At 64.2% G+C, this 57671-nt stretch carries 51 protein-coding genes (2 of these 51 cut by a window edge); 14 read left to right on the forward strand and 37 right to left on the reverse strand.

All coding sequences use genetic code 11. From position 1 onward, the window contains the following. The 5 genes from FHW83_RS19390 to FHW83_RS19410 form a co-directional block, all read left to right on the forward strand. A protein-coding gene (locus FHW83_RS19390) for a S9 family peptidase (RefSeq protein ID WP_176647988.1) crosses the window boundary here: on the forward strand, positions 1-821 show its final stretch. Its footprint begins 1195 nt before the window's first position; the window shows 821 of its 2016 coding nt (coding positions 1196-2016); its start codon lies beyond the left edge, outside the window; it ends in the stop codon at positions 819-821. Beyond that, on the forward strand, positions 818-2839 hold the full coding sequence (locus FHW83_RS19395; protein ID WP_176647989.1) for a S9 family peptidase: 2022 nt from the start codon (positions 818-820) through the stop codon (positions 2837-2839). The genes FHW83_RS19390 and FHW83_RS19395 overlap by 4 nt, the downstream gene beginning before the upstream one ends. Continuing rightward, positions 2836-4815, forward strand: coding sequence for a S9 family peptidase (locus FHW83_RS19400; RefSeq protein WP_229224266.1), 1980 nt, complete (start codon positions 2836-2838; stop codon positions 4813-4815). The genes FHW83_RS19395 and FHW83_RS19400 overlap by 4 nt, the downstream gene beginning before the upstream one ends. Positions 4816-4861: 46 nt before the next feature. After that, positions 4862-6076 carry a 6-phosphofructokinase gene (locus FHW83_RS19405; RefSeq protein ID WP_176647990.1) on the forward strand — a complete coding sequence of 405 codons (1215 nt, stop codon included), beginning with the start codon at positions 4862-4864 and terminating at the stop codon, positions 6074-6076. A gap of 82 nt (positions 6077-6158) precedes the next feature. Continuing rightward, on the forward strand, positions 6159-6449 hold the full coding sequence (locus tag FHW83_RS19410) for a hypothetical protein (protein ID WP_229224267.1): 291 nt from the start codon (positions 6159-6161) through the stop codon (positions 6447-6449). 46 nt (positions 6450-6495) lie between these two features. Here FHW83_RS19410 and purM read toward each other — a convergent pair whose 3' ends face one another. Then, positions 6496-7539, reverse strand: a complete 1044-nt coding sequence (purM, locus tag FHW83_RS19415; protein WP_176647991.1) for a phosphoribosylformylglycinamidine cyclo-ligase — start codon at positions 7537-7539, stop codon at positions 6496-6498. A gap of 151 nt (positions 7540-7690) precedes the next feature. Between purM and FHW83_RS19420 the strand changes: the two genes are divergently transcribed. From FHW83_RS19420 to panB, 6 genes are read left to right on the forward strand one after another with little or no spacing between them, the layout of a single operon-like run. Next, on the forward strand, positions 7691-8776 hold the full coding sequence (locus tag FHW83_RS19420; RefSeq protein ID WP_176647992.1) for an AI-2E family transporter: 1086 nt from the start codon (positions 7691-7693) through the stop codon (positions 8774-8776). Positions 8777-8821: 45 nt separating this feature from the next. Further along, positions 8822-9508: a DnaA regulatory inactivator Hda gene (gene hda, locus FHW83_RS19425; protein WP_176647993.1), complete on the forward strand. Its 687-nt coding sequence runs from the start codon at positions 8822-8824 to the stop codon at positions 9506-9508. After that, positions 9508-10179 (forward strand): HAD family phosphatase, encoded by a 672-nt coding sequence (locus tag FHW83_RS19430; RefSeq protein ID WP_176647994.1) that lies wholly within the window; start codon positions 9508-9510, stop codon positions 10177-10179. Before hda ends, FHW83_RS19430 begins: the two co-directional genes overlap by 1 nt. Then, complete coding sequence (gene pcnB, locus FHW83_RS19435; protein WP_176647995.1) at positions 10172-11587, forward strand: polynucleotide adenylyltransferase PcnB; 1416 nt, start codon at positions 10172-10174, stop codon at positions 11585-11587. The genes FHW83_RS19430 and pcnB overlap by 8 nt, the downstream gene beginning before the upstream one ends. A gap of 25 nt (positions 11588-11612) precedes the next feature. After that, positions 11613-12152: a 2-amino-4-hydroxy-6-hydroxymethyldihydropteridine diphosphokinase gene (gene folK, locus FHW83_RS19440; protein ID WP_176647996.1), complete on the forward strand. Its 540-nt coding sequence runs from the start codon at positions 11613-11615 to the stop codon at positions 12150-12152. A gap of 17 nt (positions 12153-12169) precedes the next feature. After that, positions 12170-13048 carry a 3-methyl-2-oxobutanoate hydroxymethyltransferase gene (gene panB, locus FHW83_RS19445; protein ID WP_176647997.1) on the forward strand — a complete coding sequence of 293 codons (879 nt, stop codon included), beginning with the start codon at positions 12170-12172 and terminating at the stop codon, positions 13046-13048. On the opposite strand, the gene FHW83_RS19450 is transcribed toward panB, so the two are convergent. The 9 genes from FHW83_RS19450 to FHW83_RS19490 form a co-directional block, all read right to left on the reverse strand. Further along, positions 13045-13368 (reverse strand): DUF3368 domain-containing protein, encoded by a 324-nt coding sequence (locus tag FHW83_RS19450; protein WP_218106356.1) that lies wholly within the window; start codon positions 13366-13368, stop codon positions 13045-13047. The genes panB and FHW83_RS19450 overlap by 4 nt on opposite strands. A 5-nt stretch (positions 13369-13373) precedes the next feature. Then, positions 13374-14441 carry an XRE family transcriptional regulator gene (locus FHW83_RS19455; RefSeq protein WP_176647999.1) on the reverse strand — a complete coding sequence of 356 codons (1068 nt, stop codon included), beginning with the start codon at positions 14439-14441 and terminating at the stop codon, positions 13374-13376. 79 nt (positions 14442-14520) lie between these two features. Further along, positions 14521-15873 carry an aspartate aminotransferase family protein gene (locus tag FHW83_RS19460; RefSeq protein ID WP_176648000.1) on the reverse strand — a complete coding sequence of 451 codons (1353 nt, stop codon included), beginning with the start codon at positions 15871-15873 and terminating at the stop codon, positions 14521-14523. Next, entirely contained in the window at positions 15870-17207 is a 1338-nt protein-coding gene (locus tag FHW83_RS19465) for a glutamine synthetase family protein (RefSeq protein ID WP_176648001.1), read from the reverse strand. The genes FHW83_RS19460 and FHW83_RS19465 overlap by 4 nt, the downstream gene beginning before the upstream one ends. Positions 17208-17221: 14 nt before the next feature. After that, complete coding sequence (gene glnT / locus FHW83_RS19470; RefSeq protein ID WP_176648002.1) at positions 17222-18529, reverse strand: type III glutamate--ammonia ligase; 1308 nt, start codon at positions 18527-18529, stop codon at positions 17222-17224. Beyond that, complete coding sequence (locus tag FHW83_RS19475) at positions 18511-19992, reverse strand: aldehyde dehydrogenase (RefSeq protein ID WP_176648003.1); 1482 nt, start codon at positions 19990-19992, stop codon at positions 18511-18513. The genes glnT and FHW83_RS19475 overlap by 19 nt, the downstream gene beginning before the upstream one ends. A gap of 10 nt (positions 19993-20002) precedes the next feature. Then, positions 20003-21391, reverse strand: coding sequence for an aspartate aminotransferase family protein (locus FHW83_RS19480; protein WP_176648004.1), 1389 nt, complete (start codon positions 21389-21391; stop codon positions 20003-20005). 9 nt (positions 21392-21400) lie between these two features. Continuing rightward, complete coding sequence (locus FHW83_RS19485; protein ID WP_176648005.1) at positions 21401-22771, reverse strand: glutamine synthetase family protein; 1371 nt, start codon at positions 22769-22771, stop codon at positions 21401-21403. Between the two features lie 18 nt (positions 22772-22789). Beyond that, positions 22790-23542: a gamma-glutamyl-gamma-aminobutyrate hydrolase family protein gene (locus tag FHW83_RS19490; protein WP_176648006.1), complete on the reverse strand. Its 753-nt coding sequence runs from the start codon at positions 23540-23542 to the stop codon at positions 22790-22792. Positions 23543-23637: 95 nt separating this feature from the next. On the opposite strand from FHW83_RS19490, the gene FHW83_RS19495 reads away from it, so the two are divergent. Further along, the gene (locus FHW83_RS19495) at positions 23638-25173 is read left to right on the forward strand and encodes a PLP-dependent aminotransferase family protein (RefSeq protein WP_176648007.1); all 1536 of its coding nucleotides are present in this window, start codon (positions 23638-23640) and stop codon (positions 25171-25173) included. Here the strand turns inward: FHW83_RS19495 and FHW83_RS19500 are convergent. The 27 genes from FHW83_RS19500 to FHW83_RS19630 all read right to left on the reverse strand — a co-directional run bounded on the left by FHW83_RS19500 (position 25170) and on the right by FHW83_RS19630 (position 56325). Then, on the reverse strand, positions 25170-26006 hold the full coding sequence (locus FHW83_RS19500) for an ABC transporter permease (protein ID WP_176648008.1): 837 nt from the start codon (positions 26004-26006) through the stop codon (positions 25170-25172). The two genes, FHW83_RS19495 and FHW83_RS19500, sit on opposite strands and share 4 nt — an antisense overlap. Further along, positions 26003-26908, reverse strand: a complete 906-nt coding sequence (locus FHW83_RS19505) for an ABC transporter permease subunit (protein WP_176648009.1) — start codon at positions 26906-26908, stop codon at positions 26003-26005. Before FHW83_RS19505 ends, FHW83_RS19500 begins: the two co-directional genes overlap by 4 nt. Positions 26909-26920: 12 nt before the next feature. Then, entirely contained in the window at positions 26921-28048 is a 1128-nt protein-coding gene (locus FHW83_RS19510; RefSeq protein ID WP_176648010.1) for an ABC transporter ATP-binding protein, read from the reverse strand. A gap of 54 nt (positions 28049-28102) precedes the next feature. Beyond that, on the reverse strand, positions 28103-29473 hold the full coding sequence (locus FHW83_RS19515) for a glutamine synthetase family protein (RefSeq protein WP_176648011.1): 1371 nt from the start codon (positions 29471-29473) through the stop codon (positions 28103-28105). Positions 29474-29526: 53 nt separating this feature from the next. Further along, positions 29527-32247, reverse strand: coding sequence for a nitrate reductase (locus tag FHW83_RS19520; protein WP_176648012.1), 2721 nt, complete (start codon positions 32245-32247; stop codon positions 29527-29529). A gap of 17 nt (positions 32248-32264) precedes the next feature. Then, positions 32265-33479 carry an NAD(P)/FAD-dependent oxidoreductase gene (locus FHW83_RS19525; protein WP_176648013.1) on the reverse strand — a complete coding sequence of 405 codons (1215 nt, stop codon included), beginning with the start codon at positions 33477-33479 and terminating at the stop codon, positions 32265-32267. After that, complete coding sequence (gene nirD, locus FHW83_RS19530; RefSeq protein WP_176648014.1) at positions 33476-33823, reverse strand: nitrite reductase small subunit NirD; 348 nt, start codon at positions 33821-33823, stop codon at positions 33476-33478. The genes FHW83_RS19525 and nirD overlap by 4 nt, the downstream gene beginning before the upstream one ends. Positions 33824-33833: 10 nt before the next feature. Beyond that, positions 33834-36368: a nitrite reductase large subunit NirB gene (gene nirB, locus FHW83_RS19535; protein ID WP_176648015.1), complete on the reverse strand. Its 2535-nt coding sequence runs from the start codon at positions 36366-36368 to the stop codon at positions 33834-33836. A 13-nt stretch (positions 36369-36381) separates the two neighbouring features. After that, the gene (locus tag FHW83_RS19540; RefSeq protein WP_176648016.1) at positions 36382-37686 is read right to left on the reverse strand and encodes an MFS transporter; all 1305 of its coding nucleotides are present in this window, start codon (positions 37684-37686) and stop codon (positions 36382-36384) included. A 304-nt stretch (positions 37687-37990) separates the two neighbouring features. After that, positions 37991-38665, reverse strand: coding sequence for a methyl-accepting chemotaxis protein (locus FHW83_RS19545; protein WP_373997237.1), 675 nt, complete (start codon positions 38663-38665; stop codon positions 37991-37993). Between the two features lie 15 nt (positions 38666-38680). Continuing rightward, positions 38681-39484, reverse strand: a complete 804-nt coding sequence (locus tag FHW83_RS19550; RefSeq protein ID WP_176648018.1) for an ABC transporter ATP-binding protein — start codon at positions 39482-39484, stop codon at positions 38681-38683. Positions 39485-39495: 11 nt separating this feature from the next. Next, a complete protein-coding gene (ntrB, locus tag FHW83_RS19555) occupies positions 39496-40398 on the reverse strand; it encodes a nitrate ABC transporter permease (protein WP_176648019.1) in 903 nt (300 codons plus the stop codon). Positions 40399-40413: 15 nt separating this feature from the next. Continuing rightward, complete coding sequence (locus FHW83_RS19560) at positions 40414-41586, reverse strand: CmpA/NrtA family ABC transporter substrate-binding protein (RefSeq protein WP_176648020.1); 1173 nt, start codon at positions 41584-41586, stop codon at positions 40414-40416. A gap of 360 nt (positions 41587-41946) precedes the next feature. Beyond that, the gene (locus tag FHW83_RS19565) at positions 41947-42564 is read right to left on the reverse strand and encodes an ANTAR domain-containing response regulator (protein ID WP_176648021.1); all 618 of its coding nucleotides are present in this window, start codon (positions 42562-42564) and stop codon (positions 41947-41949) included. A gap of 118 nt (positions 42565-42682) precedes the next feature. Beyond that, positions 42683-43543 (reverse strand): ABC transporter permease, encoded by an 861-nt coding sequence (locus FHW83_RS19570; protein WP_176648022.1) that lies wholly within the window; start codon positions 43541-43543, stop codon positions 42683-42685. Then, on the reverse strand, positions 43540-44388 hold the full coding sequence (locus tag FHW83_RS19575; RefSeq protein ID WP_176648023.1) for an ABC transporter ATP-binding protein: 849 nt from the start codon (positions 44386-44388) through the stop codon (positions 43540-43542). Before FHW83_RS19575 ends, FHW83_RS19570 begins: the two co-directional genes overlap by 4 nt. Next, positions 44385-45380, reverse strand: coding sequence for an ABC transporter substrate-binding protein (locus FHW83_RS19580; RefSeq protein WP_229224269.1), 996 nt, complete (start codon positions 45378-45380; stop codon positions 44385-44387). The genes FHW83_RS19575 and FHW83_RS19580 overlap by 4 nt, the downstream gene beginning before the upstream one ends. A 16-nt stretch (positions 45381-45396) precedes the next feature. Beyond that, the gene (locus FHW83_RS19585) at positions 45397-46266 is read right to left on the reverse strand and encodes a TauD/TfdA family dioxygenase (RefSeq protein WP_176648025.1); all 870 of its coding nucleotides are present in this window, start codon (positions 46264-46266) and stop codon (positions 45397-45399) included. Between the two features lie 87 nt (positions 46267-46353). Next, entirely contained in the window at positions 46354-47025 is a 672-nt protein-coding gene (can, locus tag FHW83_RS19590; protein WP_176648026.1) for a carbonate dehydratase, read from the reverse strand. A gap of 89 nt (positions 47026-47114) precedes the next feature. Continuing rightward, positions 47115-48236: a molecular chaperone DnaJ gene (dnaJ, locus tag FHW83_RS19595; RefSeq protein ID WP_176648027.1), complete on the reverse strand. Its 1122-nt coding sequence runs from the start codon at positions 48234-48236 to the stop codon at positions 47115-47117. Between the two features lie 167 nt (positions 48237-48403). Continuing rightward, positions 48404-50347, reverse strand: coding sequence for a molecular chaperone DnaK (dnaK, locus tag FHW83_RS19600; RefSeq protein ID WP_176648028.1), 1944 nt, complete (start codon positions 50345-50347; stop codon positions 48404-48406). Between the two features lie 75 nt (positions 50348-50422). Continuing rightward, positions 50423-50980 carry a nucleotide exchange factor GrpE gene (grpE, locus tag FHW83_RS19605; protein WP_176648029.1) on the reverse strand — a complete coding sequence of 186 codons (558 nt, stop codon included), beginning with the start codon at positions 50978-50980 and terminating at the stop codon, positions 50423-50425. Positions 50981-51191: 211 nt separating this feature from the next. Continuing rightward, on the reverse strand, positions 51192-52301 hold the full coding sequence (hemH, locus tag FHW83_RS19610) for a ferrochelatase (RefSeq protein WP_176648030.1): 1110 nt from the start codon (positions 52299-52301) through the stop codon (positions 51192-51194). A 33-nt stretch (positions 52302-52334) separates the two neighbouring features. Further along, positions 52335-52565, reverse strand: a complete 231-nt coding sequence (locus tag FHW83_RS19615) for a hypothetical protein (protein ID WP_218106357.1) — start codon at positions 52563-52565, stop codon at positions 52335-52337. Positions 52566-52629: 64 nt separating this feature from the next. Then, positions 52630-54282, reverse strand: coding sequence for a DNA repair protein RecN (gene recN / locus FHW83_RS19620; RefSeq protein ID WP_176648032.1), 1653 nt, complete (start codon positions 54280-54282; stop codon positions 52630-52632). A gap of 18 nt (positions 54283-54300) precedes the next feature. After that, positions 54301-55209, reverse strand: a complete 909-nt coding sequence (locus FHW83_RS19625) for an NAD kinase (RefSeq protein ID WP_176648033.1) — start codon at positions 55207-55209, stop codon at positions 54301-54303. A 63-nt stretch (positions 55210-55272) separates the two neighbouring features. After that, the gene (locus FHW83_RS19630; protein WP_176648034.1) at positions 55273-56325 is read right to left on the reverse strand and encodes a DUF3667 domain-containing protein; all 1053 of its coding nucleotides are present in this window, start codon (positions 56323-56325) and stop codon (positions 55273-55275) included. A gap of 134 nt (positions 56326-56459) precedes the next feature. Here FHW83_RS19630 and FHW83_RS19635 point away from each other — a divergent pair, with 134 nt between their 5' ends. Both FHW83_RS19635 and FHW83_RS19640 read left to right on the forward strand, forming a co-directional pair. Further along, positions 56460-56702, forward strand: a complete 243-nt coding sequence (locus tag FHW83_RS19635) for a hypothetical protein (protein WP_176648035.1) — start codon at positions 56460-56462, stop codon at positions 56700-56702. Between the two features lie 11 nt (positions 56703-56713). Beyond that, on the forward strand, positions 56714-57671 hold the 5' portion of the coding sequence (locus FHW83_RS19640) for a sorbosone dehydrogenase family protein (RefSeq protein WP_176648036.1). 353 nt of this gene lie beyond the right edge of the window; the window shows 958 of its 1311 coding nt (coding positions 1-958); its start codon is at positions 56714-56716; its stop codon lies beyond the right edge, outside the window.

A 57671-nucleotide genomic window follows, 5' to 3' on the forward strand; every position in this document is an offset into this window, starting at 1 on the left:
ATCCCAGCCAGATGGCGCGCCAGACCCTGGTCCACTACCAGGCGCGCGACGGCCTGGACATCCCGGCCTGGCTGACCGTGCCGCAGGGCGGGCGCAAGAACCTGCCGATGGTGGTGCTGGTGCATGGCGGCCCGTTCGTGCGCGGCGACAGCTGGGAATGGTCGGCGGACGCGCAATTCCTGGCCTCGCGCGGCTACGTGGTGCTGCAGCCGGAGTATCGCGGCAGCACCGGCTTCGGCCTCAAGCACTTCGTCGCCGGCTGGAAGCAGTGGGGCCTCAAGATGCAGGACGACATCGCCGACGGCACGCGCTGGGCCATCGCCCAGGGCTACGCCGACCCCAAGCGCATCTGCATCGCCGGCGCCAGCTACGGCGGCTACGCCACGCTGATGGGCCTGATCAACGACCCCGACCTGTACCAGTGCGGCGTCGAATGGGCCGGCGTCACCGACATCAACCTGATGTACGACGGCACCTGGAACTTCGCCTCCGACCTGCCGGACGGCTACAAGCAATACGGCATGCCGCAGCTGGTGGGCGACCAGGTCAAGGACGCCGAGCAATTGAAAGCCACCTCGCCGCTGCTGCAGGCGGCCCGCATCAAGCAACCGCTGCTGCTGGCCTACGGCACCGCCGACCTGCGCGTGCCGCTGCCGCACGGCACCAAGTTCTACAAGGCGGTCAAGCAGACCAATCCCAACGTCGAGTGGATCGAGTACGAGGAGGAGGGCCATGGCTGGAAGCTGCCGAAGAACCGCATCGACTTCTGGGGCCGGGTGGAGAAATTCCTCGATAAAAACATCGGAGCCGGCGCGCAATGAGATTCCCCCTCCCCCTGGCCGCCGGCCTGCTGCTGGCGGCCTGCCTGGCGCCGCTGGCGGCGCACGCCGCCGAGCCGCCGCCGGCCAGCGCCTTCTTTGAAAACAGCCGCTTCGGCAGCCCCAAGCTCTCGCCCAGCGGCCGCTACCTGGCCACCCGCGTCTCCATGCCCGGCCAGCGCGACCGCCTGTCGGTGATCAACCTGGCCGACATGAGCGTGAAGGTGGCCGCCACCTTTGGCGACGCCGACATCGCCTACTTCGAATGGGTCAACGACAACCGGCTGGTGTTCAACAGCACCGACCGCCGCGTCAGTTACAGCGACGACCGCCTGGCGCCCGGCCTGTTTGCCGTCAACCGCGACGGCAGTGGCTTCCGCCAGCTGACGCGCACCAGTTACCGCGAGGGCGACCAGGCCGACACCGGCAGCCTGCTGAAGGACCGCATGTTGGACTGGAATCACGTCCTGCTGGGCCAGCCGGGACGGCAGGACAGCGACGAGGTCTACATCATCCGCGATCAATACAACGCCAGCTACACCGAGATCACCAACCACGTGCTGCTGCGCCTGAACACGGTGACCGGCCGCACGGTTGCCGTCAACAGTCCGGGCCGCGCCAGCAACTGGCTGCTCGACCAGCAGGGCGAGCCGCGCCTGGCCATCAACGATCTCGGCAAGCGCCACGAAGTCTACCTGCGCGAAGGCGACACCTGGAACAAGCTGCTGGACAGCGAGGCTTACGGCAGCGCCAGCTTCCACCCGGTCGGCTTCGGTCCGGACGGCGCGCTGTACGTGGCGGCCCGCCGCAACAGCGACAAGACCGCGCTGTACCGCTACGACGTGGCCAGGCAGCAGACCGCCGCCGAACCGCTGGTCGGCATGGACGATTACGACTTCCTGCCGGACATGGACGGCGCCGACGAGGACAGCCTGGTCGTGCGCGACAACAAGCTGATCGGGGTGCGCTACAGCGCCGACGTGCAGGGCGTGGCCTGGCTGGATGCCCGGTCCAAGGCCTTGCAGGAGAAGGTCGACCAGCTGCTGCCCGGCCTGGTCAACCTGATTACCCTGCCGCGCCGGCCGGAAGTGCCTTGGGTGCTGGTCACCAGCTACTCCGACGTGCAGCCGCTGGTCTACCTGCTGTACAACACCGACAGCGGCAAGCTGGCCAAGATCGGCGGCAATCATGACGCCATCCGTCCCGAGCAGATGGGCCGGCAGGAACTGGTGCGCTACAAGGCGCGCGACGGCCTGAGCGTCCCGGCGCTGATCACCTACCCGCGCGGCGCGGCGAAGCAGAACCTGCCGCTGGTGGTGCTGGTGCACGGCGGCCCATATGTGCACGGCAGCGACTGGGGTTGGAATCCCGACGCCCAGTTCCTGGCCTCGCGCGGCTACATGGTGATGGAGCCGGCCTACCGCGGCAGCACCGGCTACGGCTGGCGCCATTTCCATAGCGGCTGGAAGCAATGGGGCCTGAAGATGCAGGACGACATCGCCGACGGCGCGCGCTGGGCCATCGCCCAAGGCCTCGCCGACGGCAAGCGCGTGTGCATCGCCGGCGCCAGCTACGGCGGCTACGCCACGCTGATGGGGCTGGTGAACGACCCCGATCTGTACAAGTGCGGGGTCAACTGGGCCGGCGTCACCGACATCAAGCTGATGTACACCGGCGCGTGGAGCGCCACCTCCGACCTCAGCGACCGTTGGAAGGCGCTGGGCATGCCGTTGATGGTGGGCGACCTGCAGAAGGACGCCGCCCAGCTGGAAGCCACCTCGCCGCTGGCGCAGGCGTCCCGCATCAGGCAGCCCCTGCTGATGGCCTACGGCGGCGACGACCACCGCGTGCCGCTGTACCACGGCGAGAAATTCCTGGCCGCCGTCAAGGCCGTCAATCCGAATGTGGAGTGGATCGTGTACGACAAGGAGGGCCACGGCTGGCGCCTGCCAGAGAACCGCATCGATTTCTGGACCCGCGTCGAGAAATTCCTCGGCAAGCAGATTGGAGCCGCACGTTGATCATTTCCCGCAAGCTACTGGCGGCCCTGCTGCTGGCGGCCGCCCACGCCCACGCCGCGCCGCCGCCGGTTGCCGCCTTCTTCAATAACTCCGCCTTCAACGGCGCCATGCTGTCGCCGGACGGCCGTTACCTGGCCGCCTTCATCGGCGGCAGCGACAAGCGCGACGGCCTGGCCGTGGTCGAGCTGGAGACGTTGAAAGCGACCATGGTGGCGCAGTTTTCCGACACCGACATCGGCCAGGCCCAATGGGTCAACAACGAACGCCTGATGTTCAGCACCATGGACAAGGCCAAAGGCCGGCGCGACCAGCGCTACGCGCCCGGCCTGTACGTGGTCGACCGCGACGGCAAGCATTACCGCCAGCTGGCGCTGCGCCGCGACGAATTCCTGCGCAGCAGCGACGACAACCGCGAGCTGCTGCCGTGGCACACCTATATGCTGGACCAGCCCGGCGCCCAGGACAGCGATTACGTGTACGTCACCGACGCCGGCTTCAGCGGCGGCGGCGCGCTTGAATCGGAAGACTTGCTGCGCCTGAACACCCGCAACGGCAGCTCCAGCCCGGTCGACCATCCGGGCACCGCGCGCAGTTGGCTGCTGGATCAGAACGGCGAGCCGCGCCTGCTGCAAACGCTGGACAAGAATGTCGCCAGCCTGCGCTACCTCGACCCGGCCACCCGCCAATGGCGCACCCTGCTGACCTACGATGGCTACACCGGCGAGGGCGGCGACTTCCATCCGCTGGCCTTCGGTCCGGACGGCGCGCTGTACGTGGTCAGCAGCGAAGGCCGCGACAAGAGCGCGCTGTTCCGCTACGACCTGAAGAACAACAAGCTGGCGCCCCGGCACCTGGTGGAGCTGGACGGCTTCGACTTCCGTGGCGAGCTCATCATCAGCAAGCAGCGCCTGCTGGGCGTGCGCATCCATGCCGACGCCGAGGGCACGGCGTGGTTCGACCCCGGCATGAAGGCGCTGCAGGCCCAGATCGACGCCCGCCTGCCCGGCCTGATCAACCTGATCACGCCGCCGGTGCGGCCGGAAACCGCCTGGGTGCTGGTGGAATCGTACTCCGACCGCCAGCCGCGCCGCTTCCTGATCTACAACACCGAGAGCAAGCGCCTGAGCGAAGTGGGGCGCATGGCGCCGCAGATCCAGGCCGCCGACATGGGGCCGCGCGAGCTGGTCTACTACAAGGCGCGCGACGGCCGCCAGATCCCGGCATGGCTGACGCTGCCGCCGGCGGGCGCGCAGAAGAACCTGCCGATGGTGGTGCTGGTGCACGGCGGCCCGTGGGTGCGCGGCGGCAGCTGGCACTGGGATGCCGAGGCCGAGTTCCTGGCCTCGCGCGGCTACGCCGTGCTGGAGCCGGAATTCCGCGGCAGCACCGGCTACGGCCAGGACCATTTCCACGCGGGCTGGAAGCAATGGGGCCTGGCCATGCAGGACGACATCGCCGACGGCACGCGCTGGGCCGTGGCGCAGGGCTACGCCGACGGCAAGCGCGTGTGCATCGCCGGCGCCAGCTACGGCGGCTACGCCACCCTGATGGGGCTGATCAAGGACCCGGACCTGTACCGCTGCGGCGTGGAATGGGTGGGCGTCACCGACATCAACCTGATGTACGACGGCGGCTGGTTCTACAGCTCCGACCTGTCGAGCGGCTGGAAGCAGTACGGCATGCCGCACCTGATCGGCGACCCGGTCAAGGACGCGGCGCAGCTGCAAGCCACCTCGCCGCTGGCGCAGGCGGCCCGCCTCAAGCAGCCGCTGCTGATGGCCTACGGCGGCGCCGACGTGCGCGTGCCGATCAACCACGGCCTCAAGTTCCGCGACGCCGTCGTCAAGGCCGGCAACCAGAACGTCGAATGGGTCGAATACAACGAGGAGGGCCATGGCTGGTCGCTGCCGCACAACCGCATCGACTTCTGGGGCCGGGTGGAGCGCTTCCTCGACAAGAATATCGGCAAGCCCTGAAGTTCGCGCTATAGTGAGCGCATCAGTTCACCTGGGAGGAGCGAACATGGCGTCGGGAAAAATCTTGGTGGCACAGGGAGGCGGGCCGACCGCCGTCATCAACCAGTCGCTGGCGGGCGTGGTGCTGGAGGCGCGCCGCTTCCGCGACGTCACGCGGGTGTATGGCGCGCTGCACGGCGTGCGCGGCATCGTCAACGAGGATCTGGTCGACCTCACCCGCGAGACCAGCCACAACCTCGAGCTGGTGGCGGCCACGCCCTCCTCCGCGCTCGGCTCCACGCGCGACAAGCCGGACGAGGCGTATTGCCAGGAGATCTTCAAGGTGCTGCAGGCGCACCAGATCGAGCAGTTTTACTACATCGGCGGCAACGATTCGTCGGACACCGTGCGCATCGTCAGCGAGCAGGCGCAGGCGGCCAATTACGCGCTGCGCTGCATGCACATCCCCAAGACCATTGACAATGACCTGGTGGGTAACGACCACACGCCCGGTTTCCCGTCGGCGGCGCGCTTCGTGGCGCAGGCCTTCGCCGGCGCCAACCTGGACAACGCCTCGCTGCCGGGCGTGTACGTGGGCGTGGTGATGGGCCGCCACGCCGGCTTCCTGACCGCCGCCGCCGCGCTCGGCAAGAAATTCCCGGACGACGGTCCGCACCTGATCTACCTGCCGGAGCGTGTGTTTTCTCTTGAACAGTTCCTGGCCGATGTGAAGGCGGTGTACGAGCGTTACGGCCGCTGCGTGATCGCGGTCTCGGAAGGCATCCACGATGCCAGCGGCGAAGCGATCGCCTCCTTGCTGGCGAAAGAAGTGGAGCGCGACGCCCACGGCAACGTGCAGCTGTCCGGCACCGGCGCGCTGGCCGACCTGCTGTGCGACGAGATCAAGGCCAGGCTCGGCATCAAGCGCGTGCGCGGCGATACGTTCGGGTACTTGCAGCGCTCCTTCATCGGCTGCGTGTCGGACGTGGACCAGCGCGAAGCGCGCGAGGTGGGCGAGAAGGCGGTGCAGTTCGCCATGTGGGGCGACCGCGACGGCTCGGTGGCAATCAAGCGCACCGGCTTCTACTCGGTCGACTACGAACTGCTGCCGCTGAGCGCGGTGGCCGGCAAGACGCGCGTGATGGAGGACGAATTCATCGCCGCCAACGGCACCGACGTCACCGACGCCTTCCGCATGTACCTGCGTCCCCTGCTCGGCTCCGGCCTGCCCGACGCATTCCGCCTGCGTCCGGCGCCGGTGGAGAAAATCCTCAAGCGCTGATTTACCGTGCTTTACAGCGCCTTGACCGCGGCTAACAGATGGGCGCAAGATAATGGCAGCTCATTGTTATCAGGGGATTTGCATGAAGTTGATGAAACACTGGATGCTGTGCGCGGCCCTGGCCGCCTGCGCGGCGGGCGCCTCGGCGCAAAATGGTCCGCGTCCGGACGGCCAGCGTGGGGATGGCCCGCCGCCAGGTCCGCCGCCGGAAGCCATCGCCGCCTGCAAGGGCAAGGCCGAAGGCGCCAAGGCCGAATTCAAAGGCCGCCGCGGGGAAACCGTCAAAGGCACCTGCAAGAAATTGCGCGAAGCCTTCGCCGTCCTGCCGGACGGCGCCCCGCCACCGCCACCTCCGCCGCAGGATCGCAAATAAAAAAAGCGGACCATCAAGGTCCGCTTTTTCATTCAGCCATCGCCAGTTACACGACGATGGTCTGGTGCTCGTCGCCCACGCGGGCGCGGATCTTGCCGATGGTGTAGACGGTCTCGCCGGCCGCTTCCAGCTGGGCCTTGGCCGCCGCCGCGTTGTCCGCCGAGACGATCACGGTCATGCCGATGCCACAGTTGAACACGCGGTGCATCTCGGCATCGGCCACGCCACCGTGCTGTTGCAGCCACTGGAACAGTGGCGGCAGGGTCCACGACTTCGAGTCCAGCTCGGCCACCAGGCCAGGCTGCAGCACGCGTGGAATGTTTTCCACCAGGCCGCCGCCGGTGATGTGCACCATGCCTTTGACTTCAATCGACTCCATCAGCGCCAGCAGCGGCTTGACGTAGATGCGGGTCGGCGCCATCAGCACGTCGGCCAGCGGACGGCCGTGGAAGTCGCCCTGCAGATCCGGCTTGGACACTTCAATGATCTTGCGCACCAGCGAGTAACCGTTCGAGTGCACGCCCGACGAGGCCAGGCCCAGCACCACATCGCCCGGCGCGATCTTGGTGCCGTCGATGATTTTCGATTTTTCCACCGCGCCCACCGCGAAACCGGCCAGGTCGTACTCGCCGTCCGGGTACATCGATGGCATCTCGGCGGTTTCGCCGCCGATCAGCGCGCAGCCGGCCTGCTCGCAACCCTGGGCGATGCCCTTGATCACGTTGGCGGCGGTCGCCACGTCCAGCTTGCCGCAGGCGAAGTAGTCGAGGAAGAACAGCGGCTCAGCGCCCTGCACCAGGATGTCGTTCACGCTCATGGCCACCAGGTCGATGCCGACGGTGTCGTGGCGGTTCAGCTCAAACGCCAGCTTCAGCTTGGTGCCTACGCCGTCCGTGCCGGACACCAGCACAGGCTCCTTGTACTTTTTGCTGATCTCGAACATCGCACCGAAACCGCCCAAGCCGGCCAGCACGCCTTCGCGCATGGTGCGCTTGGCGTACGGCTTGATTGCTTCGACTAAGGCATCACCGGCGTCGATATCGACGCCGGCGTCACGGTAGGACAGGGAAACATTAGTAGTTTGGCTCATGGTGTATTTCGCAGCGGAGGCGGTAAAATAGAAGGCGGAGACCGATTTCGTGACAAAAACGCACGAAAATATGCAATAAAACCCGGTCAATCCGCTATTTTATCAAAATTGCCCCGTCCAACCGCCTTTTTAACCATCGAATTCATCCCCCATGCCATTTCCCCTCACGGTAGAGCAAAAGCAAACGGCATTCTGGTTGGCGGTCTGGGCTGCGTTCTTCTTCCTGCTGGTGACGCTGGGGCCGGTGCTGACGCCCTTCCTGGCCGCCGCCATCTTCGCTTACGCCCTCAATCCCGGTGTCGACCGCCTGGACCGCATCCGCTTCGGCCGCCGCCTGACCATGCCGCGCGCGCTGTCGGTGCTGATCGTGGTGACGCTGTTCTTCGCCGCCATCACCGCGCTGGTGCTGATCGTGGTGCCGGTGCTGCAGAAGGAAATCCCGCTGCTGCAGGCGCAGATCCCGGCCTTTCTGGTCAAGATCAACGACCTGCTGGCGCCAAGGCTGCGCGACCTCGGCCTGAACGTGCGGCTGGACAGCGCCGGCATCAAGCAGCTGGCCTCCGACCAGCTGGCCGCCTCCGGCGACGCCATCTGGGCCGCCGTGCTGAATTCCGCCCGCGTCGGCGGCACCGCCGTGCTGGGCTGGCTGGCCACCGTGGTGCTGGTGCCGGTGGTGCTGTTCTACCTGCTGCTGGACTGGCACGCCATGCTGGCGCGCATCGCCAACTGCGTGCCGCGCCGCTACATCGTGGCCACCATGGGCATGGCCAACGAGGTCGACACCCTGCTGGCCCAGTACCTGCGCGGCCAGCTGCTGGTGATGCTGGTGCTGGCGATTTACTACTCGGTGGCGCTGGCCATCGCCGGCTTCGACGTCGCCCTGCCGGTCGGCATCCTGACCGGCCTGCTGGTGTTCATCCCCTACCTGGGCTTCGGCCTGGGGCTGGTGCTGGCGCTGATTTCGGCGGTGCTGCAATTCACCGACTTCAGCGGCCTGATCGCTGTGGCCGTGATCTACGGCTTCGGCCAGGTGCTGGAGGGCTTCTTCCTGACCCCGCGCCTGGTGGGGGAGCGCATCGGCCTCAACCCGCTGGCCGTGATCTTCGCCCTGCTGGCCTTCGGCCAGCTGTTCGGCTTCGTCGGCGTGCTGCTGGCCCTGCCCGCGTCGGCGGTGCTGATGGTGGCGTTTAAGCACCTGCGCCGCCACTATCTGAGCAGCAGCTTTTATAATGCATGATGTGAAACAAAAAAACGTTATGCAAAAGACCACAAGGCGAACGCCATGAAACAGCTGGTGCTCGATTTAGGCGCGGAACCCACGCACAGCCTCGCATCGTTCGAGGTAGGACAGAACGCCGAGGCGGCGGCGCTGATGCGGCAGTTCGCCAGCCGCACGTCGCGCGAGCATTTCGCCTACCTGTGGGGCGCGGTCGGCGTCGGCAAATCGCACTTGCTCAAGGCGCTGGCCAGCGCCGGCAGCGAGGAAGACCAGCTGCGCGCGCGCTATATCTCGCCGTTCTCGATCGAGTCGGAATTCGTCTACTCGCCGGACGTGGACCTGTACCTGCTGGACGACTGCGAGAAGCTGTCGCCGGTGGCGCAGATCGACGCCTTCGCCCTGTTCAATGAAATCCGCGCCAACAACGCCTTCATGGTCTGCAGCGGCAACGTGGCGCCGGCCGTGCTGCCGGTGCGCGAGGACCTGCGCACGCGCATGGGCTGGGGCCTGATCTACCAGATCCACGGCCTGACCGACGACGAGAAGAGCGCCGCCCTGGCGGCGGCGGCGGCGGCGCGCGGCTTGACGCTGTCGGCCGGCGTGATACCCTACTTGCTGTCTCACTTCCAGCGCGACATGCGGTCGCTGTCGACCATCCTCGATTCGCTGGACCAGTATTCCCTTGAAACCCAACGCCCCATCACTCTGCCGCTGCTGCGCGAGTGGCTGCAGGCGGAAGCGAAAGAATAATGAAACTCGCCCTTTTTGACCTCGACCACACCCTGCTGCCGATCGACTCCGACTTCGAATGGGGTCAGTTTTTGGTGCGCATCGGCGCCGTGGACGCCGCCGAATTCGACCGCCGCAACCGCGAGTTCTTCGCCCAATACCAGGCCGGCACGCTCGATCCGGTAGAATACCTGGAGTTCGCGCTGGGTACCCTGGCCGGCTTCCCGCGTGCGAAGCTGGAGGCGATGCAGGCCCAGTACATGGCCGAAGTGATCGAACCGGCCCTGCGCCCAGCGGCGCGCGCGCTGCTGCAAAAGCACCTGGACGCCGGCGACCTGGTGGCCATCGTCACCGCCACCAATCACTTCGTGACGGCGCCGATCGCCAAGGCGCTGGGCGTGGAGCACCTGATCGCGGCCATGCCGGAAGTGGACGCCGAGGGCAACCTGACCGGCAAGCTGCTGGGCACCCCGACCCAGGGCGCGGGCAAGATCGTCCACACCAAGGCGTGGCTGGAAAAAATGGGCAAGAAGCTGGAGGACTTTGAGACCGTCCACTTCTACAGCGATTCGCACAACGATTTGCCGCTGATGTCCATCGTCAGCCATCCGGTGGCGACCAACCCCAATGAAAAACTGAAAACGCACGCCGCCGCCAACGGCTGGCAATTAATTGAGCTGTTCAATGATTAAGAAACTGATCCGCAAAATCCTCGGCACCAAGAGTAAAGCGGCCCGCGACGCAAACACGCCGGTGGTGCTGGGGCCAGAAGCCCACGGCATCGACCCGCGCCTGCTGTCCAACAACGCCATCCGCGTCACCAGCACGCTGCAGGAAGCTGGCTACGAAGCCTTCGTGGTGGGCGGCGCGGTGCGCGACCTGCTGCTGGGCGTGAAGCCGAAAGACTTCGACATCGCCACCAACGCCACGCCGGAGCAGGTCAAGCGCCTGTTCCGCCGCGCCTTCATCATCGGCAAGCGCTTCCAGATCGTGCACGTCATGTTCGGCAACGACCTGCTGGAAGTGACCACCTTCCGCGGCACCACCTCGGCCAACGCGCCCAAGGATGAACACGGCCGCGTTTTGCGCGACAACACCTTCGGCTCGCAGGCGGAAGACGCGGAGCGCCGCGACTTCACCATCAACGCCATGTACTACAACCCGGCCAACCAGCAGGTGCTGGACTACCACGGCGGCATCGAGGACATCCGCGCCAAAACGCTGCGCATCATCGGCAAGCCGGAAGAGCGCTACCGCGAAGACCCGGTGCGCATGCTGCGCGTGGTGCGCTTCGCCGCCAAGCTGAAATTCTCCATCGAGCCGGAAACCGGCGCGCCGATCAAGGTCATGGCGCCGCTGATCAACAACGTGCCGGCCGCGCGCGTGTTCGACGAAATGCTCAAGCTCCTGATGAGCGGCCACGCGCTGGCCTGCCTGCAGCAGCTGCGCAAGGAAGGCCTGCATCACGGCCTGTTGCCGCTGCTGGACGTGGTGCTGGAACAGCCGATGGGCTTCAAGTTCGTGACGCTGGCGCTGGATTCGACCGACGCCCGCATCCATGCCGGCAAGACCGTGTCGCCCGGCTTCCTGTTTGCCTCGCTGCTGTGGCATCAGGTGCTGGAGAAGTGGGAAGCCTACCGCGCGGCCGGCGAACAGACCATTCCGGCGCTGCACCTGGCGGCCGACGACGTGCTCGATTCGCAGACCGAGAAGTTGGCCTTGCAGCGCAAGATCGGCTCCGACATGCGCGACATCTGGGCCATGCAGCCGCGCTTCGAGCGCCGCACCGGCAAGGCGCCGCACAAGCTGCTGGAACACCAGCGCTTCCGCGCCGGCTACGACTTCCTGCTGCTGCGCTGCGCCTCGGGCGAGATCGACGCCGAGATCGGCGAATGGTGGACCGCCTTCTACGAAAGCGACGAAGCCTCGCGCGAGGACTTGATTTCCTCGGCCAGCCAGACGTCCGGCGGCGGCAACGGCGGCGCGGGTGGAGCCAAGCGCAAGCGCGGCCCGCGCCGTGGCGGCCGTAACCGCAATCGCGGCGGCGAAGGCGCCGGCGCGGACAACGCTGCGCCAGCGCACGACGGCGGCGCCGACTGAGCAACGCCCATCGGCCCATCGCGTCATGAACACCGCCATCACAGCGGGCCTTGCGCCCGCCACGCCGCAGGATGAGAAGGCGCCGTTCGCCTTCACCCTCGCCTACATCGGCATCGGCGCCAATCTGGGCGATGCGCGCGCCAACGTGCTGGATGCGCTGGACCGCCTGCAACGCCAGCCGGGCTGCACCCTGATGGCCGCATCGCGGCTGTACCGCACCGCCCCCATCGATTCCAGCGGCGACGACTACATCAACGCCGTCGCCCGCATCGCCACCACGCTGGACGCGGAAGTCCTGCTGCAAGCACTGCAAGCCATCGAACAGGCGCACGGCCGCGAACGGCCTTACCGCAACGCCCCGCGCACGCTCGACCTGGATCTGCTACTGTATGGCGACGCCACCATCAACAGCCCCACGCTGACGGTGCCGCACCCGCGCATGACCGAGCGCGCGTTCGTGCTGGTGCCGCTGCTGGAACTGGCGCCATCGATTCATATTCCCGGCCATGGCGCGGCGTCGCAGTATGCCGCCGGCGTGGCCGGTCAGGGCATCAGCCCGATTTAATCAGTAAAGGATTTACCATGTCTGGATACCTGCAAGGAAACGAACTGGCCGCGAGCCAAAAGCCCGCCGACGCCAACGCACCTGCACCGGCCAAAGCGGTCGTATCGAAAGCCGTCACCGTCAACACCCTGGCCACGCTGCGCAACGCCGGCGAGAAGATCACCATGCTGACCTGCTACGACGCCAGCTTCGCCTCGCTGATGGACCGCTGCGGCGTCGAAATCCTGCTGATCGGTGATTCGCTGGGCATGGTGTGCGCCGGTCATCAATCGACACTGCCGGTCACCATGACCGACATCGTCTACCACACCGCCTCCGTGGCGCGCGGCACCAAGAACGCCATGATCGTGGCCGACCTGCCGTTCGGCGCCTACGGCACACCGGAAACGGCGTACGCCAACGCCGTGCTGGCGATGCAGGCCGGCGCGCACATGGTCAAGATCGAAGGCGGCGCATGGCTGGCCGACACCATCAAATTCCTGACCGAGCGCGGCGTGCCGGTGTGCGCCCACCTCGGCCTGACGCCGCAATCGGTGCACCAGCTGGGCGGCTACAAGGTGCAGGGCAAGACCACCGAAAGCGCCGATCTGTTGAAGGCCGACGCGTTGAAGATTCAGGCCGCCGGCGCCTCGATCGTGGTGCTGGAGGCGATTCCTTCGGCGCTGGGCAAGGAAGTGACCGAGCTGCTGTCGATTCCAACCATCGGCATCGGCGCGGGCCCGGACTGCTCGGGCCAGGTGCTGGTGATGCATGACCTGCTAGGCGTCTTCCCGGGCCGCAAAGCGCGCTTCGTGAAAAACTTCATGGAAGGCCAGACCAGCATCGACGCTGCCATCAGCGCCTACGTCACCGCCGTCAAGGACGGCAGCTTCCCGGCATTGGAACACTGCTTCTAAGCCAGCTCATCGAGGCCGGCAAGCAAACGCTCGGCCTCGTCCCACGGCAGCCTCCGGCCGCTATCACGCATCCGCTGATATGCGGCCCGCGCGACATGTGCAGAAATTTTCTGCGTACGGACCATCTCCGTCACCAGCCACAATGTGCCGAACACGTCCACACCTTCACTCTCTGCCGCTGCACGTAAATCTCTGTCACCAGTGAGCAAGGGGCAAGCTTCGCTCGCGGCCAGCACCAACGCAAACAAATCATTACGACTCGGGCGGCGATAGCGTTGCGACAAAACTTCTACTATGGCGACCAATATCAATAAGGACATTCGCATCACTGATAAGAAGCAGCATGGCCGCCTTCCAAGGATCGCAACTTGCGGAAGGCACCAATATGCATACCCATCAATTCTGCTGCCTTGGATTCGCCGATGTAATCCTCAGCCAATGCATGGAAAATCAACTGTTCAAACACGTGCGGTTGCTCTACTGGATAGGCGGCACCGGGTTCCGTTATATGCCACCCTTGCTGCCGGAACACACGTGCCTGTTCATCCCGCCATGCATGTGTGACGATGCCCAGATCACGCGCGCGATACAACACGCCGCTCATGCTCAATCCGAATTCCGCCTTTAACAACGCAAGCTCCTTGAGTTCAATAAAGCTGCGATGCCGCCCAAGCTCCTGCAATGCAGCCTGGCGCGGCAAAAGGAACGCACCTGCGAAACGGTTGCATGCAAGCTCCTCGTCAATCTCCGCTGCCAGGCGATTGGCAAGCATCAGATGCCCAAGCTCATGCGCCATGGTAAAGCGTTGGCGATCCCCGGGCCAATTGCTTGCGACCACAATTACAGGCATGCCATTGACCGAAGCGGCCAGTCCATCGAACTTGGGATCGGCATTGGCATCAATCATGAACACCCGGATGCCGTGCGTCTCCAGCACATCGATTAACTCCCGAATTGGCGCATAGCCGAGCGCCCATGCGTTGCGCACACGTTCAGCCACGCCCTCAATCTGAGCAAGGTCATCTACTTTCTTTGGCAAGCCCTCGACCGGAGCAAAATTCGCCAACGGCGGCACAGGGAACAGTCCTTCAAGCTCGATACTGCGCTCAATCTGGTCAATTACTTCATGCTCAATAGCGTCGAGGCGCTTCTTGGATAATGTCCCGCGCTTGCGATATTCGATGCCATCCAACGCAGCCGTCTCGGGCCGGAAAAAGTATTCTGTACGTACCTGCAAGGCTTGCGCTAGCTTAAGCAGGATTGCAGAATTGGGGATCGCAACTTCGTCCTCGTATTTTTTAATGGCCGCGTGCGATAAGTCGACCTTCGCCGCCAACTCGCGCAGAGAAAGGCCGGCCGCCTTACGTGCCCGGTAGAGCCGTTTTCCTATCATGATTCCCCCTCGACCGAGCGATTGCGGTTTACATTTTTAGTTATTTTAACTTAATTTGTAAACTTCCGCTTGATATGACTCAAGTGAGTCCGGCCAAACAGTCGTCAAACGCTGACATTAGCTGTGCGGTATCACGAACTGTCGTAGCAGGACAAACCAGCAGCATGTTGTGGAAGGGCGTGATGAGCAGGCCGCGGTTGAGCAGGTAGAGATGGATAGCCTGCTCCAGTTCACTGTCCATCACGGCCTGCGCTTCTGAGCCGTTGCGTGGCGCTGTTAGGGTGAACTGGAATTCGGTGCGGGCGCCGATTTGCGTGACGCACCAAGGCAGTTGATGCCGCCCGATCACGTCGCGCAGGCCATCGGCCAGTTGTGCCGCCAGCGCGAACATGTGCTGGTAGGCCTGCTCCGTCATCACTTCTTCAAGATTCGCGCGCATCGCGGCCATGGCGAACATATTCGCGCTGAGCGTGGTGCCGATGCCGGAATGTCCCGGCGGTGCGCTGCGCTTGGCGCGCTCCACGCGGCGCGCCAGTTCCTCCGTAAATCCATACACCGCGCAGGGAACGCCGCCGCTGATAGGCTTGCCGATCACCAGCGCGTCCGGCTGCATGCCGTGGGCGCGGGCGTAGCCTCCGGGACCGCTGCTGATGGTGTGGGTTTCATCGATCACCAATAGCGCGCCATGCTGTCTGATGAGCTGCTGCGCGGCGTCCCAAAAGCCCGGCTGCGGCAGCACCATGCCGACGTTGGTCATCACCGGCTCGGCCAGCACGCAGGCGATGTCGCCCTGCTTCAGCGCCGCCTCCAGAGCTGGCAGGTCGTTGAACTCCACTACCACGGTGTGATCCGTCAGCTTGTAGACCTGGCCGAGCAGGCTGTCGCGCTGCGTCGGCACGCCGTTGACCAGATCGACAAATACGTCGTCCACGGTGCCGTGGTAGCAACCATTGAAGACCAGCACCTTGCTCCGTCCTGTCGCCGCGCGCAGCCAGCGCAACACGAAGCGATTGGCATCCGAAGCTGATAACGCGAACTGCCAGCACGGCAAGCCAAAACGCCGCGATAACTCCGCCGCCACCGGGCCAGCGTCTTCCGACGGCAGCATGGCGGTATAGCCGCGCGCGGATTGGCGGGCGATGGCTTGCGCCACCGGCTGCGGTGCGTGACCGAACATGGCGCCGGTGTCGCCCAGGCAGAAGTCGATGTACTCGTGGCTATCCGCATCGCGGAAGCACGCGCCGGCCGCCTCGCGCACGGTCAGAGGGAATGGCGTCGACCAATCATTCATCCAGTGCATCGGCACGCCAAACAGCAGATGCTGCGCGGCCTCTCCCGCCAGCCGCGCGGACTCCGGATTGCGCGCGATGTAGCTGGCGCGTTCGGCTGCCACCAGCGCCTGAACGCGCTGCCAGTTCAATCCCGCTCTCATACGAGCAGCATCAGATGCTCGCGTTCCCACGAGCTGATGACACGGCTGTAGGTGGCGAACTCCAGTTCCTTCACCTCACAGAACGCTTGCACGAACAACTCGCCCAGGATGTCGCTCAGCGGCTTGCACTCGCGCAGGCGCTGGATGGCATCCTCCAGATTGCGCGGCAGCTGGTCGTGCACATGTTCCGCGCTGTCCGACGTCGGCGCGGACGGCTTGAGGCCTTGCGTCATGCCGAGGTAGCCGCAGGCCAGCGTGGCCGCCATCGCCAGGTAGGGATTTACGTCTACGCCAGGCACGCGGTTCTCCACGCGGCGATTGACCGGCGCCGAGTTGGGAATGCGGATGCCGCAGGTGCGGTTGTCGTAGCCCCAATGCACATTGGTCGGCGCCGACATGAAGCGCGACAGGCGACGATAAGAATTCACATGCGGCGCAAACAGCAGCGTCGCCGGCGCGATGTACTTTTCCAGCCCGGCGATGTAGTTGAAGAACAAGTCGCTGGCATCGCCATCCTTGCGCGTGAAGATGTTCTGCCCAGTGGCGGTATCCAGCACGCTCTGGTGAATGTGCATCGCGCTTCCCGGCTCGGTCTCCATCGGCTTGGCCATGAAAGTGGCGAAGATGCCGTGCCTTAAGGCCGTCTCGCGCACTGCGCGCTTGAACAGGAATACGCGGTCCGCCAGCTCCAGCGCCTCGCCGTGGGTGAAGTTGATTTCCATCTGGCCCGCGCCGGCTTCGTGGATCAGCGTTTCGACGCCAAGATCGTGCTGCTTGCAGAACGTCGACAACTCAAGGAAGAAAGGATCGAAGTCGTTCACCGCGTCGATGGAGTAGGACTGGCGGCCAGACTCGGTTTTGCCGCTGCGGCCCAACGGCGGCGCCAGCGGCTCGTGCGGATTGCTGCTGCGGGCCACGAGGTAGAACTCCATTTCCGGCGCCACCACCGGCTGCCAGCCGCGATCCTCGTATAGCCGCAGCACCTTGCGCAGCACGGCGCGCGGCGACAAGCCGACCGGTGAGCCGTCGAAGTTCTGGCAATCGTGGATCACCAGCGCCACATTCTCCGCCGCCCACGGCACCTGGCGCAGCGTGGCGATGTCCGGCACGCAGATCATATCGGGATCGGTAGCGCCGACGTAGGGCGTGTTGTTGGGCTGCTCGCCGTTGACGGTGTTGAGCAGGACGCTTTTGGGCAGCCGCATCTGCCCCTCGTTCAGGAACAGGTCCTTGGGCAGGATTTTTCCGCGCGCGATGCCGGTCATGTCCGCGATGACGCACTCCACCTCGTGGATATTACGTTCGCGTAGAAAGTCCTTCATGGCCTGGCTCATTTACGGTCTCCTGCTCAAAAACGGTTCAGATAGCGCGCGGTTTCCCAAGCGCTGACGTGTTGGCTGTATTCGATCCACTCGGCGCTTTTCAGCGCCGTGAATTCGTGGACGATGGCTGCGCCCAGCGATTCGGTCAGGACAGCATCCGCGCGCAGCGCCTGCGTCGCCGCGCCCAGATTTTGCGGCAGCAGTTGCAATCCGAGTTCGGCGCGCTGTGCGTCGCTCATTTCGTAGACGTCCTGATTGACCGGCGCGCCGGGATCGAGCTGGCGGTCGATGCCATCCAGACCCGCCGCGATCACACCGGCCAATGCAAGGTAGGGATTGGCCGAGCTGTCTGGCAAGCGCCACTCGATGCGCTGATGCACGGTACGCGCCACCACCGTGCGGTTGTTGTCGCCATGGCCGACGAAGGCCGGCGCCCAGCTGGTTCCGGACAGGGATTGTCCGCACATCAGACGCTTGTACGAATTTACGGTGGGCGCGCACAACGCCGTCAACGCCGGCGCGTGGTGCAGCAGGCCGGCGAGGAAATGGTTGACCGGCGCGGTGACCTCGTTGCCGTTGGCATCCGCCAGCGAGAGGTGGAAGTGCAAGCCGCTGCCCGGCCGGTCCGCGAACGGCTTGGGCATCATGGAGAACAGCATGCCCTCTTCTTCCGCGATGTGATGCGCAGCCATTTTGAACAGCATGAAGTTGTCCGCGGCGCGCAGCGCGTCTGCGTAGTGGTAGTTCACCTCAAACTGGCCGGTCGCGTCTTCGTGGTCGATCTGATAGACGCCAAGGCCGCACTCGTTGAGGGAAGTGGTCAGCTTGTCGAGGAAGGAGCGGCGGCGCAGCAGGCTTTTGGTATCGTAGGAGGGTTTTTCCAGCGTGTCGCCGGATTCGGCATCGTAGCCATCCGCGCCTTTCTGCAGCAGGAAGAACTCCGGCTCCAGGCCGGCGTTCAGCGTCCACCCACGCGCCGCCAGACGCGCGACCTGCTTGCGCAACACCTGGCGTGGGCAAGCGTCGAACGGCTCGCCGCCGACGTGGCCATCCAACACCACACGCGCGTAACCGGGCAGCCATGGCATCGGCTGCAAGGTGGTCAGATCGGCGCGGCCATAGTACTCGGAGCGGGGACCGTTGCGCGGCAGGCCTGTGCCCCAGATCGACGGGCCGGAGAAGCCAGCGCCCGGCGAGACGATGTCGCCAAGGTGCGCCAGCGGCACCAGCTTGCCCTTGGCGGCACCATGAATGTCCGTGAACTGGGCGAACACGTAACGCACGCCTTGCGCCGCCAGTTCGCCCTGCAGCTCTTCTACCCTACCTGTATCCATGTGGTCTTCAGTTCCGTGTATTTATCGAACGCGTGCAGCGACTTGTCGCGGCCATTGCCGGACTGCTTGTAGCCGCCGAACGGCACGGTGATGTCGTCGCCGTCATACTGGTTGACGTGCACCGTGCCGGCACGCAGCGCACGCGAAGTCTGAATCGCCTTGCTCAGGTCCGCAGTCCACACGGCCGCGTGCAGGCCGTACTGCGTGGCGTTGGCCTGCCGCACCGCATCCTGCACGTCGGTAAAGCTCAGTACCGATAGCACCGGACCAAAGATCTCTTCGCGGGCGATCTTCATGCTGCTGTCCACCTGATCGAACAACGTCGGCTCGACGTAATAGCCGCCGGTGTCCGTGCGCGCCTGCCTGCCTCCCGCCAGCAAGCGCGCGCCGTCCGCGCGGCCGGATTCGATGTAGCCCATCACCGTTTTCAACTGCGCGGCGTCGACGATGGCCCCCATGACGGTGTTCTCGTCCAGCGGATCGCCGGGCGCGTAGTCCGGCACCTTCGCCAGCGCTTTCTCGATGAAGCGGTCCTTGATCGAAGCCTCGACAAACAAACGCGAAGGCGCGTTGCAGCTCTCTCCCTGGTTGAAGAAGATGGAGCCGATCGCCGCCTCCACCGCCGCATCCAGATCCGGGCAATCCGCACACACGATGTTGGCCGACTTGCCGCCCAACTCCGTCCACGCCCGCTTGAGGTTCGACTGCCCCGCCATCTGCATGATCTGCTTGCCCACGCGGGTGGAGCCGGTAAAGCCGATGCAATCCACGTCCATATGCAGCGCCAGCGCCGCGCCAGCCTCCGCGCCGAAGCCCGGCAGCACATTGAACACGCCAGGCGGCACGCCCGCCTCCAGCGCGATCTCCGCCAGCCGCAGCGCCGTCAGCGGCGACTTCTCGGATGGCTTGAGCACCACGCTGTTCCCGGCCGCCAGCGCAGGCGCGATCTTCCAGGCCGCCATCAGCATCGGGTAATTCCACGGCACGATGGCAGCCACCACACCCACCGGTTCGCGCGTGATCAGCGCCAGGCTGTTGGCCGGCGTCGGGGCAATCTCATCGTAGATCTTGTCGATCGCCTCGCCGTACCAGCGGATGCAGTTGGCTGCGCCGCCCACGTCCACGGTCTGGCTGTATTTGATTGGCTTCCCCATGTCCAGCGTTTCCAGCAGCGCCAGCTCCTGGCCGTACTTCTGCATCAGGTCCGCGAACTTGACCAGCACACGCTTGCGCTGCGCCGGCGACTTGCCGGCCCAGCGGCCATCATCGAACGCCGCACGCGCCGCCGCGACAGCGATATCCACGTCGGCGCCATCGCAGCGCGCCACCATACCCAGCTTGCGCCCGTCGATGGGCGACAGGTTCTCAAACTGCTGTTCCGATTTGGCCCACACCCGCTCACCGCCGATGAAGGCGCGGCCGTCAGCTTGCAGCGCGGCGGCTTTCTCGTGCCATGTCGTCATAGTCGTCTCCTTACAGCCAGCCGCGTTCCTTCACATCGGCGTAGGTCAGATCGAGGCAGTGGCGGATCAACGCCAGCATTTCATCGATCTGCGCCGTCGTCAGAACCAGCGGTGGTGCGATGATCATGCGGTCACCGACGGCGCGCATGATCATTCCGTTGTTGAACATGTAGCCGCGGCAAACCATGCCGACAGCCAGCGATTCGTCGAACGCCACATTCTCATGCACGGTGGCGCCCTTGCTGCGCACCAGATTCAGCCCGGCTACGAAGCCGCAGCTGTTGGCGTAGCCAACCAGCGGGTGATCCGCCAGTTCGGCAAAGCGCTGTTTCAGATAAGGCCCGGTTTCCTGCGCCACGCGCTCGATCAGCTTTTCGTCCTCGATGATGCGGATGTTTTCCAGCGCCGCCGCACACGCCACCGGATGGCCGGAATAGGTGAAGCCGTGATTGAATTCGCCGCCCTGCTCGATCAGCACCTTGGCCACACGGTCGCCCACCAGCACGCCGCCAAGCGGCACATAGCCCGAGGTCACGCCCTTGGCAAAGGTAATCAGGTCCGGCTTGATGCCAAACAGCTCGGACGCAAACCAGCGCCCCACGCGGCCGAAGCCGCAGATCACTTCATCGGCAATCAGCAGGATGCCGTACTTGTCGCAAATGCGCTGGATCTCCGGCCAGTAGGTGGATGGCGGAATGATCACGCCGCCCGCACCCTGTATCGGCTCACCGATGAACGCCGCCACTTTCTCCGGTCCGACTTCCAGTATTTTCTTCTCCAGCCACGACGCGGCCTCGATGCCGAATGCCTCTTCCGTCATCCCTTGTCCGGACTCCAGATAGTTCGGCTGACCGATGTGCACAATGCCCGGTATCGGCAGGCCGCCCTGTTCGTGCATGCCCGACATGCCGCCCAGCGATGCGCCGGCCATGGTGCTGCCGTGGTAGGCGTTGTGACGGCTGATGATGGTGTGACGGTCCTTGTAACCCAACACATCCCAGTAGCGGCGTACCATGCGTACATTGGTGTCGTTGCCTTCCGAGCCGGAGCCGGTGAAGTAGACATGATTGAACTGCGGCGGCGAAATCTCCACCAGCTTGGCCGCAAGCCGCACCGCCGGCACATTGGTGGTGTTGAAGAAGCTGTTATAGAAAGGCAGCGTCTCCATCTGCTGGTACACCGCTTCCGAAATGCTGGTGCGGCCATAGCCCACGTTCACGCACCACAGGCCCGACATGCCATCGATGATTTTCTTGCCTTCCGAGTCCCACAGATAGATGCCATTGCCGCGCACCATCACGCGCGCGCCCTTCTCGCCCAGCGCCTTGTGGTCGGTGAACGGATGCATGTAGTGTGCGGTGTCCAGCTTCTGAATCGCACTGGTATCGTAATCGCTCATGGCGGCTCCTTAAACGTGCAGCAGCAGGTGCTCGCGCTCCCACGGGCTGATGACGGTCATGAATTCCTGATGCTCCAGATCCTTGATGGCGGCGTAAACGTCGATGAAGCGGTCGCCCAGCACCGTGCGCAGCTTGTCCTCCGCACGCAGCAGTTGCAGCGCCTGCGGCAGGCCTTGCGGAAGCTCGATCTTCAGGTCGTAGGCGCTGTCCACCGTCATCGGCGTCGGCTCGACCTGGTCGGTCATGCCGAGGTAACCGCAGGCCAGCGTCACCGCCAGCGCCAGGTAGGGATTGGCGTCCGCGCCGATGATCCGGTTCTCCACGCGGCGATCCTGCACGCCGGATTCCGGCACGCGGAAGCCCACGGTGCGATTGTCCATGCCCCACTGGATGTTGATCGGCGCCGCCGTGTGGCGCACGATGCGGCGATAGGAATTCACATATGGCGCCACGATCGCCATGGCGGACGGCATGTAGCGTTGCAAGCCGCCGATGTAGTATTTGAACAGCGGCGAGGCCGAACCATCCTCAGAGCTGAAGATGTTCTTGCCGGTCTTGGCGTCCACCACACTCTGGTGCACGTGCATGGCCGATCCGGGCTCGCCGGCCATCGGCTTGGCCATGAAGGTGGCGTACATGTCGTGCTTGAGCGCCGCTTCGCGCAAGGTGCGCTTGAAGAAGAACACCTTGTCGCCCAAACCGAGAGGATCGCCGTGCAGGAAGTTGATCTCCATCTGGCCGGCGCCGATTTCGTGGATCAGCGTGTCCACGTCCAGGTTCATCATGTCGCAATAATCGTAGATGTCTTCGAACAGCGGATCGAATTCATTCACCGCGTCGATGCTGTAGACCTGGCGGCTGGTCTCCGCGCGGCCGCTGCGGCCGATCGGCGGTTTCAAAGGCAGGTCCGGATCGCTGTTCTTGGCGGTGAGGTAGAACTCCAGTTCCGGCGCCACCACAGGCTTCCAGCCCTTGTCCTCGTACAGCTTGAGCACGCGGCGCAGCACGGAGCGCGGCGCGAAATCGACCAGGCGGCCGTCGGCGAAGTAGCAGTCGTGGATCACCTGCGCGGTGGGGTCCGTGGCCCAGGGCACCATGGTGATGGTGGTGGGGTCGGCCTTCAGGATCATGTCGCGGTCGGTGCTGGAGATGGCGCGGTCGTAGCCGGCATCCTCGGTTGGGTAGTTGCCGGTCACGGTCATGCCGAGCACCGCTTCCGGAATGCGCATGCCGCGCTCCTGCGTGAATTTGCCGCGCGGGAGGATCTTCCCGCGCGCCACGCCGGTCAGGTCAGGCACCAGGCATTCAATCTCTGTGACGTGCTTCTCGTTCAGCCACACGTCCATATCGGTATACGTAAAGTTTTCGCGAATTGCCATTTGCTTCTCTCGTTGTTGTTATCGGGCGGCCTTGTAGGCGCGGCAGGCGTCGCCAAAGGCTCTGAATAATTTGACGGAGTCCGGGTTCTCGGAAAAAAGCCACTCCGGGTGCCACTGTACCGCGAGCGTGAAACCCTTGGCGTCCGCGACGCGGTACGCCTCCACCAGGCCGTCGTCGGCGCGCGCTTCCGCCGCGAGGCCGGGCGCCAGTTGCTTGATGCCTTGTCCGTGCAGCGAGTTGACCATGATCTCGGCGGCTCCGTCGAGGATCTGCGTCATGCGCCCTCCGGGGTCCAGCAGCACGCGGTGCGAAGGCGCGTATTGCTGGTCCAGCGTGTGATCCTTGTTCTCGCGGTGGTCGGCCATGCCGGGCACGTCGTGCACCGCCTGATGCAGCGTGCCGCCCAGCGCCACATTCACTTCCTGGAAGCCGCGGCAGATTGCCAGCAGCGGGATGCCGCGCTTGATGGCGGCACGGATCAGCGGCAGCGTGGTGGCGTCGCGCGCCGCGTCCCGCGGCAACGATGGGTCCTGCACTTCTTCGCCATACAGGCCGGCGTCGACGTTGGAGGGAGAGCCGGTCAGCATCACGCCGTCGGCCAATGCCAGCAGCGCCTCAAAGTCGGTGGCCGCGCCGAGCGCGGGCACGATCAGCGGGGTGCAGCGCGCGCCGTCGGCCACGGCGGCCACGTATTTGAACTGCGCGGTGTGAGACAGGTGCGGGCCAATCTGGTTGACGCACGCGGGAACCAAAACGACAGGGCTACGCATAGAAGCTTTCATCTATTTGATTTAACTAAATGATATGCCTATTTTGGTATTATTGTGAGCACCACTTTTTGATATTTGATAGAACCACTTTCCAGATGTCCCCGACTTCCGACCTGCTGGCCACCGCACTGGCGCAATCCGGCTTCCATCCCCGCCTTCCCCAGCAGCGCAGGCTATACGAGGCGGCCAAGGCCGCGATCCATCAGCAACGGCTCGCGGCGGGCAGCAAACTGCCATCCAGCCGTGATCTGGCGCGGGATCTGGGCATCGCGCGCAATACCGTGATCGCGGCGTTTGAGCAGTTGGCGGCGGAAGGTTATGTGGTCAGCACCAAGGGCAGCGGCACTTATGTGGCCGATTTGCAGGCCCACAGCGCCTCGATGCGGGGTGTTGGCGCCGCGCCACAGGGCAAGCCCGTCACGCGCACCCACGGCGCCGCAGCGAGCGGCACGACGGCCGTCGCGCGGCCTGCGCGTCTGTCGCGGCGCGGGCAGGAGCTGGCCAGCTACGCGGCGGGGCCGCAATTCGAAATCCAGCCGTTCGCGCCGGGCGAGCCGGATTTCTCATCGTTCCCGTTCAAGCTGTGGCAGCGGCTGCAGAACCGCATCTGGCGCGAGGCGCGCAACGACCTGCTGGACTACGGCCAGTCCGGCGGCCACCTGCCGCTGCGCCAGGCCATCACTGAATACCTGCGCATCTCGCGCTCGGTGAAGGTGGAGGTGGAACAAGTGCTGATCACCGCCGGCACGCAGCAATCGCTGGACCTGTGCGCGCAGTTGCTGGCCGATGCCGGCGACACCGCATGGGTGGAGGACCCCTGCTACTGGGGCGCGCGGCGCGTGTTCCAGGCGCGCGAGTTGAAGCTGCGCCCGATCACCGTCGACAGCGACGGCATGGCGCTGGACGAGGCGGACCTGGCCACCAGGCCGCGCCTGATCTACGTCACGCCATCGCACCAGTACCCGACCGGCGCGGTGATGAGCCTCACGCGCCGCCGCGATCTGCTGGAGGTGGCCGTGCGCAAGGACGCCTGGATACTGGAAGACGATTACGACAGCGAATTCCGCTACACCGGCCGCCCGCTGGCCGCGCTGCAAGGCCTGGACAACGATGACCGTGTGCTCTACATGGGCACCTTCTCCAAGGTGCTCTATCCCGGCATCAAGGTCGGCTATCTGGTGGTGCCACCGGCGCTGATCGACGCCTTCCGCAGCGCGCTGTACGACTTGCAGCGCCCCGGCCAGTTGACCGTGCAGGCCACGCTGACCGACTTCATCACACTCGGCCACTTCACCACCCATGTGCGCAAGATCCGCCAGACCTACGGCGCACGGCGCGAGCTGCTGCGTCATTTGCTGGCGCGGCAGCTGCCACGCAACGTCAGCATCTCGAAAGAAGAATCGGGCCTGCACCTGGTGGTCGAACTGCCGGACAGCGTGGACGACGTGGCGCTGGCGCAGCGCGCCGCCGCGTTGAGCATTTCGGTCAAGGCGCTGTCCACCTACTACCTCAAGCCGCAGGTGCGGCGTGGGCTGCTGGTCGGCTACGCCTACTGCACGCCCGAGCAAATCACCGACTACGGCCGCCAGTTGGGCGCCGTCATCTCCGGCGCCGCGTTGGACAGGGATTAGCCTTTGGCCGCGGCCGCCAGCTGTTTGGAGCGCAGGCGCTCGGCGCGGGCGATGTAAAGGCTCGATGCGATTACACCAATCGAGACCACCAGGATCGTCAGCGCCGCCACCGCGTTCACGCGCGGGTCGAGGCCCAGGCGCGCACGCGAGAAGATCACGATCGGCATGGTCGACGAGCCGGGGCCGGACAGGAAGGCCGACAGCACCACGTCATCCAGCGACAGCGTAAACGTCAGCAGCCACGCCGAACCCAGTGCCTGCTTGATGTTCGGCAGCGTCACCAGGAAGAACACCTGGAACGGACGGCAGCCCAGATCCATCGCCGCTTCCTCCAGCGATTTGTTCATTTCCTGCAGCCGCGATTGCACCACCACCGTCGCATAGGCCATGCCCAGCAAGGTGTGGCCGAGCCAGATGGTCACAAGGCCGCGCTCGGGGAAGCCGAACATCTTCTGCACCGACACCAGCATCAGCAGCAGCGACAGGCCGATGATCACCTCCGGCATCACCAGCGGCGCGCTCACCATGCCGGTGAACAGCGTGCGGCCGGTAAAGCGCTGGTAGCGGTCCAGCACAAACGCCGCAAAGGTGCCGAGGATGACCGAGCCGCAGGCCGTCAGCAGCGCGATGCGCAAGGACAGCCCGAAGCCGCTGATGATCTCCGCGTCGTTCAGCAGTGCCGCATACCACTGCAGCGAGAAGCCGCTCCACACCATGTCCTGGCGCGAGCTGTTAAACGAGAACACCACCAACACCACGATCGGGATGTACAGGAACAGATAACCGAGCGACAGCCAGCCGCGCCCGAACCAGCGATGCAGGAACTGCGTCATTTGCGCGCCTCCTGTTCCGCCTGATATTTATTGAAGATCGCCATCGGCACAAGAATCAGCAGAATCACCACCACCGTCACCGAGGACGCCAGCGGCCAATCGTTATTGGTAAAGAATTCGTCCCACAGCTGGCGGCCGATCATCAGCGTTTCGGGGCCGCCCAGCAGTTCCGGAATCACGTACTCGCCCACCGCCGGGATGAACACCAGCATGGTACCGGCGATGATGCCCGACTTCGACAGCGGCACCGTCACGCGCCAGAAGGTCTGCCACGGCGTCGCCCCCAGGTCGGCGGCCGCCTCGATGAAGCGCACGTCCATTTTCACCAGGTTGGCGTACAGCGGCAGGATCATGAACGGCAAATACGCATATACCATGCCGATGATCAGCGAAAACTTGGTGTTCATCAGGTGCAGCGGCTCGGAGATCATGCCGATGTCGATCAGGAAGCTGTTGAGGATACCGTTGTTGGCCAGGATGCCCTTCCACGCGTAGATACGCAGCAGGAAGGAGGTCCAGAACGGCATCATCACCAGCATCAGCAGCACCGGCCGCACGGCCGGCTTGGCGCGCGCCATGAAGTAGGCGAACGGGTAGCCGATGATCAGGCACAGCGCCGCCGTGATCGCGGCGAACTTGATCGAGTTCAGATAGGTGATCGCATACAGCTCGTCCTGCGCGATGTACAGGTAGTTGGCGATCTTGATCTTCAGCGTGATCACGCCGTCCACCACCGTCATCAGGGTGCCGAACGGGCTGCCGTCGCCGGAATCCAGATCGGTAAAGCTGATGCGCAGGACGATCAGGAACGGGATCAGGAAGGCAAACGTCAGCCACAGGAACGGCACGGCGATGACCGTGGAGCGCCCCGGATGCTTGAACAGGTTCTTGAGGAAGTTCATGTGCGCCCTGCCTTAGCTGGTCAGCACGACGACGTCGGCGCCGTCCCACCAGGCATACACGCGCTGGTCGCGCTTGAGCGCCGCGTCGTCATGGCGCGCCACGTTGGTGCGCGACGCCTTGAGCACCATGCCGCTGTCCAGCGTGATGTGGTAGCTGGTCTCGTTGCCGAAGTAGGAAATGCCGGTGATGACGCCCTGCACGCAGTTGTAGCCATGTTCGGCCGCCTTGGCGCGCTGCTCCTGCGTTGGCGCCTCCGCCTGCACGGCGATTTTCTCGGGACGCACCGCCACCGACACCGGCATGCCCATGGTGCCGGTGATGCCGTGGGTGACGTAATGCTTGCCTTCCGGCGTATCGATGATGACGTGGTCCGCCTCATCTTCCGCCACGCTGCCATTGAACAGGTTCACGCTGCCGATGAAGTCCGCCACGAAGCGGCAGTTCGGCGTTTCGTAGATTTCGTCCGGCGCGCCAACCTGCAGGATGCGGCCCGCGCTCATCACGGCAATGCGGGTGGCCATGCTCATGGCCTCGTCCTGGTCGTGGGTGACCATCACGCAGGTCACGCCCACTTCCTCGATGATGCTGACCAGTTCCATTTGCGTGCGCTCGCGCAGCTTCTTATCCAGCGCGCCCAGCGGCTCATCCAGCAGCAGCAACTGCGGACGCTTGGCCAGCGAACGCGCCAGCGCCACGCGCTGTTGCTGGCCACCGGACAGCTGGTGCGGCTTGCGCTTGGCATAGTCGTTCAACTGCACCAGCGACAGCATCTTTTCCACGCGCGCGGCGATTTCGTCCTTCGGCAGGCCGTCGCGGCGCAGGCCGAAGGCGATGTTGTCCCACACCGACAGGTGCGGGAACAGCGCGTACGACTGGAACATCATGTTGATGGGGCGCTGGTACGGCGGCACGCTGACAATGTCTTGTCCGGCCAGCGTGATGGTGCCGGAAGTCGGCGTTTCAAAGCCGGCCAGCATGCGCAACAGGGTCGACTTGCCGCAGCCCGAGCTGCCCAGCAGTGCGAAGATTTCGCCCTTGTTGATCGCAACCGATACGTCATTGACAGCACGGACGCCATCGAATTCCTTCACCAGGTTCTTGATCAGGAGGAAAGGTTCAGCAGCTCGCTCTATGGTCATGTTGTTAGAAAATTAAAAGGATATTGGCCAAACCTGTGATTATAAAGGCAGCGCTCAAACATGCAGCAATAAGTGTTCCCGCTCCCACGGGCTGATGACGGTCATGAACTCCTGGTGCTCCAGTTCCTTGATGGCCGTGTAGACGTCGACGAAGCGCTCGCCCAGCACATCGCGCAGGCGGTCCTCCTGCCGCATCAGCGCCAGCGCCTGCGGAAGGCCTTGCGGCAGCTCGTACACATGGTCGTAGGCGCTGCCGATGTACATCGGCGTCGGTTCCAGCTGGTCGATCATGCCCAGATAGCCGCAGGCCAGCGTCACCGCCATCGCCAGGTAGGGATTGGCATCGGCGCCGATGATGCGGTTCTCCACCCGCCGCTGCTCCACGCCGGAGATGGGAATGCGGAAGCCCACGGTGCGGTTGTCCATGCCCCACTGGATGTTGATCGGCGCCGCCGTGTGGCGCACGATGCGGCGGTACGAGTTCACATACGGCGCGAGAATCGCCATCGCGGCCGGCGTGTAGCGCTGCAAGCCGCCGATGTAATGGCGGAAGTGCGGCGACGGCGAGCCGTCCGGCATATTAAAGATGTTGCGGCCGGTGGCGACGTCGCTCACGCTCTGATGCACGTGCATGGCCGATCCGGGTTCGCCTGCCATCGGCTTGGCCATGAAGGTGGCGTACATGTCGTGCTTGAGCGCCGCCTCGCGCAAGGTGCGCTTGAAGTAGAACACATTGTCGGCCAGCGCCATGGCGTCGCCATGCTGGAAGTTGAGGCCCATCTGGCCGGCGCCGGTTTCGTGGATCAGCGTGTCCACGTCGAGATTCATCAGCGCGCAGTAATCGTAGATGTCCTCGAACAGAGGATCGAATTCGTTGACGGCGTCGATGCTGTAGACCTGGCGCGTGGTCTCGGAGCGGCCGCTGCGCCCCACCGGCGCTTTCAATGGCAGGTCGGGGTCGATATTTTTCTCGGTGAGGTAGAACTCCAGCTCCGGCCCGACGATCGGCTTCCAGCCCTTATCGGCATACAGTTTCAGCACGCGACGCAGCACGGAGCGCGGCGCGAAGTCGACCAGCGTGCCGTCGGCGAAGTAGCAGTCATGGATCACCTGCGCGGTCGGGTCGATGGCCCATGGCACGGTGGTGATGCTGCCGGGGTCCGCGCGCAGGATCATGTCGCGGTCGGTGTTGGAGATGGCGCGGTCGTAGGCCGCGTCCTCGGTCGGGTAATTGCCGGTGACGGTCATGCCCAGCACCGCCTCGGGGATGCGCATGCCGCGCTCCTGCGTGAATTTGGCGCGCGGCAGGATCTTCCCGCGCGCCACGCCCGTCAGGTCGGGCACCAGGCATTCAATCTCGGTGACTCGGTTATCGTTGAGCCACTGGTCCATATCGGCATCGGAAAAGTTTTCACGGATAGACATGAGCGTTCCAGGTTGCGATTGACAAGCCTAGCTTACCATAATCACAACCTTTCCTACTGTGCCTCTGCCGCCTCCACCCGGGTTTGCACCAGGATTTTCTTGATCTCCGGGACGCAGGAGCCGCAATTGCCGCCGGCTTTCAGGCAGGCCGTCACCTCCGGCACCGTCTTCAAGTCCTTCTCGACGATGGCGTTGCAGATGGTGTTGCGGCCGACGCCGAAGCACGAGCACACGGTAGGACCGGTGTCCGCGCCCTTCTCCACCGGCATGCCGACCAGCAGGCCGACGCGATCGATCTCGCTCAGCTGCTCCTTGGCGAACAGGCTGGCCAGCCATGCGCGCGACGGCATGTCCTGGCGCGGCGAGACGAAGATGCACTGGTCGATGCGATCATCCACCACGTGCACGGCGCGGTACACGCCGGCGGTGCGGTCTTCGTATTCCAGCCAGTCGGCGTCGAGGTCTTCCACGCCCAGCAGGGCGCGCGCCCAGGCCGGATAATCCTTGATGGTGTTGCGGCCGGCCAGCTCGTAGCGCGCGAACTCGCGCCCCTGGATGCGGGTCCAGTGGGCCACGCTGTCGAGGTTCACCTCCGCGCGGCTCAGGATGAAGCCGTGCCAGTTGACACGGAACTGCTCCACACGCACCGGCGTATGCTTGAATTCAGGCTCGCCCGACACCGGGTCCACCACCGGATTGACCACCGCGCCAACGCGGGCGTCGGACGCGGTCTGGCCATTCCAATGAATCGGAACGAACACGCTGCCGCGCGGGATGCCGCCACCGTGCTGCACGCGCGCCACCATCGCGCCCCACTCGGACGTGATGCGCGCCAGCTCACCTTCGCGCACGCCGCTCAGCAGCGCATCCTGCGGGTGCATGTCGACAAACGATTCGGCGATGTGATCGGCCAGCGTGGCGGACTTGCCGGTGCGGGTCATGGTGTGCCACTGGTCGCGCACGCGGCCGGTGTTGAGCGACAGCGGATAGTCCTCGCTGACGGCGTGCTTCGGCAAACGCGGCGCGGTGGCGATGAAGCGCGCCTTGCCGTCCGCATGGGCGAACACATAATCCTTGAACAGGCGGTTTTCGATTTCCAGCTCGCCGGAAGCGGCGCGGCGAACCGGCCACTGGGTCGGCTCCAGATCGTCGTACTCGCGCTGGCTCAGGCCCGCGAGGCCGGACATGTCGAACGCGCGCGGCACGTCGCCCACGGCGTTGCGGAAACCGCTCAGCCCCGCGTGTTCGTTGAACACGTCATGCTGGCCGGCGAAATCAAAGCCGCTGTAGCCCATGCGCTGTGCGAACAGCGACAGGATCTTCCAGTCCGGCAGCGCTTCGCCCGGCGCCGGCAGGAAGGCGCGCTGGCGCGAGATGCGGCGCTCGGAATTGGTGACGGTGCCATCCTTCTCGCCCCAGCCCAAGGCTGGCAGCAGCACGTCGGCGTAGGCGGTGGTGTCGGTGTTCTGCATGATGTCGGAGGAGATCACCAGTTCGCACTTTTCCAGCGCGCGGCGCACCTGATCCGCGTCCGGCAGACTGACCACCGGATTGGTGGCGATCACCCACACCGACTTGACCTTGCCTTCTTCGATGGCCTGGAACAGGTCCACCGCTTTCAGGCCGCCCTTGTCGGCCATGACTGGCGATTCCCAGAACGTCTGCACCACTTCGCGATGCTCGGCCCGTTCCAGGTCCATGTGCGCGGCCAGCATGTTGGCCAGGCCGCCGACTTCGCGGCCGCCCATGGCGTTCGGCTGGCCGGTGATGGAGAACGGCCCCATGCCCGGCTTGCCGAGACGGCCGCCGATGAGATGGCAGTTGATGATGGCGTTCGCCTTGTCGGTGCCGGCCGAGGACTGGTTCACGCCCATCGAGTAGGCGGTGATGGTCTTGCGGGTGGAGGCGAACAGTTCGTAGAACTCCAGCAGCACCGGCAGTTCGATGCGGCAGATCTTGGCGACGACGGCGGGATCGGCGCAATCGGCGTTGGCCACGTCCAGCGCGGCCTGGAAACCGTTGGTGTGGTTCTCGACGAAACGCGGATCGACCGCGCCAATGCGCGACAGGTAGCTCAGCAAGCCGTTGAACAGCCACACGTCGGTGCCCGCCTTGACCGGCAGGTGCAGGTCGGCCAGCTCGCAGGTGGCGGTGCGGCGCGGATCGATCACCACCAGTTTGAGTTCAGGACGCGCTTCCTTGGCTTTCAGGATGCGCTGGAACAGGATCGGGTGGCACCACGCGGTGTTGGAGCCCACCAGCACGATCATGTCGGCCAGTTCCAGGTCGTCGTAGCAGACCGGCACCAGGTCCTCGCCAAAGGCGCGCTTGTAGCCCGCCACGGCGGACGACATGCACAGGCGCGAGTTGGTGTCGATGTTGGCGCTGCCGACGTAGCCCTTCATCAGCTTGTTGGCGACGTAGTAGTCCTCGGTCAGCAGCTGGCCGGAGACGTACAGCGCGACCGCGTCCGGGCCGTGCTCGGCGATGATGGTTTTCCAGGCGTCTGCCACTTTGCCAAGCGCTTCGTCCCACGAGGCGCGGCGCAGGCCATCTTCCTCGCGGATCTGCGGGTACAGCAGGCGGCCTTCCAGCCCCACGGTTTCTCCCAGCGCGGAACCTTTCACGCACAGACGGCCCTTGTTGGCCGGATGCTGTTTGTCGCCGGCGATGGCGATCGTGCCGTCGGCCAGCGGCGTGGCCTGCACACCGCAGCCTACGCCGCAGTAAGCACAAGTAGTACGGATAGCCAGATGGTCGGTGGACAGGTTCAAGATGTTTCTCGCTTAATTCATGCGGCCCGGTTGGACAGGGCTTCGCCAAATAACAGGGTTTGCCGGATCGGCGTGATGTCGGCACGGTTCTGGATCAAACCGAAATACCAAGGGCCATCCTTCACGTCGCCATACAGCACGGCGCCGGTGACACGATTATCCTTCAATACGAGGCGCTTGTAGACCCCGCGACGCGCATCGCGCAACACCAGGTCTTCGCTGCCCTCGCCGCCGATGAAATCGCCGACCGAGTACAGGTCCACGCCGGTGACTTTCAGGCGGGTTGGCGATGTCGATTGCACGTAGCGGCGCACGCCGGCGCCGGCCAGGTGGGCGCCGCACACGCGGGCCTGGTCCCAGATCGGCGCGACCAGGCCAAACGTGGCGCTGCGGTGTTGCACGCATTCGCCCACGGCGTACACGCGCGGGTCGTAGGTTTGCAGGGTGTCGTCCACCACGATGGCGCGTTCGCAGTGCAGGCCGGCGGCCTTGGCGAGTTCGATGTTCGGGCGCACGCCGGCGGTCATCACCACCAGGTCGGCCGGGATCACGGTGCCGTCCTTGAAGCGCACGCCGGTCACGCGGTCGGGGCCGAGGATTTCCTCGGTCTGCGCTTCCATCATGAACTTCAGGCCTTTGGCTTCCAGCGCTTTTTGCAGCAGCAGGGCGGCGGGCTTGTCCAGCTGCTGGTTCATCAACGCGTCGGTCACGTGCACCACCGTCACGGACATGCCCTGGCGTTGCAGGCCGTTGGCCGCTTCAAGGCCCAGCAGGCCGCCGCCGATCACCACCGCGTTGCGGTGATTGCGCGCCATGGCCAGCATGGTTTCCACGTCCTGGATGTCGCGGAAGGCCAGCACGCCATCCAGCTTGTGGCCAGGCACCGGGATGATGAAGGGCTTGGAGCCGGTGGCGATCAGCAGACGGTCGTAGCGTACTTCCAGCCCGGATTGCGCGCGCACGATGCGCTTGCGGCGGTCGATGTGCACCACCGGGTCGCCGGCGTGCAGCGTGATGTTGTGCTGGACGTACCATTCGCGCGTGTTGAGCATGATGTCGTCGATGCTCTTCTCGCCCGCCAGCACCGGCGACAGCAGGATGCGGTTGTAGTTACCGTGCGGCTCGGCGCCGAACACGGTGATGTCGTACATGTCCGGGGCCAGCTTGTACAGTTCTTCCACCGTACGCATGCCGGCCATGCCGTTGCCAATGACGACCAGCGCGGGTTTCATAAGCCTACCCAGACTTTACCGCCCTCGATGCGGGTCGGATAAGTACCAACCGAGTGCTCCGGCGCTTCCAGGCACTCGCCGGTTTGCAGGTCGAAGTGCTGCTTGTAGATCGGCGAGGCGACCACGATGCGCTCGCCCAGCGAACCCACCAGACCGCGCGACAGCACGGACGCCTCCGAATTCGGATCGTAGTTATCGATGGCGAACACGCGCGGGCCGCCGTCATCGACGTGGAATACGGCCACTTGTTCGTCGTTCAGCAGCGCGCACACGCCGGTGTTGGGCACGATGTCGTCCAGGTTGCAGACGGCGATCCAGTTATCGGTTTGAATATCACGGTGCATAATTTTCTCCTCAAGCTGCCTTGACTGCGATAGGGATAACGCGCTTGCGTTCTTCGATGGTGGCCGGGCGGATCTGGCCGCGCTCCTCCATGAACAGCACGTTCTGGTCGCTCTTGTCGCTGTTGACGAAGTGGCGGAAGCGTTTGCGGGTCTCTGGATTCTCGACCGCCTCTTTCCACTCGCAAGCGTAGGTGCTGACCACGTGCGCCATGTCGGCTTCCAGCTCGGCGGCGATGCCCAGCTTGTCGTTGATGATGACGTCCTTCAGGTAATCCAGGCCGCCTTCCATGTTCTCGCGCCAGGTGCTGGTGCGCTGCAGGCGGTCACCGGTGCGGGCGTAGAACATCAGGAAGCGGTCGATGTACTTGATCAGGGTGGCCTTATCCAGTTCGGTGGCGATCAGTTCCGCGTGGCGTGGCTTCATGCCGCCGTTGCCGCACACGTACAGGTTCCAGCCTTTTTCGGTGGCGATCACGCCGACGTCCTTGCCCTGCGCTTCCGCGCACTCGCGGGTGCAGCCGGACACGCCGAACTTGATCTTGTGCGGCGCGCGCAGGCCCTTGTAGCGGTTTTCCAGTTCCACCGCCAGGCCGATGGAATCATCCACGCCGTAACGGCACCAGGTCGAGCCGACGCAGGACTTCACGGTGCGCAGCGACTTGCCGTAGGCGTGGCCGGACTCGAAGCCGGCGGCGATCAGTTCTTCCCAGATCAGCGGCAGCTGCTCCACGCGGGCGCCGAACATGTCGACGCGGGCGCCGCCGGTGATCTTGGTGTACAGGCCGTACTTCTTGGCCACCTGGCCGACCGCGATCAGGCCATCGGCGGTCACTTCGCCGCCCGGCATGCGCGGCACCACCGAGTAGGTGCCATCCTTCTGGATGTTGCCGAGGAAGTAGTCGTTGGTGTCCTGCAGGCTGGCGTGTTCCTTCTTCAGCACGAAGTCGTTGTACACGGTGGCCAGGATGGAGGCGGTCAGCGGTTTGCACACGTCGCAACCGAGGCCTTTGCCATGCTTGTGCAGCAGGTCGTTGAAGGTCTTGATCTGGCCGACTTTGATCAGGTGGAACAGCTCCTGGCGCGAGTAGGCGAAGTGTTCGCACACATGGTTGTTCACTTCCATGCCCTGCTTCTTCATCTCGGCCTTCATCACTTGGGTGACGAGCGGCACGCAGCCGCCGCACGCGGTGCCGGCAGTGGTGCACGACTTCAGTTCACCGATGGTGCAGGCGCCATTCTGCACGGCGGCGCACAGCTGGCCTTTGGAGATGTTATTGCAGGAGCAGATCTGCGCGCTGTCCGGCAGCGCATCCACGCCCAGGGCCGGCTTGGCCGCGCCGTCCGATTGCGGCAGGATCAGGAACTCCGGCGACTCCGGCAGTTCGATCTTGTTCAGCATCATTTGCAGCAGTGTGCCGTATTCGGTGGCGTCGCCCACCATCACGCCGCCCAGCAGGTATTTGCCGCAGCTGGACACCACGATTTTCTTGTAGATCTGTTTGCGTTCGTCGATGAACTGGTAGGAGTGGCTGCCCTCTTCCTTGCCGTGCGGGTCGCCGATCGAGGCCACGTCCACGCCCATCAGTTTCAGCTTGGTGCTCATGTCGGCGCCGGAGAACTCCGCCGCTTCGCCCAGCATGTGCTTGACGGCGACACGCGCCATCTCGTAGCCCGGCGCCACCAGGCCGAAGATCATGCCGCCCCACAGCGCGCACTCGCCGATGGCGTAGACGTGCGGGTCAGAGGTGACGCAGTTGTTGTTGATTTCAATCCCGCCGCGCGGGCCGATGGTCAGGCCGGCTTCCTTGGCCAGCATGTCGCGCGGGCGGATACCGGCCGAGAACACGATCATGTCGGCTTCCAGGTGGCCGCCGTCGGCGAACTCCATGCGATGGGTGGCCGCTTCGCCATCGACGATGGCGGTGGTGTTCTTGCCGGTGTGGACGGTCACACCCAGGTCTTCGATTTTACGGCGCAGCACACGGCCGCCGCCATCGTCGACCTGCACCGCCATCAGGCGCGGCGAGAATTCCACCACGTGGGTTTCCAGATTCATGTCGCGCAGGGCCTTGGCGCATTCGAGGCCCAGCAGGCCGCCGCCGATCACCACGCCGGTCTTGGAGCGCTTGCCGCATTCCAGCATGGCTTCCAGGTCTTCGATGGTGCGGTAGACGAAGCAGTCCTTGCGCTCCTTGCCCGGCAGCGGCGGAACGAATGGGTAAGAGCCGGTGGCGATCACCAGTTTGTCGTAGGAGAGAACTTCGCCTTCGCCGGTGGTGACGGTTTTGGCCTTGGTATCGATGGCGGTGGCGCGGGTGTTCAGGCGCAGCACCATGCTGTCGTTTTGTTCGAAGAAGCCCGGCTTCACCAGCGACAGGTCTTCGGCCGTTTTACCCGAGAAGAATTCCGACAGGTGCACGCGATCGTATGCGGGACGCGGTTCTTCGCACAGCACCGTCACCTGCAGGTTAGGGGTGCCGCTGTTAGCCAGGCTTTCCAGGAATTTGTGGCCTACCATGCCGTGGCCGATAACGATAATTTTCATGATGCTAGTCCTATTAAGCTGCCAGCTTGGTGGCGATTGCGGATTCTTCCACTGCGGCGGCGCTGAAGCGCGCGGCCAGTGCGCACAGGGCTGAGATGCCAACCAGTACGCCGAGGATGCTCAGGGTCTGCTGCACGTCGCCGGTGCCCTTCATCAGGAAGCCTGCGGCGACCGCGCCCACGTTGCCGCCGGCACCGATGATGCCGGCCACGCCGCCCAGGGCGCGCTTGTCGACGAAAGGCACCACGGCGTAGGTCGCGCCGCAAGCCATGTGGGTGAACAGGCCGAAGAACAGCATGGCGCAGATGGCCAGGGTGGCGTTGCCGGCGTGGGCGAACATCAGCAGGCCGGCGCCTTCGCCCAGCATCAGCACGAACAGCAGGTTGACGCGGTTATTCAGGTTGCCGGCGGCGGCGAATTTGTCCGACACCCAGCCGCCCAGCGCGCGGGCGAACAGCGCCAGCAGACCGAAGCTGCCGGCCGCCATGCCGGCTTGCGCCAGCGTCAGTTTGAAGTGGTCGACGTAGTAGGTGGCGGCGATGTTGTGGATGAAGATCTCGATGCCGAAGCAGGCGCCGTAGGTGATGAACAGCAGCCATACGCGGTAGTTGGCGGCGGCCAGCTTGAACGAATCCCAGCCGCCTTTCTTGCCGCCGTCGATGGCGATGCCGGCGGCGCGCAGTTCCTTGAAGTTACCTTGCGGGCAATCTTGCGTGAAGCGGTAGTAGACGCCGGCCATGATGATCATCAGCACGCCCGGCACGATCAGGGCGGCGCGCCAGCCGTAGCCTTCGCCCACGCCCAGCATGATCATGGCCGCCATCAGCAGCGGCATGGCCGCTTGCGCGGCGCCGCCGCCGGCGTTGCCCCAGCCTGCGGCGGCGGCGTTGGCGGTGCCCACCACTTTCGGCGCGAACATCACCGAGGTGTGGTACTGGGTGATGACGAAGCTGGCGCCGGCCGCGCCGATGGCGAGGCGGAAGAACAGGAAGCTTTCGTAGGTTTGCGCGAACGCCACGCCGATCACGGGGATGGAGCCCAGCAGCAGCAGGCCGGTGTAGGCTTTGCGCGGGCCGAAGTGGTCGCACAGCGGGCCGATAATCAGGCGCACGATGATGGTGACGGCAACAGCGGCGATGTTGATGTTGGCGATTTGCGCCGGCGTCAGGCCGAATTCGCCTTTAATCACCGGCATCAGCGGCGCGCAGGCGAACCATGCGAAGAAGCAGACGAAGAACGCCATCCAGGTCAAGTGGAACGCCCGCATCTGAGGCGTTGAAATCGAAAAGAGCTTGATGCTGGTAGCTTTGCTGGCCATTTTTTTATCCCGTTCAGAAAACAAAAAGGCGCCCGCACAACCGCAGTCGCAAAGACCGGGTTGGGCGGACGCCGTTGTCCTGCCAGTCCGTCCTTGGACCAGCTATGAATTCGTGTGTTTCTGGGAGATCGCCGTTGATCCCTTGCCCTATGCGTTGCAAGAGCTGTGCCAGCCCCTTGAAACGGCCGGCCACAGAGGGAAACGACGGAAAAATGCGGGTTTGGCGGGGTAAAAACAAAACGGTGCACTGCAATGTTGCGGTGCACCGTGCACGCTATCGGTGCGCACCGGCGGTGCACACGCCCTAGCCGGCGGCGGCCAGCGCGGCGGCCACCATTTCATCGATTTCGCCGCTGATGTTGGACAGGACGCCCGCCACCACCGAGAATTCCTTGCCGGCCTGGCCGGCGCGCGCGGCCACGATGCGGGCGTTGAAGGCCACCATGCGCGCCTGGCGGTTGATGGTTTCAATATCCGTGATCACGCCGCGCAGCTGCTTTTTCATCAATCTTGCATGCAGCTTGGCCTGTTCCTCGTAGATGCCGGTGATCTGGTTGAGGATGGCGAGCGTGGGGGTGGTGATGCGCACCAGTTCCGCCAGCAGTTCCGCGCTGTCCGAGGCATCGTTCGCGATCGCCTTCAGGGTGCGCTCGGCCAGGTCGGCGAAGGCGCTGATCTCGCGGTCGCCCTGCAGCTTGCCGAAGTAAGCCTGCTCCAGCTCCGGGCAGAACACGCCCGGCAGGCCGTCGCCATCGGTCAGCAGCGATTTGTGGGCGCCGCGGAACAGCGCCAGCGTTTCGTGCGCGATGGCGGCCGCGCCCTCTTGCCGCTGCGATGCCAGCACGGCGTACAACACCAGCCGCTGCGAGGTGAAACGGCGACGCCCGGACAGGTTGATCAGGGCGCCGAAGACTTCCCCCGGCAAAGGCTTGCCACCATGGGAACCGGTGGCGGGTGCGATAGGCGCGTGCATGTGCATCGTTTTTCTCCTGGGTTAAGCGGCTTTGGCGGGATGCGCTTGTTTCCGGTACAGGAACTCCAGCACCGCCGTGCGGTACTCCATGTACTTCGCATCCGACGCCAGCGCCACGCGGTCACGCGGACGCTCCAGCCGCACATCGACGATTTCGCCGATGGTGGCGGCCGGGCCGTTGGTCATCATGACGATGCGGTCGGACAGCAGCACCGCCTCGTCCACGTCGTGCGTCACCATCACCACCGTGGACTTGGTGGCGGCGACGATCTTCAGCAGCTCGTCCTGCAGGTGGGCGCGGGTCAGCGCGTCGAGCGCGCCGAACGGCTCGTCCATCAGCAGCACTTTCGGCTCCATCGCCAGCGCGCGGGCGATGCCGACGCGCTGCTTCATGCCGCCCGAGATTTCGTGCGGGCGCTTGGTCTCCGCATGCGTCAGGCCGACCAGCGCCAGCGCCGCCATGGTGCGCTCCTTGAGCTGCGCCTTGGTCTCGGTCGCGCCGAACACGCGCTCCACGCCGAGGTAGATGTTTTCGTAGCAGGTCAACCACGGCAGCAGCGAGTGATTCTGGAACACCACCGAGCGCTCGGGCGACGGTCCGGCGATCTCGCGGTTGGCGCACAGCAGCACGCCATCGGTCGGTTTCAGCAGGCCGGCGATCAGGTTGAGCAGCGTCGACTTGCCGCAGCCGGAGTGGCCGATCAGGGTGATGAATTCGCCCTTGGCCACCTTCAGGTCGATCTCACGCAGCGCGTGGAACACGCCCTTTTTCGTGTGGAACACCATCTCCACGCCTTCGATATCGATGAATTTTGGATCGTCCATGACTGTGCTCCTTAGTTCGATACTTGTTCGTAGGTGAATGCGCGGGCCAGCGCCATCAGCGCCTGCTCCAGCAGCAAGCCAACCAGGCCGATGGCGCCGATGGCGATGATGATGTGCGGTACGTTCAGGTTGTTCCACTCGTCCCACACCCAGAAGCCGATGCCCACGCCGCCGGTCAGCATCTCGGCCGCGACGATCACCAGCCACGCGGTGCCGATCGACAGGCGCACGCCGGTCAGCACGAAGGGCAGCGCCGATGGCAGCAGGATCTTGGTCAGGATCTTCCATTCCGACAGGTTGAGCACGCGCGCCACGTTCATATAGTCCTGCGGCACTCGCTGCACGCCGATGGCGGTGTTGATGATCATCGGCCAGATCGAGCAGATGAAGATGGACCAGATCGCGGCCGGATTGGCCGACTTGAACACCAGCAGGCCGATCGGCAGCCACGCCAGCGGCGACACCGGCTTCAGCAGGCTGATGATGGGGCTGAACATGGCGCTGGCGAACTGCACCCGGCCGATCAGGAAGCCCAGCGGGATGCCCACCAGCGCCGCCAGGCCAAAGCCCACGCCCACGCGCTGCAGGGAGGCCAGCAGGTTCCAGCCGATGCCCTGGTCATTCGGGCTGTTGCGGTAGAACGGATCGGAGAACAGCTTGATCGCCTCGTCCAGCGTGGCGGCCGGCGTCGGGAAGGTGCTGTTCTTCATGGTGATGATTTGCCAGACCAGCACCAGCAAGGCGGCGCCCACCAGCGGCGCGATGACTTTCAGCGCGGTGGCGGAGACTTGCTGGCGCGCGCGCGCGGCGCCGTTGGCGGCGAGCGGACGGCGTGGACGGCGGGCCGGCTTGTCGCCGGTGGTGATCTCAGCGGCGACAGGCTCGGCGCTGTCTGGCTTCAGCATGGCATTCATGGCATCCCCCCATCATCAGGCTTTGATCTTGAACGAGGCGGCGAACGCTTTCGGGTTCTTGCCGTCCCACACGGAACCATCCATCAGCTTCGACGTCCGCAGCGGGCTTTTCGGCACCGGCGTCTTGGTCATGGTGGCGGCGTCCTTGTACAGATCGATCTGATTGACCGAGGTGGCCACGGCCAGGTAGTCGGGATCGTCCTTCAGCAGGCCCCAGCGGCGGTGCTGGGTCATGAACCACATGCCGTCCGACAGGTAGGGGAAGTTGACCGCGCCGTCGTTGTAGAACTTCATGTGGTTAGGGTCGTCCCAAGTCTTGCCCAGGCCGTTCTGGTAGCGGCCCATGATGCGCTGGTCGATCGCATCCTTGCTGGTGTTGACATAGGATTTATCCGCGATGGTTTCGGCCATCTTGTTCTTGTTGGCCAGCGAGGAATCGATCCATTTGCCAGCGTCCAGGATGGCGGCCATCATGGCGCGGCAGGTGTTCGGATATTTCTTGGCGAATTCCAGGGTGGAGCCCAGCACCTTCTCCGGGTGATCCTTCCAGATTTCCTGGGTGGTGGTGGCGGTGATGCCGACGCCGTCCATGATGGCGCGGTGGTTCCACGGCTCGCCCACGCAGAAGCCGTCCATATTGCCGACGCGCATATTGGCCACCATCTGCGGCGGCGGCACGGTGATGACCTTGGCATCCTTCATCGGGTTGATGCCGTTGGCGGCCAGCCAGTAGTACAGCCACATGGCGTGGGTGCCGGTCGGGAAGGTCTGCGCGAAGGTGTATTCGCGCTTGTCGGTCTGCATCAACTTGGCCAGCGAGGCGCCATCGACGCCGCCCTTGTCGGCGACTTTCTTGGAGAGGGTGATGGCCTGGCCGTTGTTATTGAGGCTCATGAGCACGGCCATGTCCTTCTTCTGGCCGCCGATGCCCATTTGTACGCCGTACAGCAGGCCGTACAGCACATGGGCCGCGTCCAGGTCGCCATTCGACAGCTTGTCGCGCACGCCGGCCCAGGAGGCTTCCTTGCTCAGCACGAACTTGACGCCGTACTTCTTGTCGAAGCCCAGCACCGAGGCCATGATCACGGAGGCGCAGTCGGTCAGCGGGATGAAGCCGATCTTGATTTCTTCCTTCTCCGGCTTATCCGAACCCGCTGCCCATACACCACCCGTCGACAAACCCAACATACTTCCTCCCGCTACAAGACCTGCACCATGAATTATTTTTCTGCGTGTTACGTTGACTGCGTCCGTCTTTGGAGTGCCTAGTTTTGTGTAGTTCATGGTGTTTCCCCTTCTTGTAGTCGTCGATAACTAAGAGCCAAAAAAAACGCCTACCCTCACGAAACGAATTCATGATTGGTAGACGTCGTTGTCTGGTGGGCCCTACCGCCGTTGGCAAGGCACATCCGCGCAGCATTGCGCTTGTCTACGGTTATGCAATGTCCGTGCCAGCGGGTTTACAGGGGGAAAGGATGATGTTGCGGAGGAATTTGGGCAAAAAAAATGCACCGCTTTTGCGCGGTGCATCATTTTGGGTGGGCGGTTTCAGCCCAAAAGGTCCTCGACGTCGAGGATGCGCTGCGCCACTTCGGACAGCTTGAGGTTCTTGCTCATCGCCATGGAGCGCAGCTTCTGGTAGGCCTGCTCCTCGGTGAAGCGCTGGCGCTCCATCAGCAGGCCCTTGGCGCGCTCGATCACCTTGCGCTCGGCCAGCTTGCTCTTGGTGTCGCTCAGCTCGTCCAGCAGCTTCTGCTCGCGCTTGAACTGGGCCAGCGCCACTTGCAGCACCGGTTTGATGCGTTCGCTCTGCAGGCCGGCCACCACATAGGCCGACACGCCGGCCTCGACCGCCGCCTCCATGCTTTCCGGATCCTGGTCCTCGGTGAACATGACGATCGGGCGACGCTCGTCGCGGGTGGCGATGACCACATGCTCCAGCACATCGCGCGCGTCCGACTCGGCGTCGACGATGATCATGTCGGGCTGCAGCTGGGCGATGCGCTCCGGGAGGTACATATCGGGCGGCAGCGAGGCGATGATGTCGTAGCCCGCCTCCAGCAGGGCGATGCGCAGCACCCGCGCACGCTCGGCCTGCGCGTGCAGCGCCTCGTCACCCTCGTCATGGATGACGGTGTTGACGACAACGATACGCAAATTGGGCATGGCCGGCTTACGCATGGGAGTGGGTCGTGACCCTGCTGCAAGCAAGAATCAAACCAGTATTTTGGATGCTCATGGGCAGATTTTACGGTACAACCGACAAATTCTGCCAGCGTTCATCCTAACGCTGCATGCCCCAGCGCCGTATCGTCAGCGTTTCCAGTGGACGGAATACCACATTGTCAATGAACAAACCTATCAGGATGACGGCGGCCAGGCCGGCAAAGACTTTGTCTGTATAGAGCTCGTTGCGGTTCTGGAAGATGTACCAGCCCAGGCCGCCCTGCCCGGCGGTGGTGCCGAACACCAGCTCGGCGGCGATCAGGGTGCGCCAGGCGAAGGCCCAGCCAATTTTCAGACCGGACAGGATGGACGGCAGCGCGGCCGGCACCAGGATGTGCAGCACGAAGCGCAGGCCGGAGAGGCCGTAATTGCGGCCGGCCATGCGCAGCGTGTCGGGGACCGACTGAAAGCCGGCGTAGGCGCCCACCGCCAGCGGCCACAGCACCGCGTGCACGATCACGAACAGCAGGCTGGCTTTGCCAAGGCCGAACCACAGCAGCGCCAGCGGCAGCAGGGCGATGGCGGGCAGCGGGTTGAACATGGCGGTCAGGGTTTCCAGCAAGTCGCGGCCGATGCGGGTGGAGGCGGCCAGCGCGGTCAGGGCGAAGGCGGCCAGGATGCCGGCCGCGTAGCCTTGCAGAAGGACGGTGAGCGAGACGCGCACGCGATCCAGCAGCTCGCCGCTGGTGATGCCTTGCAGGAAAGCTTGCGCGGTTTGCAGGAAGGTCGGCAGCAGCAGGTCGTTGTTTTGCCAGCGGGCGATGGCTTCCCACAGGGCGGCCAGCAGGAGCAGGATGAGGCTCTTGCGCAGCCAGCCCTGCCGCCAGGCACTACGCGCCGGCGCCGCCGGCCGCAACGCTGGCGGTGTGACGGTGTATTCACGCTCCTGGCGGATCGGCGGGTCGATGACCAGACTCATAGCGCGTCATTCCCGCGCAGGCGGGAATCCATGCTGAGCGTGTCGTCCGGCGGCCTATGGGTACCCGCCTTCGCGGGTACGACGTGATCGAACAGCAGCCCATGGATGCGCTGCGTCGCCGCCTGAAACTCCGCGCTGCCCGCGCTCGCCAGATCGAACTGATGGCTATTCAACTCCGCCCTCACCTGCCCCGGATGCGGCGACAGCAGCAAGATCCGATTCCCCACCACCAGCGCCTCCTCAATCGAATGCGTCACGAACAACAAGGTAAACCGCAACTCCTCCCACAAGCGCCCCAACTCCTCCTGCATCTTGCGCCGTGTGAGCGCATCGAGCGCGGCGAACGGCTCGTCCATCAACAACACCTCCGGCTGCATCGCCAGCGCCCGCGCGATCGCCACGCGCTGCTTCATGCCGCCGGACAGCGTGTGCGGATGCGCATGCTCAAATCCGCCCAAGCCCACCTTGGCGATCCAATGCATGGCCCGCTCGGCCGCCTCATGACGGCTCACCCGCCTGGTCACCAGCAGCGGGAACATCACGTTCTCCTTCACCGTCTTCCACGGCGGCAGCTGATCGAACTCCTGAAACACCACAATCCTATCCGGCCCCGGCCCGCGCACCGGCGTGCCGTTGATCGAGATGCCACCCGCAGCCGGCGCGATGAACCCGGCCGCCGCCTTCAACAGCGACGACTTGCCGCAGCCCGAAGGCCCGAGTAGCACAAAGCGGTCGCCGCGATACACATCGAAGCTGACATCATGCGTAGCGCGCGTGCCGCCGTATTCCAGACTCACGCCCTCGGCACGGAGCAGCGGTTCGCTGCGGACGATCTGCAAGCTCATGACCCGGCCGCGATCACAGGATCTTCAAAGAAGTAATCGCGCCAGCTGGCCGGCTGCTTCTTGATCGCGCCAACCCGGTACAGGAACTGCGCCAGGCCATAGGTATTCTGCGGCGCCACGCTGAAATTCACCTGCGGGTTCTTGATAATCTTCAGCAGCAGCTCGCGGTCCACCTTGGCCTTGCTGACCCGCAGATAGGTGTCGGCCGCGCCTTCGGGATTCTTTGCGATGTACTGCGCCGCCTCCGCCAGCGCGGCGGTAAAGGCGCGATAGGTCTTTGGATTCTCGTTACGGAATTTCTCGGTCGCGTACAGCACGGTGGCCGAACTCGGCCCGCCCAGCACGTCGTAGGAATTCAGGATGATGCGCGCGTTCGGGTTGGCCGCCAGCTCCTGCTCCTGAAACGGTGGATTGCCGAAGTGGCCGTTGATCTCGGTGCCGCCCGCGATGACCGCCGCCGCCGCATCCGGATGCGGCAAGGTCTGCGTGTACTTGTCGAGACGCGCAAACTCCTTGTCGCCCCACTGCTTGGCGGCCGCGTACTGCAAAATGCGCGACTGTACCGACACCGTCACCGCCGGCAGCGCGATGCGATCCTTCTCGCTCAGATCCGCGATCGTCTTCACCTTCGGGTTGGTGCTGACCAGGTAGTAAGGAAAACTGCCCAGCGACGCCACGCCCTTCACATTCTGCTTGCCGTTGGTGCGGTCCCAGATCGTCAGCAGCGGGCCGACGCCGGCGCCGGCGATATCGATGGCGCCCGACAGCAGCGCATCGTTCACCGCCGAACCGCCCGACAGCTGCAGGCGCTCCACAGTGATGTCGACACCGAGCTTCTTGCCCTGCTTCTCGATCAGCTGCTGGTCCTGCGCCACGTTGAGCAGCAGGTACACCACGCCGAACTGCTCGGCGATACGAATGCGTCCCTCGGCCTGCGCGGGCGCGGCGATGGCGAAGCTCAAGGCAAGGGCGGCGGCGGTCAATCTGAACATGGTGATCCTCTTCGATTTAGAAAGGCACATCGCCTTCGATGGTGGTGCGATACAGCTTGCGGCGCAGATGCTCGGGCGTGCCGCCGGCAAGATGCATCAGCGAGCGGTTATCCCAGAACACCAGGTCATGCGGCGCCCAGCGATGGCGGTACACATGCTCCGGCTTCACGCTGTGCGCGAACAACTCGTCGAGCAGCGCGCGGCTCTCGTCTTCCGGAACGCCGACGATGCGGGTGGTGAAATGCTCGCTCACGAACAAGGCCTTGCGGCCAGTCTCCGGATGGGTGCGCACCACAGGATGCACGACCGGCTTGACCTCATCGATCTGCGCCTGCGTCAACGCCGGACGGAACGGACTGCGGCGGCGCAGCTCCTCGTACTGAGCGAGATAACTGTGCTCGGCGCGCGCGCCCTGCACCGCGTGGCGCAGCGCGGCCGGCAGCGTGTCGTAGGCGAGGTGCATATTGGCGAACAAGGTATCGCCGCCCTCCAGCGGCAGCTCCTGCGCGTGCAGCATCGAGCCGAGGCTGGGCTTTTCCTTGTACGACAGGTCCGAATGCCAGAAGTGGCCGGCATCGCCCAGGCCGAGCGGCTTGCCGTTCTCGATGATGTTGGAAATGATCAGCACCTCCGGATGGGAAGGCAGCTGGAAATTGCGCAGCACATGGATTTGCAGCGGGCCGAAACGGCGGCTGAAATCGACCTGTTGCTGCGGCTTGATGCGCTGGTCGCGGAACACCAGCAGATGGTGATCCAGATGCGCCTTGTGAATGCGCTGGAACTCCCGCTGCGGCAGCGGGCGGTTCAGGTCCAGCCCAATAATCTCCGCGCCCAGCGGCGCGTCGAACAACTCAACCTGAAAAGAATCCTGAAGAACGGCAGCCATGACACACACCTTGAGAAAGTTGTGCGATACAGTCTAGGCCGCCGTCCTTATCTAGAAAACGAATCTTATCCGATATCGTTATTTGGTTTATGCGGTTTCGTACTTCGCCAGACGCTGCTGGACGGCCGGCGCCAGCTGGTCCAGCGCGCTGACGGCGATGCCCATGTCTTGCAGCTTGCCGTCGTTGATGCCGTAGACCCAGCCATGCACGGTCAGTTCCTGGCCACGATCCCAGGCGTCGCGCACGATGGTGGTCTGCACCACGTTGTTCACTTGCTCGACCACGTTCAGTTCCACCAGGCGCTCCGAACGCTTCTGCTCGTTGACCACGGCGCCCAGGTAGCGCTCGTGCTTCTGGTTGACGTCGTAGACGTGGCGCAGCCAGTTGTCGACCAGGCCGACGCGGGCGCCGGTCATGGCCGCGTGCACGCCCTTGCAGCCGTAGTGGCCGACGACGATCACGTGCTTGACCTTCAGCACCTCCACCGCGAACTGCAGCACCGACAGGCAGTTCAGGTCCGAATGCACCACCACGTTGGCGATGTTGCGGTGGACGAACACGTCGCCCGGCGCCAGGCCCAGCAGCTCGTTCGCCGGCACGCGGCTGTCCGAGCAACCGATCCACAGGTATTCCGGCGCGGCCTGGGTGGCCAGGCGGTTGAAGAAGTCCGGGTCGCGCTCGACTTCCGATGCGGCCCATTTGCGGTTGTTCTCCAGCAGGTGACGCAGGGGGGACGTGCTGTTCTTCAGGCTTTCCATGATGCTCCTCTCGTACATAAGAAGACCGCCGGTCTGCGGAAAAAGCAGCGCGGCGGTCTGGATATTACCGATTCAACGTGACTGGCGAATTACTCAAAAAAGTCCTTCACCTTGTCGCGCCAGGTTTTCGTCTGCGGGCTGTGCTTGGAGCCGCCCTCGGTGGTCGACTTCTCGAACTCGCGCAGCAGTTCCTTCTGCTTCTCGGTCAGCTTGACCGGGGTCTCGACCGCCACGTGGCAGAACAGGTCGCCCGCGAAGCCGGAACGCACGCCCTTGATGCCCTTGCCCTTGAGGCGGAAGGTCTTGCCCGACTGGGTGCCCTCGGGGATCGTAAACGCTACTTTACCAGAGAGCGTCGGCACCTCGATTTCGCCGCCCAGCGCCGCCTTGGCGAACGAGATCGGCATTTCGCAGTGCAGGTCGTCGCCCTCGCGCTGGAACACCGGGTGCGGCTTGATGTGGATTTCCACGTACAGGTCGCCCGACGGCCCGCCATTGGTGCCAGGCTCGCCGTTGCCGGACGAGCGGATGCGCATGCCGTTGTCGATGCCGACCGGGATCTTCACTTCCAGCGTCTTGTTGCGCTTGATGCGGCCCTGGCCCGAGCATGCCGCGCAGGGCTCGGGAATGATCTTGCCGGTGCCGTGGCATTTCGGGCAGGTCTGCTGGATGCTGAAGAAGCCCTGCTGCATGCGCACCTGGCCGTGGCCGGCGCAGGTCGAGCAGGTCACCGGCGAGGTGCCCGGCTTGGCGCCCGAACCGTGGCAGGTGTCGCACTTGTCCCACGACGGCACGCGGATGGTGGTGTCGAAGCCGTGCGCGGCCTGTTCCAGCGTGATCTCCAGGTTGTAGCGCAGGTCGGCGCCGCGGTACACCTGCGGCCCCTGGCTGCGGCCGCGGCCGCCGCCGAAGATGTCGCCAAAGATGTCGCCAAAGGCGTCGCCGAAACCGCCGCCGCCAAAGCCGCCACCGCCGCCCATGTTCGGATCGACGCCGGCGTGACCGTAGCGGTCATACGCCTCGCGCTTCTCCGGATTGGTCAGCATCTCGTAGGCTTCCTTGACTTCCTTGAATTTCTCTTCCGCGTCCTTGCTGTCCGGATTGCGGTCCGGATGGTACTTCATAGCCAGTTTGCGATAGGCCTTCTTGATCTCGTCCTCGGATGCGCCCTTTGCAACACCGAGTACTTCGTAGAAATCACGCTTTGCCATGTTGTCGTAACCTTGCTTATATTCTGTACTGATTTATGCGAAAAAGCCGAGCCGGCGGCATGACCACGCGGCTCGGCGTATCGTCATACCCGCGCAGGCGGGTATCCATGCTGAGCGTCCATCATTGACTCAGCATGGGTCCCCGCCTGCGCGGGGACGACCGGGTATTACTTGCTGTCTTTGACTTCCTTGAAGTCGGCGTCGACCACGTCGTCCTGCTGCTTGGCCTGCTCGGCGCCGGCGCCTGGGGCCGCGCCACCTTCGGCGCCGCCAGCGGCTTGCTGGGCTTGCATGTCAGCGTACATCTTCTCGCCCAGCTTCTGCGAAGCGGTCGACAGCGCGGCCACCTTGGCGTCGATCTCGGCCTTGTCGCCCGATTTGACCGAGGCTTCCAGGTCGTTGATCGCCGCTTCGATCTTCTCTTTCTCGCCGGCTTCCAGCTTGTCGCCGTATTCGGTCAGCGACTTGCGGGTCGAGTGCACCAGCGCGTCGGCCTGGTTGCGCGACTCGGCCAGTTCCTTCACTTTCTTGTCTTCTTCGGCGTTGACTTCGGCGTCTTTCACCATTTTCTGGATTTCCGCTTCGGTCAGGCCGGAGTTGGCCTTGATCGTGATCTTGTTCTCTTTGCCGGTGGCCTTGTCTTTCGCGCCGACGTGCAGGATGCCGTTGGCGTCGATGTCGAAGGTCACTTCGATCTGTGGCGTGCCGCGTGCCGCTGGCGGGATGCCTTCCAGATTGAATTCGCCCAGGCTCTTGTTGCCGGCCGCGATTTCACGCTCGCCCTGGTAGACCTTGATGGTCACCGCAGGCTGGTTGTCGTCGGCGGTCGAGAACACTTGCGAGAACTTGGTCGGGATCGTGGTGTTCTTGTGAATCATCTTGGTCATCACGCCGCCCAGGGTTTCGATACCCAGCGACAGCGGGGTCACGTCCAGCAGCAGCAGGTCTTTGCGCTCGCCCGACAGCACCGAACCTTGAATTGCGGCGCCCACGGCCACGGCTTCGTCCGGGTTCACGTCCTTGCGTGGATCCTTGCCGAAGAATTCCTTGACCTTCTCCTGCACCTTCGGCATACGGGTCATACCGCCGACCAGGATGATGTCGTCGATGTCCGAAACCTTGATGCCGGCGTCCTTGATCGCGGTCTTGCATGGCTCGATGGTGGCGTTGATCAGCTCTTCCACCAGCGATTCCAGCTTGGCGCGGGTGATCTTCAGGGTCAGGTGGACCGGCGCGCCGTTCGCCATGGCGATGTACGGCTCGTTGATCTCGGTCTGCTGCGACGACGACAGTTCGATCTTCGCGCGCTCGGCCGAAGCCTTGATGCGCTGCAGGGCGATCGGGTCTTTTTTCAGATCCAGGCCGTTGACCTTCTTGAACTCTTCGATGATGTAGTCGATCACGCGCTGGTCGAAGTCTTCGCCGCCCAGGAAGGTGTCGCCGTTGGTCGACAGCACTTCAAACTGCTTCTCGCCGTCCACGTCGGCGATTTCAATGATCGACACGTCGAAGGTACCGCCGCCCAGGTCGTACACAGCGATCTTGCGGTCGCCCTTTTCCGACTTGTCCAGGCCGAAGGCCAGTGCCGCCGCGGTTGGTTCGTTGATGATGCGCTTGACGTCCAGACCAGCGATGCGGCCGGCGTCCTTGGTGGCCTGACGCTGCGAGTCGTTGAAGTACGCAGGCACGGTGATGACGGCCTCGGTGACTTCTTCACCCAGGTAGTCTTCCGCGGTTTTCTTCATCTTGCGCAGCACTTCGGCCGAGATTTGTGGCGGCGCCAGTTTCTTGTCGCGCACGCTGATCCAGGCGTCGCCGTTGTCGGCTTTGGTGATGGCGTAAGGCATCAGGCCGATGTCCTTCTGCACTTCCTTCTCGTCGAACTTACGACCGATCAGGCGTTTCACCGCGAACAGGGTGTTTTTAGGGTTGGTCACAGCCTGGCGTTTTGCCGGCGCGCCGACCAGGATTTCACCATCGTCTTGATAAGCAATGATGGATGGCGTCGTGCGTGCGCCTTCGGCGTTCTCGATTACCTTAGGCTGACCGTTTTCCATGACGGAAACGCACGAGTTGGTGGTTCCCAAATCGATACCGATAATACGACCCATGATTTTTTTCCTTATTTGCTAAAGTTCAGATGGTACTAATATGTGGAAAAACTCTATTGTTTCAAGAGCTTAAAATTACTTTGCTTGCGCTGCGGTGACGATGGCCGGACGCAGCAGGCGGTCGGCGATCATATAACCTTTTTGCAGCACAGCAACAACGGTGTTGGCTTCCTGGTCGGCCGGCACCACGGCCACGGCCTGGTGCTTGTTCGGGTCCAGTTTCTCGCCCTGGGCCGGTTCGATGGCGATCAGACGGTTGCGCTCGAAGGCGGAGGACAGCTGTTTCAGCGTCATTTCCACGCCTTCCTTCAGCGATTCGACGGTAGGCGCGTCCACTTTCAGGGCCATTTCCAGGCTGTCCTTGACCGGCACCATGGCCTCGGCGAAGCTTTCGACAGCGAATTTGTGGGCCTTGGCCACGTCTTCCTGGGCGCGGCGGCGGATGTTTTCACCGTCGGCTTTGGCGCGCATGAAGGCGTCGTGCATTTCAGCCAGCTTGGCTTCGGTAGCGGCCAGCTGTTCTTCCAGCGACGGCTGGCCAGCGGCTTGTTCCGGGGTCGATGGTGGGGCCGACGCAGCGGCTTCAGCCGCCTCTGGATTAGGTGGTACGGCTTGGTTTTCCTGATCTTGCATCTAAAGACTCCTACAATCGTATTTGTTTGACATTACTTTTGTTACCGCTGTGGCAGCAAATGGGGCAATAACCTACGATTTCAAGGGTTTATTTGCCTGCCATTTCGACAACGTTAAGCTGCATCAGGCGGCTATTTTAACAGGCTGGCACTCGTCACCCGCAAGTGCTGATTATCGGGTGACGGCGTGACGGGGGCGGGATTGTTGCTTTTCAGTCGGCGGCGCCGAGCGCCAGGGCCTTGGCGCGGCCGGCCTCGGCATCCTTGCGCAGGGCCTCGCGCTGCGATGGCGCCAGCTGGGTCGGCCAGCCAATGATGTGCTGCTCGGCAATCTCGGCCAGCGCGGCGATCCAGGCCGGGGTTTCGTTCAGACAGGGAATATAGTGGTATTCGCGGCCGCCATTGGCTTCGAAATCGTGCCGCACTTCCATATTGATTTCTTCCAGCGTTTCAAGGCAGTCGCTGATGAAGCCGGGACAGATCACATCCACCCGGCGCACGCCGTCGCGCGCCAGCTGGGCCACGGTCGGCGCCGTGTAGGGCTGCAGCCACTCCGCCTTGCCGAAACGCGACTGGAAGGTGACCACGTACTGCTCCGGCGTCAGCTTGAGGGCGGCGGCCAGCAAACGCGCGGTTTTCAGGCATTCGCAGTGGTAGGGGTCGCCCAGCATCAGGGTGCGCTTGGGCACGCCGTGGAAGCTCATCACCAGTTTTTCCGGCTTGCCGTGCTGTTCCCAGTGGTTGAGCACGGAGTCGCGCAGGGCGCGGATGTAGCCGTCATGATCGTGGTAGTTGCGCACGAAGCGCAGCTCCGGAATGTTGCGCACGCTGCCGTAGTGCTGGAACACGGCGTCGTAGATGGAGCCGGTGGTGGTGCCGGAATATTGCGGATAGGCCGGCAGCACCAGGACGCGCTCGGCGCCGTCGGCCTTCAGCTTGCTGAGCACTTCCGGCAGCGACGGTGAACCATAGCGCATGGCCATGGCGACGATCAGGTCTTCGTGGCCGCGTTCGCCCAGCGCGGCGCGCAAGCCGAGCGCCTGGGCGTCGGTGTGGGTGCGCAGCGGCGAACCTTCGCTGGTCCAGATGGTGGCGTATTTTTTCGCCGACTGGCCGGAGCGGAACGGCAGGATGATCAGGTTGAGGATGAACCACCAGACGGCTTTCGGAATCTCGACCACGCGCGGGTCGGACAGGAATTGTTTGAGGTAGCGGCGCACGGCGGTGCGCGTCGGCGCGTCCGGCGTGCCGAGATTCACCAGAACGATGGCGCTGCGGCCGACGCTGCCGTGCTTGCGGGAAGGTTCTTTTTGGAAGGTCATGAATGGCTGAGGGTTGAACCGTAAGCCGTTATCTTAATGTATAAGCTTGACAATCGCGACGGCCACGCCGCTCATGACCGTGGTAATGGCAAACGCAGTAACAATAAACCACTTGATCAACCTGGTTTCAAGCGAGGCCAGATCTGCTTTTGTCGCCATGTGGGCCTCCATTGCATCGAGACGCGTTTCGATACGCACCAGCCGTACTTTCGCATCCTCGGCGAAAGCTTCCAATCTATCAACCCTCAGCGCCAAATCCATCATCGCCTCCATCGTCAAGGCCAGTAATCAATCTTAGCGCGTTTATCCGCGCTTGAACTGAGCCATATCAAGACGCGAGCAGCTCGCGGGCGTGTTTGCGGGTGGTGGCGGTGATTTCCAGGCCGCCCAGCATGCGGGCGATCTCCTCCACGCGCGATTTGGCGTCCAGCACGTCGATGCGCGAGGCGGTTTTGCCGTTGTCCAGCGTGCCCTTGGCCACCTGAAAGTGCTGGCCGGCCTGGCTGGCCACCTGCGGCAGGTGCGTCACGCACAGCACTTGCCGCTCCTGCCCCAGCCGGCGCAGCAAACGCCCCACCACCTCCGCCACGCCGCCGCCGATGCCGCTGTCCACTTCATCGAAGATCAGGGTCGGCACCGTGGTGGCGTTGGAGGTGATGACCGAAATCGCCAGCGAGATGCGCGCCAGTTCGCCGCCCGAGGCCACCTTCGCCAGCGGCCGCGCGGCCACACCGGCATGGCCGGCCACCAGGAATTCCACCTGCTCGACGCCATACGCGGCCGATTCGCACGGATGCAGCGCGACCTCGAAACGGCCGCCGGTCATGTTCAGTTCCTGCATCGCCTTGGTGACCGCTTCGCCCAGCAGCTTGGCGGCGCGCGCGCGGGTGGCGCTCAGCTTGGACGCCTCGGCCAGGTAGGCCGACTTCAGTTTCTCTTCCTGCTTGCGCAGACCTTCCAGGTCGGTGGCGTCGGCCAGCTGCGACAAGCGCGTGGCCAGCCTGGCGTGTTCCTGCGGCAGCTCGTCCTCCGGCACGCGGAACTTGCGCGCGGCCGAATGGATGGCGTCCATGCGCGCCTCGACGCTGCGCAGGCGCGCCGGATCGAGGTCCACGCGATCCAGATAATCATTGAGCGCATACACCGCCTCCTGCAGCTGGATGCGCGCCAGCTCGATCAGGTCCACGATCGGCTGCAGGCCGCTGTCGATATCGGCCAGCTTGCCCAGCTTCTGGTTCAGCGACGACAGCTGTGACAGAATCGGATGATCCTCCGCCTCGGAGATCGCCGCCAGCGCCTCCTGCGCACCTTCCATCAGGCTGGCCGCGTGCGACAGGCGGCTCTGCTCATTGCTGACCTCCGCCCACTCGCCCGGCTTGACCGCCAGCTTTTCCAGCTCGTTGACCTGCCACTCCAGCCGCTCGCGCTCATACAGCACGTTGGCGGCGTTGGTCTCGAACTCCTCCAGCTGCTTGGCCAGCGCGCGCCACGCCTTGTAGGCCGCCGCCACCGCGCGCGCTTCGCCGCCGGCGCCGGCCTGGCCGTCCAGCAGATCGCGCTGGGCCTCGGTCTTCATCAGCGACTGGTGCGCGTGCTGGCCGTGGATATCGACCAGCAGATCGCCCAGCTCGCGCAGCTGCGCCGCCGTGGCGGCGATGCCGTTGATGTAAGCCTTGCTGCGGCCGGCGTTGTCGATCACGCGGCGCAGCAGCGCGCCGCCCTCCTCGACCGCGAATTCATGCGCCACCAGCCACGCGCGCGCCTGCTCGCTGAGCGCGAAATCGGCCGTGATGTCGGCCTTGGCCGCGCCCTCGCGCACCACGCTGGCGTCGCCGCGGCCGCCCAGCGCCAGCGTCAGCGCATCGATCAGGATCGATTTGCCGGCTCCGGTCTCGCCGGTGAACACGGTGAAGCCGGCGGAAAATTCCAGTTCTATCGAATCGACGATAACGAAATCACGGATGGACAGGGTACGCAGCATGGAGGCCAATGAGTGTGATTAAGCGAGCTTGCCCTCACCGGACGGGTATTCGTTCCAGTGCAGCTTTTCGCGCAGGGTGTTGTAGTAGCTCCAGCCGTCCGGATGCAGGAAGGTGATCGCGTGCGGCGAGCGCTGGATCACGATGCGGTCCTGCGACTGCAGGCTGGCAAAGGTTTGCATGTCGAAGTTGACGCTGATGTCGCGCCCGCGCACGATCTCCACCACGATCTCGCTCGATTCCGGCAGCACGATCGGCCGGTTGGACAGCGCGTGCGGGGCGATCGGCACCATCACGATGCCGCCCAGCGCCGGGTGCAGCAGCGGACCGCCGGCCGACAGCGCGTAGGCGGTGGAGCCGGTCGGGGTGGAGATGATCAAACCATCGGAGCGCTGGTTGTACATGAACTGGCCGTCCACATCCACGCGCAGCTCGGCCATGCCGGCGCCGGCGCCGCGCGAGACCACCACGTCGTTGACCGCCATGCCGACGTGGATGCTGGCGTCGCCGCGCATCACCCGCCCTTCCAGCAGGGTGCGGCGCTCGGCCTTGTAGCTGCCGCTCAGGATGCGCCCCAGCGCGTCGTGCATGTCTTCCAGCGGAATGTCGGTCATGAAGCCGAGCCGGCCCTGGTTGATGCCGATCAGCGGCACGTTGAACGGCGCCAGCTGGCGCGCGATGCCCAGCATGGTGCCGTCGCCGCCCATGACGATGGCGGCATCGCACTCGGCGCCGATGCCGGCCGCGCTCAGCACACGGGCATCGTCCAGTTGCACGCCCAGATGGGCGGCGGTGGTTTCCTCGAACACCACCTCGTAGCCGCGCTGCTGGAGGAAATCGACCACGCTGCCCACCGATTCGGCGATGCCGTCGGTATTCGGGCGCACGACCAGTGCGATAGTGTGGAAAACAGCGTGCGTGGTGGTCATAAAAATCTCGGCTTCAAGCAAGGCGCGCCGTCACTGTACATTTAAACAGTGTCCGGCGCAAGTTTAATGGCCGACCGACAGGATGCCCATGCCGGCCGAAACCATCACCGCGAACAACAGCGCGATCATATAGGCCAGCATCAGCGCTGACCAGCGGACAAAAGTGCCAAGGCGGCCGCTGTGGTACACGCGCCGCATGGCCCAGGGCAGGTAGCCGATCAGCCAGCACCACAGCGCGAACTGCAGCAGCGGGAAATGCGCCAGCAGGATCACGCAGAACATCAGGAAGGCGAAAGCGTTGGTGTGCAGCGCGAACAGCATGTGCTCGCCGAAGCGGCGCCCCGAGCCCAGATACAGCACCTTGAGGAACAGCGCAAACACCGGCATCAGGCAGAAGATGGCGTACGGCGCGTAGTGGCTCATGCCATCCTTGAACACCTTGACCTGCTGCTCCGGCGGCAACTGGTTGAGCGCGTGCCACTGGCGACGCAGCAGCGGCCAGTCGCTCAGCTTGCCGTCGATGTATTCCTCGTTGATGTTCTGGTCGACGTTGTCCTTTTCCTCCGGCCTGGCTTCCTGCGCCTTGGCCGCGCGCATCTCGGACTTGGCGTCCTCGGCCGCCATGTCGTTCATCATCTCGGCCACGGCCTCCTTGGCCGCCGACTGCCCGGCCACCTCCTCCGGCGTCGCCGGCTTGCCGATCCTGGCGCGCTCGGCGGCCACGGTGTCGGCCAGCACGCGCGCCGGCGCCACCACCTTGGCGGCGGTGGTCTGGCCCTCGATCTTGGCCTCGACGTGGGTGCCGCCGCCGCTGGTCAGCTTGAACAGCGCGAAGAACAGCACGCTGAAGGTCAGGTACATGCGCAGCGGCTGCACATAGCGCACGCGGCGGCCGCGGATGTATTCGTTGGTCAGCTCGCCCGGCTTGAGGATCAGCAGCCGCAGCGAGCTCCACAGCTTGCCCTCCAGCGCCACGTAGTGGCCGATGAATTCATGCACGAACTCGCGCGTGCTGGCGTGGTGCAGCACCGCCTCCTGGCCACAGTTGGAACAGAAATGGCCGCTCAGCGGCGTGTCGCAGTTGGCGCAGTTGTCCAGCTTGGCGTCAGTGCTCATGCAGAAAGTCCCGGGAAGAAAAACGTGGTCTAAATGATAAACGACTTCGCTAAAAAATTGTCGGAATTCAATGTGGCGACCGGCACAAAACCAACTCGCTAAGATGGGCCGCATCAACCCTGATGGAGGCCGCCATGTTGAAGCAACAACACATCAATACCGACGCCAAGGTCAAGGACGATGGCGTCAAGCGCATGCCGCACGAGCGCGACGAGGCGCCCGACGGCAACGGCGCCAAGCCGCGCAGCATCATCCGCCAGGCCGCGGCCGATATCGAGAGCGGCATGGTCGACACCGACCTGCACAACCAGCGCGGCGTGCAAAAGCCGCGCGCGGACGCCGAGGCCAAGCCGCAACCGCACGTCAAGCGCGATTGAAAGGACCGTCCATGCGCCGTCACCTCACCCTCTTGCTGGCCGCGCCCGCGCTGGCGTTGGCCCAGGCCTACCCGCCCGGCTTCGGCCCCAACCCCACGCTGCCGGAACCGGACAAGCAGTTGATCCCCACCGTGAACATCGCCCCGGTCGAGCGCTGGAGCGGCCAGCAGCAGCCGCTGGCGCCGCCCGGCTTCAGGGTCAGCGCCTACGCCAGCGGGCTCGACCATCCGCGCTGGGTCTACACGCTGCGCAACGGCGACGTGCTGGTGGCTGAAACCAACGCGCCGCCCAAGCCGGAGGACAGCAAGGGCGTCAAGGGCATGGTGATGAAGGCGGTGCAGAAGAAGGCCGGCGCGGTGACCGAATCGGCCAACCGCATCACGCTGCTGCGCGGGCTGGACGCCAGCGGCGCGGCGCAAACCCGCACCGTGTTCCTCAAGGGACTGAACTCGCCGTTCGGCATGGCGCTGGTGGGGCAGTACCTGTACGTGGCCGACACCGACGCCGTGCTGCGCTTCCCCTACCAGGAGGGCGCCACCAGCATCACCGCGCCCGGCACCAAGGTGATGGACCTGCCGGCCGGCACCCGCAATCACCACTGGACCAAGAACATCATCGCCAGCCCGGACGGCAAGTACCTGTACGCGACGGTGGGCTCGAACAGCAACGTGGCGGAAAACGGCATGGAGGAGGAACTGGGGCGCGCCGCCATCTGGCAGCTGGACCTGGCCAGCGGCAAGTCGCGCCTGTACGCCACCGGCCTGCGCAACCCCAACGGCATGGGCTGGGAACCGACCAGCAAGACCTTGTGGACCGCCGTCAACGAGCGCGACGAGCTGGGCAACGAGCTGGTGCCCGACTACATGACCTCGGTGAAAGATGGCGGCTTCTACGGCTGGCCCTACAGCTACTATGGTCAGCACGTCGACGCGCGCGTCAAGCCGCCGCAGCCGGCGATGGTGGCCAAGG

The sequence above is a fragment of the Duganella sp. SG902 genome, from assembly GCF_013376005.1.
GTDB lineage: Bacteria > Pseudomonadota > Gammaproteobacteria > Burkholderiales > Burkholderiaceae_D > Rugamonas.

Excerpts from the sequence above, each read along its gene's own strand:
- FHW83_RS19450 (WP_218106356.1), bottom strand. The coding sequence starts at position 13,368 with ATGTCCTTATTGATATTGGTCGCCATAGTAGAAGTTTTGTCGCAACGC.
- can (WP_176648026.1), bottom strand. The coding sequence starts at position 47,025 with ATGGAAAGCCTGAAGAACAGCACGTCCCCCCTGCGTCACCTGCTGGAG.
- folK (WP_176647996.1), top strand. The coding sequence starts at position 11,613 with ATGAACACCGCCATCACAGCGGGCCTTGCGCCCGCCACGCCGCAGGAT.
- FHW83_RS19580 (WP_229224269.1), bottom strand. The coding sequence starts at position 45,380 with ATGTTCAGATTGACCGCCGCCGCCCTTGCCTTGAGCTTCGCCATCGCC.
- FHW83_RS19585 (WP_176648025.1), bottom strand. The coding sequence starts at position 46,266 with ATGGCTGCCGTTCTTCAGGATTCTTTTCAGGTTGAGTTGTTCGACGCG.
- FHW83_RS19505 (WP_176648009.1), bottom strand. The coding sequence starts at position 26,908 with ATGAACTTCCTCAAGAACCTGTTCAAGCATCCGGGGCGCTCCACGGTC.
- FHW83_RS19560 (WP_176648020.1), bottom strand. The coding sequence starts at position 41,586 with ATGTTGGGTTTGTCGACGGGTGGTGTATGGGCAGCGGGTTCGGATAAG.
- hda (WP_176647993.1), top strand. The coding sequence starts at position 8,822 with ATGAAACAGCTGGTGCTCGATTTAGGCGCGGAACCCACGCACAGCCTC.
- FHW83_RS19430 (WP_176647994.1), top strand. The coding sequence starts at position 9,508 with ATGAAACTCGCCCTTTTTGACCTCGACCACACCCTGCTGCCGATCGAC.
- hemH (WP_176648030.1), bottom strand. The coding sequence starts at position 52,301 with ATGACCTTCCAAAAAGAACCTTCCCGCAAGCACGGCAGCGTCGGCCGC.
- ntrB (WP_176648019.1), bottom strand. The coding sequence starts at position 40,398 with ATGAATGCCATGCTGAAGCCAGACAGCGCCGAGCCTGTCGCCGCTGAG.
- FHW83_RS19480 (WP_176648004.1), bottom strand. The coding sequence starts at position 21,391 with ATGAGCGATTACGATACCAGTGCGATTCAGAAGCTGGACACCGCACAC.
- FHW83_RS19625 (WP_176648033.1), bottom strand. The coding sequence starts at position 55,209 with ATGACCACCACGCACGCTGTTTTCCACACTATCGCACTGGTCGTGCGC.
- FHW83_RS19475 (WP_176648003.1), bottom strand. The coding sequence starts at position 19,992 with ATGACGACATGGCACGAGAAAGCCGCCGCGCTGCAAGCTGACGGCCGC.
- panB (WP_176647997.1), top strand. The coding sequence starts at position 12,170 with ATGTCTGGATACCTGCAAGGAAACGAACTGGCCGCGAGCCAAAAGCCC.
- recN (WP_176648032.1), bottom strand. The coding sequence starts at position 54,282 with ATGCTGCGTACCCTGTCCATCCGTGATTTCGTTATCGTCGATTCGATA.
- purM (WP_176647991.1), bottom strand. The coding sequence starts at position 7,539 with ATGAGCCAAACTACTAATGTTTCCCTGTCCTACCGTGACGCCGGCGTC.
- FHW83_RS19410 (WP_229224267.1), top strand. The coding sequence starts at position 6,159 with ATGAAGTTGATGAAACACTGGATGCTGTGCGCGGCCCTGGCCGCCTGC.
- FHW83_RS19495 (WP_176648007.1), top strand. The coding sequence starts at position 23,638 with ATGTCCCCGACTTCCGACCTGCTGGCCACCGCACTGGCGCAATCCGGC.
- FHW83_RS19550 (WP_176648018.1), bottom strand. The coding sequence starts at position 39,484 with ATGGACGATCCAAAATTCATCGATATCGAAGGCGTGGAGATGGTGTTC.
- dnaK (WP_176648028.1), bottom strand. The coding sequence starts at position 50,347 with ATGGGTCGTATTATCGGTATCGATTTGGGAACCACCAACTCGTGCGTT.
- FHW83_RS19570 (WP_176648022.1), bottom strand. The coding sequence starts at position 43,543 with ATGAGTCTGGTCATCGACCCGCCGATCCGCCAGGAGCGTGAATACACC.
- nirB (WP_176648015.1), bottom strand. The coding sequence starts at position 36,368 with ATGAAAATTATCGTTATCGGCCACGGCATGGTAGGCCACAAATTCCTG.
- pcnB (WP_176647995.1), top strand. The coding sequence starts at position 10,172 with ATGATTAAGAAACTGATCCGCAAAATCCTCGGCACCAAGAGTAAAGCG.
- FHW83_RS19460 (WP_176648000.1), bottom strand. The coding sequence starts at position 15,873 with ATGAGAGCGGGATTGAACTGGCAGCGCGTTCAGGCGCTGGTGGCAGCC.
- FHW83_RS19540 (WP_176648016.1), bottom strand. The coding sequence starts at position 37,686 with ATGGCCAGCAAAGCTACCAGCATCAAGCTCTTTTCGATTTCAACGCCT.
- FHW83_RS19485 (WP_176648005.1), bottom strand. The coding sequence starts at position 22,771 with ATGGCAATTCGCGAAAACTTTACGTATACCGATATGGACGTGTGGCTG.
- grpE (WP_176648029.1), bottom strand. The coding sequence starts at position 50,980 with ATGCAAGATCAGGAAAACCAAGCCGTACCACCTAATCCAGAGGCGGCT.
- FHW83_RS19500 (WP_176648008.1), bottom strand. The coding sequence starts at position 26,006 with ATGACGCAGTTCCTGCATCGCTGGTTCGGGCGCGGCTGGCTGTCGCTC.
- FHW83_RS19545 (WP_373997237.1), bottom strand. The coding sequence starts at position 38,665 with ATGCACATGCACGCGCCTATCGCACCCGCCACCGGTTCCCATGGTGGC.
- dnaJ (WP_176648027.1), bottom strand. The coding sequence starts at position 48,236 with ATGGCAAAGCGTGATTTCTACGAAGTACTCGGTGTTGCAAAGGGCGCA.
- FHW83_RS19455 (WP_176647999.1), bottom strand. The coding sequence starts at position 14,441 with ATGATAGGAAAACGGCTCTACCGGGCACGTAAGGCGGCCGGCCTTTCT.
- FHW83_RS19510 (WP_176648010.1), bottom strand. The coding sequence starts at position 28,048 with ATGACCATAGAGCGAGCTGCTGAACCTTTCCTCCTGATCAAGAACCTG.
- FHW83_RS19630 (WP_176648034.1), bottom strand. The coding sequence starts at position 56,325 with ATGAGCACTGACGCCAAGCTGGACAACTGCGCCAACTGCGACACGCCG.
- FHW83_RS19465 (WP_176648001.1), bottom strand. The coding sequence starts at position 17,207 with ATGAGCCAGGCCATGAAGGACTTTCTACGCGAACGTAATATCCACGAG.
- FHW83_RS19565 (WP_176648021.1), bottom strand. The coding sequence starts at position 42,564 with ATGCCCAATTTGCGTATCGTTGTCGTCAACACCGTCATCCATGACGAG.
- FHW83_RS19635 (WP_176648035.1), top strand. The coding sequence starts at position 56,460 with ATGTTGAAGCAACAACACATCAATACCGACGCCAAGGTCAAGGACGAT.
- glnT (WP_176648002.1), bottom strand. The coding sequence starts at position 18,529 with ATGGATACAGGTAGGGTAGAAGAGCTGCAGGGCGAACTGGCGGCGCAA.
- FHW83_RS19405 (WP_176647990.1), top strand. The coding sequence starts at position 4,862 with ATGGCGTCGGGAAAAATCTTGGTGGCACAGGGAGGCGGGCCGACCGCC.
- FHW83_RS19575 (WP_176648023.1), bottom strand. The coding sequence starts at position 44,388 with ATGAGCTTGCAGATCGTCCGCAGCGAACCGCTGCTCCGTGCCGAGGGC.
- FHW83_RS19525 (WP_176648013.1), bottom strand. The coding sequence starts at position 33,479 with ATGAAACCCGCGCTGGTCGTCATTGGCAACGGCATGGCCGGCATGCGT.
- FHW83_RS19515 (WP_176648011.1), bottom strand. The coding sequence starts at position 29,473 with ATGTCTATCCGTGAAAACTTTTCCGATGCCGATATGGACCAGTGGCTC.
- FHW83_RS19615 (WP_218106357.1), bottom strand. The coding sequence starts at position 52,565 with ATGATGGATTTGGCGCTGAGGGTTGATAGATTGGAAGCTTTCGCCGAG.
- nirD (WP_176648014.1), bottom strand. The coding sequence starts at position 33,823 with ATGCACCGTGATATTCAAACCGATAACTGGATCGCCGTCTGCAACCTG.
- FHW83_RS19490 (WP_176648006.1), bottom strand. The coding sequence starts at position 23,542 with ATGCGTAGCCCTGTCGTTTTGGTTCCCGCGTGCGTCAACCAGATTGGC.
- FHW83_RS19420 (WP_176647992.1), top strand. The coding sequence starts at position 7,691 with ATGCCATTTCCCCTCACGGTAGAGCAAAAGCAAACGGCATTCTGGTTG.
- FHW83_RS19395 (WP_176647989.1), top strand. The coding sequence starts at position 818 with ATGAGATTCCCCCTCCCCCTGGCCGCCGGCCTGCTGCTGGCGGCCTGC.